The organism is Flammeovirga sp. MY04 (genome assembly GCF_001682195.2).
GTDB classification, from domain to species: domain Bacteria; phylum Bacteroidota; class Bacteroidia; order Cytophagales; family Flammeovirgaceae; genus Flammeovirga; species Flammeovirga yaeyamensis.
In genome coordinates, this window is the sequence record NZ_CP003560.2 from 2,825,901 (window position 1) to 2,883,571 (window position 57,671).

At 35.3% G+C, this 57,671-nt stretch carries 36 protein-coding genes and 2 tRNA genes (1 of these 38 only partly in view); 20 read left to right on the forward strand and 18 right to left on the reverse strand.

All coding sequences use genetic code 11. From position 1 onward, the window contains the following. On the forward strand, positions 1–3,138 hold the 3' portion of the coding sequence (locus MY04_RS11445) for a hypothetical protein (RefSeq protein ID WP_066209801.1). 1,017 nt of this gene lie to the left of the window's left edge; the window shows 3,138 of its 4,155 coding nt (coding positions 1,018–4,155); the start codon falls outside the window, past its left edge; its stop codon occupies positions 3,136–3,138. Positions 3,139–3,187: 49 nt separating this feature from the next. Continuing rightward, positions 3,188–4,336: a leucine-rich repeat domain-containing protein gene (locus MY04_RS11450; protein ID WP_158297666.1), complete on the forward strand. Its 1,149-nt coding sequence runs from the start codon at positions 3,188–3,190 to the stop codon at positions 4,334–4,336. Between the two features lie 265 nt (positions 4,337–4,601). On the opposite strand, the gene lepA is transcribed toward MY04_RS11450, so the two are convergent. Further along, the gene (gene lepA / locus MY04_RS11455; RefSeq protein WP_066213220.1) at positions 4,602–6,395 is read right to left on the reverse strand and encodes a translation elongation factor 4; all 1,794 of its coding nucleotides are present in this window, start codon (positions 6,393–6,395) and stop codon (positions 4,602–4,604) included. A 348-nt stretch (positions 6,396–6,743) separates the two neighbouring features. On the opposite strand from lepA, the gene MY04_RS11460 reads away from it, so the two are divergent. Together MY04_RS11460 and MY04_RS11465 are read left to right on the forward strand one after the other, a co-directional pair. Further along, positions 6,744–7,046, forward strand: coding sequence for a DUF6787 family protein (locus MY04_RS11460; protein ID WP_066209804.1), 303 nt, complete (start codon positions 6,744–6,746; stop codon positions 7,044–7,046). Positions 7,047–7,169: 123 nt separating this feature from the next. After that, positions 7,170–8,648, forward strand: coding sequence for a PP2C family protein-serine/threonine phosphatase (locus MY04_RS11465; protein WP_066209805.1), 1,479 nt, complete (start codon positions 7,170–7,172; stop codon positions 8,646–8,648). On the opposite strand, the gene MY04_RS11470 is transcribed toward MY04_RS11465, so the two are convergent. From MY04_RS11470 to MY04_RS11510, 9 genes are all read right to left on the reverse strand, one after another. Next, positions 8,637–8,870, reverse strand: a complete 234-nt coding sequence (locus MY04_RS11470) for a hypothetical protein (RefSeq protein ID WP_158297667.1) — start codon at positions 8,868–8,870, stop codon at positions 8,637–8,639. The genes MY04_RS11465 and MY04_RS11470 overlap by 12 nt on opposite strands. Further along, on the reverse strand, positions 8,825–9,337 hold the full coding sequence (locus MY04_RS11475; protein ID WP_066209809.1) for a DinB family protein: 513 nt from the start codon (positions 9,335–9,337) through the stop codon (positions 8,825–8,827). The genes MY04_RS11470 and MY04_RS11475 overlap by 46 nt, the downstream gene beginning before the upstream one ends. A gap of 161 nt (positions 9,338–9,498) precedes the next feature. Then, positions 9,499–11,934: a GH36-type glycosyl hydrolase domain-containing protein gene (locus MY04_RS11480; protein WP_066209811.1), complete on the reverse strand. Its 2,436-nt coding sequence runs from the start codon at positions 11,932–11,934 to the stop codon at positions 9,499–9,501. 23 nt (positions 11,935–11,957) lie between these two features. Next, positions 11,958–13,580, reverse strand: a complete 1,623-nt coding sequence (locus MY04_RS11485) for an MFS transporter (RefSeq protein WP_066209813.1) — start codon at positions 13,578–13,580, stop codon at positions 11,958–11,960. Between the two features lie 425 nt (positions 13,581–14,005). Next, positions 14,006–16,993, reverse strand: coding sequence for a two-component regulator propeller domain-containing protein (locus tag MY04_RS11490; RefSeq protein ID WP_158297668.1), 2,988 nt, complete (start codon positions 16,991–16,993; stop codon positions 14,006–14,008). Positions 16,994–17,142: 149 nt separating this feature from the next. Continuing rightward, positions 17,143–19,347 (reverse strand): beta-glucosidase, encoded by a 2,205-nt coding sequence (locus MY04_RS11495; RefSeq protein WP_066209818.1) that lies wholly within the window; start codon positions 19,345–19,347, stop codon positions 17,143–17,145. A 74-nt stretch (positions 19,348–19,421) separates the two neighbouring features. Further along, positions 19,422–21,038 carry a RagB/SusD family nutrient uptake outer membrane protein gene (locus MY04_RS11500; RefSeq protein WP_158297669.1) on the reverse strand — a complete coding sequence of 539 codons (1,617 nt, stop codon included), beginning with the start codon at positions 21,036–21,038 and terminating at the stop codon, positions 19,422–19,424. Between the two features lie 25 nt (positions 21,039–21,063). After that, a complete protein-coding gene (locus tag MY04_RS11505) occupies positions 21,064–24,129 on the reverse strand; it encodes a SusC/RagA family TonB-linked outer membrane protein (protein ID WP_084005854.1) in 3,066 nt (1,021 codons plus the stop codon). Positions 24,130–24,643: 514 nt separating this feature from the next. After that, entirely contained in the window at positions 24,644–25,009 is a 366-nt protein-coding gene (locus MY04_RS11510; RefSeq protein ID WP_066209823.1) for a hypothetical protein, read from the reverse strand. A gap of 598 nt (positions 25,010–25,607) precedes the next feature. Here MY04_RS11510 and MY04_RS11515 point away from each other — a divergent pair. Then, complete coding sequence (locus MY04_RS11515; RefSeq protein ID WP_066209825.1) at positions 25,608–26,909, forward strand: Y-family DNA polymerase; 1,302 nt, start codon at positions 25,608–25,610, stop codon at positions 26,907–26,909. Between the two features lie 454 nt (positions 26,910–27,363). On the opposite strand, the gene MY04_RS11520 is transcribed toward MY04_RS11515, so the two are convergent. After that, complete coding sequence (locus MY04_RS11520) at positions 27,364–27,849, reverse strand: hypothetical protein (RefSeq protein WP_066209827.1); 486 nt, start codon at positions 27,847–27,849, stop codon at positions 27,364–27,366. A 183-nt stretch (positions 27,850–28,032) separates the two neighbouring features. Between MY04_RS11520 and prmC the strand changes: the two genes are divergently transcribed. Further along, positions 28,033–28,866: a peptide chain release factor N(5)-glutamine methyltransferase gene (prmC, locus tag MY04_RS11525; RefSeq protein ID WP_066209828.1), complete on the forward strand. Its 834-nt coding sequence runs from the start codon at positions 28,033–28,035 to the stop codon at positions 28,864–28,866. Positions 28,867–28,951: 85 nt separating this feature from the next. Here prmC and MY04_RS11530 read toward each other — a convergent pair whose 3' ends face one another. Further along, positions 28,952–29,926 carry a vWA domain-containing protein gene (locus MY04_RS11530; RefSeq protein WP_066209830.1) on the reverse strand — a complete coding sequence of 325 codons (975 nt, stop codon included), beginning with the start codon at positions 29,924–29,926 and terminating at the stop codon, positions 28,952–28,954. A 296-nt stretch (positions 29,927–30,222) separates the two neighbouring features. Between MY04_RS11530 and MY04_RS11535 the strand changes: the two genes are divergently transcribed. From MY04_RS11535 to MY04_RS11560, 6 genes are all read left to right on the forward strand, one after another. Beyond that, positions 30,223–30,307, forward strand: a tRNA-Ser gene (locus MY04_RS11535). Between the two features lie 7 nt (positions 30,308–30,314). Beyond that, positions 30,315–30,389 (forward strand) — tRNA-Pro (locus tag MY04_RS11540). Between the two features lie 167 nt (positions 30,390–30,556). Next, positions 30,557–32,251, forward strand: coding sequence for an ArnT family glycosyltransferase (locus tag MY04_RS11545; protein WP_084005855.1), 1,695 nt, complete (start codon positions 30,557–30,559; stop codon positions 32,249–32,251). After that, positions 32,226–32,912 (forward strand): phosphatase PAP2 family protein, encoded by a 687-nt coding sequence (locus MY04_RS11550; RefSeq protein WP_066209832.1) that lies wholly within the window; start codon positions 32,226–32,228, stop codon positions 32,910–32,912. Before MY04_RS11545 ends, MY04_RS11550 begins: the two co-directional genes overlap by 26 nt. A gap of 186 nt (positions 32,913–33,098) precedes the next feature. Continuing rightward, entirely contained in the window at positions 33,099–33,980 is an 882-nt protein-coding gene (locus MY04_RS11555; RefSeq protein ID WP_066209834.1) for a diacylglycerol/lipid kinase family protein, read from the forward strand. 58 nt (positions 33,981–34,038) lie between these two features. After that, positions 34,039–34,695 carry a phosphatase PAP2 family protein gene (locus tag MY04_RS11560; RefSeq protein WP_169055530.1) on the forward strand — a complete coding sequence of 219 codons (657 nt, stop codon included), beginning with the start codon at positions 34,039–34,041 and terminating at the stop codon, positions 34,693–34,695. Between the two features lie 129 nt (positions 34,696–34,824). On the opposite strand, the gene MY04_RS11565 is transcribed toward MY04_RS11560, so the two are convergent. The 3 genes from MY04_RS11565 to MY04_RS11575 all read right to left on the reverse strand — a co-directional run bounded on the left by MY04_RS11565 (position 34,825) and on the right by MY04_RS11575 (position 38,638). Then, positions 34,825–35,835 (reverse strand): transglutaminase domain-containing protein, encoded by a 1,011-nt coding sequence (locus MY04_RS11565; protein WP_066209839.1) that lies wholly within the window; start codon positions 35,833–35,835, stop codon positions 34,825–34,827. Beyond that, the gene (locus MY04_RS11570) at positions 35,835–36,530 is read right to left on the reverse strand and encodes a carboxypeptidase-like regulatory domain-containing protein (protein ID WP_066209841.1); all 696 of its coding nucleotides are present in this window, start codon (positions 36,528–36,530) and stop codon (positions 35,835–35,837) included. Before MY04_RS11570 ends, MY04_RS11565 begins: the two co-directional genes overlap by 1 nt. A 164-nt stretch (positions 36,531–36,694) precedes the next feature. Further along, positions 36,695–38,638, reverse strand: a complete 1,944-nt coding sequence (locus MY04_RS11575; protein ID WP_066209844.1) for an LTA synthase family protein — start codon at positions 38,636–38,638, stop codon at positions 36,695–36,697. A 134-nt stretch (positions 38,639–38,772) separates the two neighbouring features. On the opposite strand from MY04_RS11575, the gene mfd reads away from it, so the two are divergent. The 6 genes from mfd to MY04_RS11605 all read left to right on the forward strand — a co-directional run bounded on the left by mfd (position 38,773) and on the right by MY04_RS11605 (position 49,657). Beyond that, positions 38,773–42,138: a transcription-repair coupling factor gene (mfd, locus tag MY04_RS11580; RefSeq protein ID WP_084005856.1), complete on the forward strand. Its 3,366-nt coding sequence runs from the start codon at positions 38,773–38,775 to the stop codon at positions 42,136–42,138. A 157-nt stretch (positions 42,139–42,295) separates the two neighbouring features. Further along, positions 42,296–43,525, forward strand: coding sequence for a gliding motility lipoprotein GldJ (gene gldJ / locus MY04_RS11585; RefSeq protein WP_066209846.1), 1,230 nt, complete (start codon positions 42,296–42,298; stop codon positions 43,523–43,525). 286 nt (positions 43,526–43,811) lie between these two features. Next, positions 43,812–46,094, forward strand: a complete 2,283-nt coding sequence (locus MY04_RS11590) for a Tex family protein (protein WP_101958145.1) — start codon at positions 43,812–43,814, stop codon at positions 46,092–46,094. An 82-nt stretch (positions 46,095–46,176) separates the two neighbouring features. Continuing rightward, positions 46,177–47,001 (forward strand): purine-nucleoside phosphorylase, encoded by an 825-nt coding sequence (locus MY04_RS11595; RefSeq protein WP_066209847.1) that lies wholly within the window; start codon positions 46,177–46,179, stop codon positions 46,999–47,001. 161 nt (positions 47,002–47,162) lie between these two features. After that, positions 47,163–48,086 carry a universal stress protein gene (locus tag MY04_RS11600; protein WP_066209850.1) on the forward strand — a complete coding sequence of 308 codons (924 nt, stop codon included), beginning with the start codon at positions 47,163–47,165 and terminating at the stop codon, positions 48,084–48,086. Positions 48,087–48,343: 257 nt separating this feature from the next. Further along, positions 48,344–49,657, forward strand: a complete 1,314-nt coding sequence (locus tag MY04_RS11605; RefSeq protein WP_066209852.1) for an LruC domain-containing protein — start codon at positions 48,344–48,346, stop codon at positions 49,655–49,657. A 55-nt stretch (positions 49,658–49,712) separates the two neighbouring features. Here MY04_RS11605 and frr read toward each other — a convergent pair whose 3' ends face one another. Further along, complete coding sequence (gene frr / locus MY04_RS11610) at positions 49,713–50,276, reverse strand: ribosome recycling factor (RefSeq protein WP_066209853.1); 564 nt, start codon at positions 50,274–50,276, stop codon at positions 49,713–49,715. 85 nt (positions 50,277–50,361) lie between these two features. Next, positions 50,362–51,069: a UMP kinase gene (gene pyrH, locus MY04_RS11615; RefSeq protein WP_066209855.1), complete on the reverse strand. Its 708-nt coding sequence runs from the start codon at positions 51,067–51,069 to the stop codon at positions 50,362–50,364. A gap of 132 nt (positions 51,070–51,201) precedes the next feature. On the opposite strand from pyrH, the gene MY04_RS11620 reads away from it, so the two are divergent. After that, complete coding sequence (locus MY04_RS11620) at positions 51,202–52,845, forward strand: T9SS type A sorting domain-containing protein (protein WP_066209857.1); 1,644 nt, start codon at positions 51,202–51,204, stop codon at positions 52,843–52,845. Positions 52,846–52,911: 66 nt separating this feature from the next. On the opposite strand, the gene MY04_RS11625 is transcribed toward MY04_RS11620, so the two are convergent. Continuing rightward, entirely contained in the window at positions 52,912–54,399 is a 1,488-nt protein-coding gene (locus MY04_RS11625; protein WP_066209859.1) for an MFS transporter, read from the reverse strand. 221 nt (positions 54,400–54,620) lie between these two features. Between MY04_RS11625 and MY04_RS11630 the strand changes: the two genes are divergently transcribed. Beyond that, a complete protein-coding gene (locus tag MY04_RS11630; protein ID WP_158297670.1) occupies positions 54,621–57,578 on the forward strand; it encodes a sensor histidine kinase in 2,958 nt (985 codons plus the stop codon). The last annotated feature ends 93 nt before the right edge of the window (positions 57,579–57,671 follow it).

Consider the following 57,671-nt stretch of genomic DNA (forward strand, 5'->3'; position numbering starts at 1 on the left):
AATGCTTCTCATTATAAAATTGATTCCTCCAAAATTAAAACTCGTCTTGATGGATGGGAAGCCTACCACAGAATGCCCAAAATGCCTCAGGTAAGAAAAAGGGTAATGAATGGTATTCAAACCGAATTGGAAAAATTGGAAATGAATGCTGCTTCAGTAGAAGCTCTCCTCAATAATGAAGCATTTTACGATAAAAGCTTAATGGGTCTTTTGAAAGAAATGAAGATAGCTGATCAATTAACATATCTATTACCCACTGTAAATCAAATCAATTGGGTTGACACAGTATATGTTGAAGATGTATCCTATTCCCTCGATGAAATCCTTCATAAGGAAAAGACCTTTAAAAAGGAGGAGAATATAAATATCCCTTATGCAAATGGGAACCTAATACGTTATCAGGACACGGGAGAATATGCCTATATGGTTTCAGAGGGAGATACTATTTCAGGTATTTTAACACGGTTCAATATCAAAAAAGAGGATTTGATGTTATCGAATTGGTGGGACGGGTTTGCTGAAAATGGTCAATACCTGATTGGTAATGATTACCACTGGCTTCAGGAAGGAGATATTGTTAGTCTTCCCCATTACTTTTTTCCTTTGAATGGTCAGACTTTCTATATCTATGACCGTTGGGGTGAAAAAGGAATAAAAGCACAAAAGCAACAAGGAGAATATAAAAGAATACCTGTTCACTGTACCGACTATCAAGAATTAAAACAACTGGTAAAGGATAAAATTGATGAGTTTGATGACAATACAAGGACCTACAATCTCACTCTTGACATATCTCTAAGCATCACTGCCCAATTAACCGCATTCTTTTATATAGGTATTACTACGGGGGGGAATATTGAATTAGGTTCAGGCGATACCCGTAGTTTTGATGTGGCTTCCCAATGTTTTTTAAATGGTGATATTGGTGTAGGTAATAAAGCATTAGCCAATGCGGGAGCAAGTGGAGGTAGAAAACAATCATTCGATCTAGGGCATTTTAATTCCTTAAATGGAAGCTATTCTTCAGCTAATCATTTTTTAGCCTTTTTTGAGCGGTCGCTGTACAGTTTTATGAAAACGTATGCCTTGGATGATGCTTTGAAAAAAAGTGGTTTGGATGACTTTTATTGGGAGAATGAAAGGAACAAAGAATATGGTGTTTGGGATGAACTGTCAAAAGGTTACACAAGAAAAGTCCGAGTTGCGAATCATGGTCAATTAGAAGCAGGGGTTTCAGGGGTAGGCAGTGTAAAAGCAGGGATGGAATATAAATACGCAGAGAGTTATGGAATGAAAGGTGTAACCACAATGGAAGACCTACTCATTGATGATGACTACGATCACATTCTTAAACAAGCCATCGAAGAGGATAAAACAATCACATCATATGTAGAAGCTTCTATTGGGGATTACAAACTAAAATTCAATTTTACTGATGTACTATTCAGCACGAACCAAAGTAACCTCGGTAATTATATGAGTATAAGTCTCACCCTACCTGGAGATGATATGCTTGAACTATTGAAAGTAATCAAAAATGATTTAATGACATTGGGTATGGTTAAAGATGCCATTCCTGAGAAGAAAGAGTATTTTAGTAAAAGCAAGGTAGTTCAAGAGGCAAGAAAACAAAAAGAAATGCAGAGTACTCGCCTTGATAAAATCAATAAACAAAAAGAAGCTGCCAAGGAAAGTGGGGAGATGGTTGAACGTCTAAAAAAACAAGGTAAAAGCAGAAAAGAATGGCGTCCTTTTTTTACAAAACAACAAGCTGCTTTAAGAGAAATTAGAACTACAGAAATAAAATTAAAGAGAGACACATTAAAGAAAAAGATCAGTGATCTTTTCAAAAAACATCTAAAAGATGACTCCATTAAAAAACACCTAAAAAAACCTATTAGATCTGTTACAAAAGAGAGAAACCATGATCTAATCTTTGGAAAAGGAGTTGAAACTTATACTAGATTGGTAGCCAATTTTCAACAGAAAGAAGATGGGTACAAACTTCTTTATTTTAGAGCCATTGTAGGTGGATCTGCTAAAGCAACAATTGGGACAAGAAAAAGTTTTGCAGATCTAACGGGAAAAGTAACGGGAGAAGTAGAAGTAATGGAATTTTTAGGAACGAATACTATTAGCTATGCTTCTACTGTTAATAACGGAATCTTCAAAGAAGGTTTACAACGATTGAATCAGTCAGAAAAAGCTTATTTTAATGCATTTGTTCAGAATGCCCTACAAGAACTAAAAAGTAAAAGTTTGGAAGAAGTGTTCTCCAGAATCTCCCCCGTTAACATAAAACGTTTAAAGGAGTATACTAATGCATTAAGTAGTCGCTATGAACGACAGAAAAATTTATTTCCAAATAAAACACTGGAAGATTTTTATCAGGGTTATTGGAATACAGAAAAGAAGCAATTCAGTAGCCTAATCTCTAGTATTATTAATGAATTGGAAGAAGGAGAAAACTACATGACACCAATAAATTTGAATGACTTTTCTAAAGATCAAGTAGTTCTTCTGAGTTGTATAAAAACTCATCTGATGAAAAATGTCGAAAGTTTGAGGTATCAACCACCAATCACCTCTTCAGAACTTTTTCAAACATACGGTAGTAACGATCCAAGGTTTATAGCAATCAGAGATAAGATATTAGGAGAAGAAAAGGCAAGCAGTCAATGGTCAACATATAAAAACACTAGAGGAGTTGATCGCTTTTCAGGAGAGAAAGATGAAAAAGCTTCTGAAATGAATGCCATTGCAATAAACTTTGGGAATAAAGTGAAAGAAGCAGTTATAGCTTATGCTGCTGTCTTAAAGAAAAATAAAATATTACCGGAACAAGCCAAGTGGTCCGAATGTCCAATAGATGATTTATCACCACAACAAGCTGATTTGTATTTAGGGAAAATTGAACATATTGTTAGGTTTTTGCATAGGACAGAAAAACTAGAAAGTAAAGATATCCAATTAACACCTACAGAAAAATTTAATCTATCAGAGTTTATGAAGAGTCTTTTGATTAAAAACGATGAAGAAGAAATAAAAGTACTTTCATTATTTGAGAAAGATATCTTATATCCATTAATGTTAGAAAATATAGTATATGGAAAACAAGTATATAAACCTTATTATTAAATGCTTAATAATAATATTAATATTTAATAGATGCACAGATTATAAAAGTATGGAAGAAAAAGAAGCCATTCAGTCATTGAAGGATAGAAATTTAGAAGATTTTGGCTATACTTTAGATAAGTCTAAAGAGTACGTAATAAAGATAAGAATCGAAAATGCTCTTGACCTTACAGAATTTCCAGAAGAACTTTTAGCATTTAAAAAGATAGAGCAGATCACAATAAGAGACTGTAATATTGAAGAAATTCCAGAGTTTATTACCGCATTTGATTCATTAAAAATACTTACGGTAGCTGGCAACCCAGTCAAAGAAATTCCGGAGTTTATTGTGAATTGTAAAAATCTAAAACAATTAGATATTGAAAATACTGAAGTAAGTGTTTTACCTGATTTCTTGGCAGAATTAGATTTGATAGGTATATATATAATGGGTTCTAAAATTTCGGGTTTTCCTAAAGTCTTATACAAATTTAAAGATTTGAGAATTTTAACTATATCAAACGATGAACTCCCTTCAGATATAGGATCATTTAATTTAAAAGTTCTTCATGCAGAATTGAAGAGCTTTAAATATATAGATACAATAAGGAGTTTAATCAACCTCAACTTAGCTAATAGTACTGCAAAATATCTTCCTGAAAACTTCGGTAACCTTCAAAAACTAGAGGATCTCTATCTTGAGAACTGTAAAAATCTAGTGAAGCTTCCACACTCGATTGGTAATATTAAAATGTTTTGGGGAATCACTTTAAGTGGATGTAGTCGATTAACCGCTCTTCCTAGTACTATGAATAAAGTACATATTGGAGCATTAGACTTAGACCGTTGTTATAATCTAAGGAGTGTTCCCAAAGGAATGATGGTAGGGGCAATTACTGCAAGGGAAACAAAATGGAAAGCAATGCCTACCGGTATATTTTACAGTACTTGCCATAATTTAGATGTCACCGACCATCAAATCACCGACATTACTGGAATAGGCAATATGTATAACCTTAATATTTTGAATTTATCACGAGGGAACATCAAAAAGATTCCGGACGATATTGGTCGTTTAAAAGAACTTTCTATGCTTATTATGGAGCATAACGATATAAAGGTTATTCCTAGGGCATTAGATAATTGTCCAAAATTGAAGTCGGTGAGGTTGTATGGGAATCCAGTGTATGATATGAAGGAGCTAAATACACTACAATAATATCACTATTTTAATAACAGATAGTAAGGTATTTATATAATTATGAATTCATCAAATTTATTGCGATATTCTAAGTGTAAACCATTATTAATTAGTTCATTAAAGAAATTATTCAAATGATGATAATTGATTAATAGTACATGAGGCTTATCTCAAAACTATTGTGACTTACTTAAAGGCATTAAAGACATATCATCAGTAGAAGAAAAAAGCGATAGGAGTTTTAGAACTCTTATCGCTTTATCTTTTTATCATCAAATGGAGATTAATCCACTTTTAATACTGACATGAAGGCTTCTTGCGTTACCTCAACGTTTCCTAGCTGACGCATACGTTTCTTACCTTTCTTCTGCTTCTCTAATAGCTTACGCTTACGAGAGATATCACCACCATAACATTTGGCAATTACGTTTTTACGAAGTGCCTTGATAGTTTCTCTAGCAATAATCTTCGTACCGATTGCTGCTTGGATAGGAATCTCGAACTGCTGACGTGAAATTACTTCTCTTAATTTCTCACAGACTTTCTTACCTCTATCGTAAGCACCGTCGCGGTGAACAATTGCAGAAAAGGCATCGACAGGATCGGCATTTAATAGGATATCCAATTTCACCAATTTAGATGGACGGAAACCAATTAATTCATAATCCAATGATGCGTAACCTCTAGAGATGGTTTTCAACTTATCGAAGAAGTCGAATACGATTTCAGAAAGTGGCATTTCGAAAATCAACTCTACTCTATCTGTTGTTAGGTAAACTTGGTTTTTCAATTCACCACGCTTCTCCATACATAATCCCATAATTGGACCTACATACTCTGCTTTAGAGATGATGTTGGCTTTGATGTATGGTTCTTCGATTCTATCCAATTTTGATGGATCAGGCATATCCGATGGAGCGTTAACTACCACTTCATCGTTTTCTGCATTATTCAAGTAGGCGTGATATTGTACGGATGGCGCCGTTGTAATCACTGTCATGTTGAATTCTCTTTCCAATCTTTCTTGAACGATTTCCAAGTGTAACATTCCTAAGAAACCACAACGGAAACCGAAACCTAAGGCTACTGAAGTCTCAGGCTCCCAAACTAGAGAAGCATCGTTTAACTGAAGCTTTTCTAGAGAAGCACGAAGATCTTCATATTCCGTAGTATCTACAGGATAAATACCTGCGAATACCATTGGTTTTACGTCTTCGAAACCTTGGATAGCTTCTGTACAAGGACGCTCAGTTAACGTAATCGTATCACCTACTTTTACTTCTTTTGCTTCCTTAATACCTGAAATAATATATCCTACGTTACCTGCAGAAATAGATTTTCTTGACTCTTGATCTAATTTCAATACGCCAATTTCATCTGCCTTGTACTCTTTGCCTGTGTTGACAAATTTTACAAGATCACCTTTCTTAATGGTACCGTTTAATACTCTATAATATACCTCTACCCCTCTGAATGAGTTATACACTGAATCGAAAATCAATGCCTGTAAAGGTTCTTTAGGATCACCTTTTGGTGCTGGAATTCTTTTTACGATGGCATCCAAGATGTCTTCCACCCCTAAACCAGTTTTACCTGAAGCCTCAACGATGTCCTCTCTCTCACAACCCAAAAGGTCCATGATCTGATCAGCCACTACTTCTGGGTTAGCATGTGGAAGGTCGATTTTGTTCATTACAGGAATGATCTCCAAATCGTGTTCCATTGCCAAGTAAAGGTTTGAGATAGTTTGTGCCTCGATACCTTGTGATGCATCTACGATAAGCAATGCACCCTCACAGGCAGCGATTGATCTTGATACCTCATAAGAGAAGTCGACGTGACCCGGAGTGTCAATCAAGTTCAATACATACTCTTCTCCATCTTGCATGTAGTTCATTTGGATCGCGTGAGACTTAATTGTAATACCTCTTTCACGTTCCAAATCCATATTATCTAGCAACTGACTTTGCATATCACGCTGTGCCACCGTTTGAGTTGACTCCAAAAGGCGATCGGCCAAGGTAGATTTACCGTGGTCGATGTGAGCAATAATCGAAAAGTTGCGAATATTTTCCATCTTGTCCATATGACAAAGTTACTTGTTATTCCTTAACTCTCTAAACGTCTGTTTGTTTCTAACATAAGTATTAACGAAAAAATACAGTCGTCCTTAAAAAATCACACAAAAATAGAAGAAAAGATTCAATCTATCTCATTCTTCTTGATATTCTTAACAGATTCGTTCTACTTTTTTATTTCCTTAGAGTAAAAAATTTACTTGATACATTACCACTATTGTTATTGTCGTTTTTTCATTCTATTTGATAAAAAACGATAAGTAACCTCCTTGTATTAGAGAAGGTAAATTATTCTTTGTAATTTTATAAACAATAAAAGGTATTCACTAATAACAAGTATAAACTGTATGAGCTTTATTGATAAATTAAAAACTCGTTGGGGCGTAAAAAGCAATTGGAGTGTTTTTGTCATACTTCTAGTGTTTGCTTTAACGGGAACTACATTTATGTATACAGTAAAGCCTTATGTCTACCCTGTATTTGGAATTGATTCCACCTCATCCATTTGGATTAGAATTGCAGCATTTTTCTTTATTGGTTTGCCTTGTTATCAAGTACTTTTATTAATTTGGGGTACACTTTTAGGTCAGTTTCGTTTTTTTTGGGAATTCGAAAAGCGTATGTTTAGAAGAATGATTGGAAAAAAATAACTGTACAAATCATTTAAACTACATCTATTTACTTTATTTTGATTCTTTGTTTTAATACAACATTCTACTTTTCTTCCTAACTATATTGATATTACGTTTCTACTTTACTTTTAAGAACTAGCTTTGAAAGATTATAATTACAACGATTTTACAAATGAACAAATTCGAAAAATAAGATTTGCTTCACCTTACTTCTTTGGTATCTATTTATTGATCATCTCTTATTTTGTCGTTGCCGACTACAAAATGTTCAGTCAGGTACAGCCTCAATACTTTACTGCAATGAGGTTACCTTCAATTTTATTGTCCATTTTAATCATTGGATTGAGCCTTTATCCTAAGTTTAAAAACTCTACATCAAAAAATTGGCAATACCTTTATACTATTGGAATTACATCCATTATTTATAGTTTATTTGGAGTCACTTATCTAGCCTTTGGACACAAGTCTTTTGACTCAGGTTTATATATTATTTCGGCAGTTACTTTAAGCGTATTAATCTATTCCGTTATCCCTCCAATTGTAATGATTAGTATCGTACTCGGTGGGTTAATCCCTTTCTGCTTCTTGCTTGAATACAATTATGAGTTATTGATAGATTCACCACTGCTCAATAACTTCATCGCCATCAATATTACGATTTTACTCATTGCTATCACAAAGTATAGAGTTTCATACAAAGCTTTTACTCAAAGGCAAATGCTCCTATTTGAAAGAAACAAAAACAATGAGTTGTATCAAATTTCCTTAACTCAGAACAAAGAACTGCTGGCTAAGAATCTTCAAATTGAAAAGCAAAAAGACCTTTTAAGTAGTCAGTATTTTGAAATAAAGGAAAGTATCAATTATGCTTCTAACATACAAAAAACTTTTCTACCACATTTTGAAGTAAACAATATTGCTCGGGTAGAGGATTTATTTATTTTCAACAAGCCCAAGCAACAAGTTAGTGGCGACTTTTATTGGAAAGGATTCGCTATGGGGCAATATCAGATTATTGTTTGCGGCGACAGTACTGGACATGGGGTTCCGGGGGCATTAATGAGTATGCTGGGTGTTTCTCTATTAGATAAAATCGTCAATCAGAAGAACATTCATAATCCAAAACAGATTATTGAGAGACTTCATGATGAATTGAGTAATCTAAATTACAATAAAGATCACCTATACTCCAGAGATGGTATGGCTATATCTATTTTAAGAATACCACTTGATCCAAACGATAATACTATCACTTTTGCAGGTGCTAAATCACCCATTCTAATTGTTGATAAGGAAGACGAATACTTTATTAAAGGTGGACGTTATTATATCGGTAATTTTTTCGGAGTTGAAAATAAATGTGAGAACTATACAATTGAGATCAAAAAAGGGATGATGGTGTATTTGTATTCTGATGGATATGAAGATCAGTTTGGTGGTAAATACAATAAAAAATACAAATCGATTCGCTTCCGTACATTATTATCCAACATCGCCAATAAGGATTGTAAAACGCAGCAACTCATGCTTGAGGAAGAGTTTAAACAATGGAAGGAAGCCTCTTCTAAAGAAACTTCCTTCCAAATTGACGATGTACTCGTGATGGGCTTACGCTTCTAGTACTTCTTGAATTAGATCTAATCTCACATCATCACCATTTTCTAATACGGCATATTCCACTCCATCGACAACTTTTAATGTTACGATTCGAGTAGTTTCTTGTTTATTTCCATAACTGATAGAAAGTAGTGTTCTTCTCATAGCCCAAATTTCGTAATGATCATAAGTGGTGCAACTTATTGGGCGATAGCCATCTGTCTTGTCTGTTCTTCCGCTTGCCATTGTCTTTTTTGATATTCTATAACATGTTTCATGCTCATAGCATAACCGATATGAACGCCTTCATGCACGTTATTAAACACAATTGCTTCGGAAATGTTTGTGATTGTTACTCCTAATGCCGATACGTATTTATTATACTTCTTGAAGATTCCTTCTACCTTATCCGCATCTAATTTTTCGAGTAATTGAAGAGCGAGTACTTTTAGTTCGTCGACTTCTTCTTGTGTAAAGTCACGGTGAGGAGCCGTTCCTTTTTTAAATAGATTGATCCATTTTGCATCGATAGGCGGTGTAACGCCCGATAATGAATAACATAGTTGTTGGTGTGTTACGATACAGTGTCCAAAATTCCAGATAATATTGTTATTAAAACCTTCTGGAACATAGTTTAATTCTTCTAAACTGAGAGAGCTTAAAAGAGCAATGAACTTCTTACGCAACTTACGGGAGGTGTTAAAAGTTGACATATAGCAGGGTTGGTAATTATAAGTGTCTAATCTACATAAAATTAGAATATAAATCCACTATTTGACCACAATAAAAAAGCACTAATAACAAATATTGTATTAGTGCTCCAATTCATAAACCATTGAAATAGAATAAGTAATCCTCTTACAATGTTTGTCCTTTAACTGATAGTTGCAATAACCTTGTACTTTCTGCCCTGTTTGAATGGAATTAAGTTTCCAACTATTTCTTCTCCGTTTACTGATAAAGTCACATGACCTTTTTCAATTTGATTCGGATTTTTTATTGTGATTTCATAATCACTTCCTCTAAATTTTCTATTTACTGTATATTCTTTCCAATCTGATGGAATACATGGATCTACTCTTAAACCATAATAATCTGGCTGGATACCTAAGATATAGTGAACTACTGCATAAAAGTTCCAAGCAGCTGTTCCTGATAACCAAGAGTTTTTCCCTTCCCCAGGTATATATGCATCTTTCCCTGCAATCATCTGACAATACACATAAGGTTCTACTTTGTGTAATTTCTGGATGTCTTCTAAATACGCTGGGCTAATTTTCTTATAATAATCCCAAGCCTGATTACCTCTACCAATTTTAGTTTCGGCAATCATAATCCAAGGATTATTGTGACAGAAAATACCTGCATTTTCCTTATAACCTTTCGGATACGTAGATATCTCGCCGTATTCTATTTTATATTCCGTAAATGCAGGATTGTTCAACACAATACCATAAGGAGTGTCCAATCGTTCTTTCACACTATCCAACGACTTTTTCACCAAACCTTCTTCAAGGCCAATTTCGGCCATAGAACACCATCCCTGAGATTCAATAAAGATTTTCCCTTCCTCGTTTTCATCAGATCCTACTTTATTACCATAGAAATCGTACGCTCTTAAGAACCATTCTCCATCCCAACCTTTTTGCTTCACTGCTTCCTTCATCTTAGCTACATGTCCTTTCGCTCTTTCTACTTCCTCTTCTTTACCAAGTACCTCACACAATTCCACATAATCGTTTCCATAGACCACAAATAAACCTGCTATCATCAAAGATTCTGCTTTGGAGCCTTCAGTATTGTTTTCTGTTGTTTGGAAAGACTCATTAGGATCATTCGAGAAGCAATTCAAATTCAGGCAATCATTCCAATCGGCTCTACCAATTAATGGAAGTCCGTTTGGTCCTAAATTATTGATAACATGATCAAAAGATATTCTTAAATGATCAAAGAGTGTTTGTGCAAGGGATGGGTCATTATCAAATGGCACCATTTCATCTAGAATTGTAAAATCCCCCGACTCTTTGATGTAGCTAATTGTTCCCAATATCAACCACATTGGGTCATCATTAAATCCACCTCCGATGGCGTCATTACCTCTTTTGGTTAACGGTTGGTACTGATGATAACAGCTACCGTCTGGGAATTGAGTGGAAGCAATATCAATAATACGTTGTCTTGCTTTTTCCGGCACTTGATGTACAAACCCTATCAAATCCTGATTAGAATCTCTAAAGCCCATACCTCTACCGATACCCACTTCAAAGAAAGAAGCAGATCTCGACATATTAAAGGTAACCATACATTGATATTGGTTCCAGATATTCACCATTCTGCTTAACTTATCGTCATCATGATCAATAGAAATCACCGATAATAAGTTATCCCAATAAGCTGCAAGTTCTTTAAATGCCTGATCCACTTTTTCCACTGTATTGAACTTCTCAATAAGTTGGTCCGACTTTTCTTTGTTGATAACACCTTTGCTTTCCCATTTCTTATCTTCTTCATTCTCCACATAACCCAATAAGAAAATCAACTCTTTTTGCTCTCCCGGCTGAAGCGTAATTTCTTTATAATGAGAGGCTATTGGAGACCATCCATGTGCTTCTGAATTAGACGCTTCGCCACTAACTACTACTTCAGGCGATGATAACTCGTTGTATAGGCCTACAAATGATTCTCTATCTGTATCGTAACCATCGATGGAATCATTCACATGATAAAAAGCGAAGTGATTTCTTCTCTCTTTATACTCTGTTTTATGATAAATTGTAGAATCCTTGATCTCTATCTCCCCTGTTGATAGATTTCTTTGCAAGTTATTTTGATCGTCTTCTGCATTCCACAAACACCATTCGTTATAGGAAAACAGTTTGAAACTTTTGGCTTGGTCTCCATTATTTTTTAATACCATTTTTTGTATCTCAACCCAACTACCAAGTGGAACAAAAAAGGTCACCTCTGCCGACAAATTGTTCTTTTTGCCTTTTATTTTTGTGTAGCTCAACCCATGTCTACATTCGTATTCTTCTAAAGCTGTTTTTACCGGCTTCCATCCCGGAGACCATATCGATTCTCCATCATTGATATAAAAATATCGTCCTCCATTATCCATAGGTACATTATTGTATCTGTACCTATTTAGCCTTCTAAACTTAGCATCTTTATAAAATGAATATCCTCCTGCTGTATTCGAAATTAGTGAGAAGAAATCGTCGTTTCCTAGATAGTTAATCCATGGAAAAGGCGTCTTAGGATCTTGTATCACATATTCCTTTGCTTCATCATCAAAAAATCCGTATTTCATTTTATTTATCGTTTAATTTTTTCTTAAATAATTGCTTTATCTTCTAACATCTCTGAGCGATCGATTCCATTCCTTTTTTCCTGAAGTTCCAAGGTGATTTCTCTTAATTTTTGATCATTAAGAGGATAGTAAACCATCAAAAGTGCTGCAATAAGGGCAATTACTGCAGGAACCCAACTCATCAGCATAATAATTCCAGGAACCGCTTCCTCAATAGCTACTTGATTTTGACCATCGTAATGATACATCCCCAAAACAATACCTATGATACTCGCGGCGATACCTCCACCAAACTTTGTGGCAAAAGACCCTGCCGAATACACTAATCCTGTCGCTCTTCTACCATTTTTATATTCGGAATAATCTGCTGCATCTCCGAGCATTGTAAAGAACAATGTTGGGAATATTGCTGCTGCCAACTCAGAAATAATTCCTAGAATAAATATTCCAATCACATCTGTTTTCGTACAGAAGTAGATTAATGCGTTGACAATTCCAGATAGAATTAGTGCTGCGATAAAAAGTTTCTTTTTCCCAAATCGGTCACTTAAGAAAGAAGTCATCATTGCACCTACAATAGAGGCCAATGTTAACCCAACCATATAAGAAGAGGCTAACAATTGATCTTTCAGAAAGTGAGTAAAATAAATCACCACTATTCCTTGTTTAATGGAATTATAGATATTGAACAACAACCCGATAGAAAGTAACACTAACCACGGCTTATTGTGAATAAGATCTTTTAAATCCTGTTTAAGGTTGGTCTTTTGCTTTTTATCTGGAACCACTCTTTCTTTGGTCGAAGCAAAAGTGATCAACATAAAAAGTGATAAAAACAGTGACATTACATAAATCGAATAGCTATATCCTTTTTTCTGATTGATAAGTACTACATCTTCCTTACCTAAGTTTTTCACTCCATACACAATCAGATGATATTCTTCTCCTTCCACCATCGAGAAACTCTTGCTCTCTGTTGGTATGTCTTCTTTATTATCAGCTAGTTTAAATTGAGCAATACCATCTTCTGTCTTTAGTAAAGCATTTTCTACAGTTTCTGTAGAAACAATATTCAACTTGTACGTCTCGTCACTTAATCTTACCAATTGCATCTCCGGATTTATACTTCCGAAAGACATTACTAAATACAGTAAAGCCCCTTGTACAATCATCCCTCCCGCAAATGCTCCGACCATTCTAAAAGATCCTATACTTGTTCTTTCTCTATCGTCTCCCGTCATTACTGCCATTAAAGCACCATAAGGAATATTATTAGCTGTGTAGATTAAAGTGAACAATATATAGGTAACATAAGCATAGATAAGCTTACCATTCTCCGATAAATCTGGAGTAGTAAATAAAAGTGCTAGGATGATTCCTAAAGGAAAGGCAGTCCACAAAATCCAAGGCCTGAATTTGCCATACTTAGACTTTGTTCGATCTCCAACTACACCCATAAGAATATCACTAATACCATCACTAAATCTAGCGACAAGCATTAGTACGCCTACTACAGCGGGTGCAAAACCAAAAACATCGGTATAAAATATTAATAGAAAGGTGGCCACACCTCTCCATGCAATGTTTGCTGCCCCATCTCCTAAAGCATACCCAATTTTTTCTTTTATTGTTAACTTACTTTGCATTATCAGTTTATACTTCACTCCATACTTTCATTTCTTAAAAATCCGTTTTTGAGCATCCAATAGTTTGGTTTTAGAATAGCTAATTTATTCGTTGTTTAGATGTCTTGTTCTCTCAAAAACGTATTGCAATGTAGAGATGAAATCTTTGTTTATTCAACAGAATCGACGATTTATTTACGAAAGATGAAAAAATGTAGTATTATTCTGAGTTGATGTCGTAAAAGAAATAACGATATTAAATACTTTGATTTAGATTTAATTTTTTCTACTTCTGTTTATCCTATTGTTTCCTTTTTACATTCCCCTTATTTTCTTGATATTTTTTTTGAATTAATTGCTAAATCTATCACTTAAAAAAAAAGAGAGCACAATTGCTTGTACTCTCTATAATCTTTCCAGGAATTTAATTTATTACTGAGCCATTTTCAATACCTGGAAATTATCTTCGTTAAGGATTTCCTATTCTGAATCCCCATCTTTTTTCTAATTCTATAGCGGGCAGTCTCCAATGTTCGAACACTAACATTCATTAAAGTAGCTATTTCTTGATTCGCTAAGTCCATTCTTAAATAAGCACATATTCTAAGTTCGCGCTTACTTAACTCTGGGAACTCCTCTTGCATTCTCTCCAAAAAGTTATCGTGAGATTTATTAAACTGATGCTCGAATGTATCCCAGTATTCTTGGTTTTCAGAATCCTTATTGAGCTCTTTTACCAAAGTCTTTACTTTTCTTCTATCTGTTGTGCTCATGTCACTGGAGATTTCTACCAAACGAGTCTGCAGCTGCTGAATACTTTGGTTTTTATGCAGATGATTTAAAGTGATGTTCTCCAGTTCTGATTTCGTTTTCTTTAACTCCAATTCCAATTGCTGATTCTGAACCTCTACTTTTTCTCTTTCCGCTTTCATTTTATCCACTATATATTGCTTTCGGATATAAGAAGCTCGGTTTTTTTGCAAGAAATAAAGGAATACCAAAGACAATAAGAATAGCACCATCTTAAACCAGACTGTTTGCCAATAAGGGGCTTTTACAATCAGTTCTACTTCTGCTCCTTCCTTATTCCATACATTATGATTATTGGCTGCTTTTACCTTAAAAGTATATTCCCCCGGAGGAAGATTACTGTAAGTCGCTACCCTAGCGTCAGAAACAGGACTCCAATCTTTATCTAATCCTTCTAACTTATAGGTGTACTTATTTCGCTCTGTCTCTGAATAATTAATACAGCTAAATTTTATATTGATAGTCGATTGATCTTTATCCAATACAATACTTTTCTTTTTCGAAATCGACTCTATATGCAATTTGTTTTTGTTGTTGGAAGATGCTTCATTGTCCAATACTTCTATATCTGTGATATACACTGGCGGTACGTCTTCATTTTCTTTTAGATTATCCGGATTGAAATAAGTGATCCCTTTTGTCCCTCCAATACCAATTTCATCTTTATCAATATGAATAATCGCTCCATAATTAAAAGAGTTATTGTCAACATAATTACTGACCACTTTAAAAGTATCCAAAAACATTTTCGAGATATATTTCTTCGAAATGAAGATCAAGTTTCCTCTACTATCAATAGTCAGATCTAATAATGGGAGTTCAGGAATATTGTCTTTACTATCAAATACTCTAAATGACTTTGTTTCTGGCTTGTACATCAATAATCCTCCTGTTGTGGCAATCCATATTCTTCTAAAATTATCCTCAACAACCGCCCTCACATAACTAAAACCACGGTTTTCTGCGATTAAGTCTTCCATCAAGGTATAGTCCCAAGTATCATTTACTGAATTATATACCACCACACCTCCATCTGTACAAAACCATATGTTTCGTTTAGAATCTTCGAAAATATTATAGATGTGCTTTTGGGCCGATTGATGATACTTTAGTGGAATAGATTCTATTTGATATTTATCAGGGTCATATTTTGCAATACCTCCCCCCAAAGTGGCGATCCAAGTATTTTTTGATTGGTCGGTAAGTATTGACCAAACATGATTGATAGGTAGCTCCGACTTCTCTTCATTATTTTTGATATTCCTCACTTTGTTATTCTGAATATCAAAAACATTTAGCCCTTGACTATACGTACCAATGAGTAAGTTTCCATATTTATCTTCTGCTATCGATTTACATACTTCTTGGGATTCACTGTCGAAAATTTCATTTCCTTTTTCATCATAATGAATAAATACATCCTCATTTTCCGTCATTTGATGCAAACCGCCCCAATCCGTTCCTACCCATTTTCTCCCTTTTGTATCTTTATAAATACTTAAAATAGGTTTGTTCGGCAACGATTGTGGATTACAGGTGTTGGCGCTTACCCTCCTAAAGAAGTTTTTCTGAGAATCGTACTTTTCTACCCCTTCCAAGTAAGTTCCTAACCAAACATTTTTCTGTCTGTCCCTGTACAGCGACCAAAGTACATCGGAATTTAAGGATTCCTCTAGATTTGAATCTTGAGTGTATGCCTTGAAGGTTTTATTTTTTACATCAAAAATATTGAGACCTTTACCATCTGTAGCTACCCATAGCTCGTTATCTACTTGGATTATATCTCTAATATTATTGCTCGACGGTCCTTTATTTCCATTCCCGGCAAGATAAGTGGTGTATTTTCCTGTTAGTAAATTATATTCTGATAACCCTCCGTTATTACTCCCGATATACAGTAAAGTGTCCTGAAATATGCATAGATTCTTCTTATCGTTATCTTCAAAATTAGATAAGGTAAGATCTGTATATTCTATTTGTTGATATTTTTTATTGATTTTATTGAAGACCGTAAGCGTACGATTTCCTGTTGCTATCCATACTCTATTCCATTCATCTTCGACAATATCAAATATATTCCCATCGTGGTGATCAGTGTTATTGTACACCTCTGGAAAGATTTTTTGATAATCACTTCTATCTTCATTTAAGATCGAGAAGCCGTTATCAGTTCCTATCCATATTTGGTTTTGCTTGTCTTCTATTATCTTAAATACAGAAGAACTGTTTGGGATATTTTGCTCTTCGCTTCCTCCAGCTAAATGACTAAAAGTATTGGTTTCGGGATCATAGATACTTAATCCATTATTTAATAGGCCAATCCATATTTTCCCACTATGGTCCTCACACATAGAAGTAATCATATTTTCGCTTGGTCCTAAACTTTTATCGGTTTGCCGTTCGAAAAGCTTTACATCGTAGCCATCAAATCGAAATAAACCGCTGTGCGTACCAAACCAAACGAAACCTTTAGAATCCTGAAGAATTGATGTAACAGATGCCGTAGATAACTTACTTTTTTTACCAATATGCTCAAATTGCAATCGTTGAGTATGCTGTGCAAATGATATAGAATTTATGAGTATTAGTACAGTTAATGAATAGGTTTTTACAAGTTTAATCATTGTGTTAGTTCTAGTTTCCATTTCTTCGTCTCTAATTTCGAAAATAATACCATTTAAGTCTATTAATCCACTGTAAATTTTTCACTTATAAAAAACACTTCCCAATTAAAAACCGGAAAGTGTTTACTATAAACTTGAATTTCGATAATTTATTCTATCTGTTCCACTATTGAAAACTTAATTGATTTTCTAATATTATCAGAAGAATTCCCTACATGAAGCAGGTAATCTCCAGGTTCTAATACCCAATCTTTCATTTCTTCATCATAATATCTCAAGCTGAGTACATCCACCTCTCCTTTCACTTCTTGGGTTTCTCCTTTTTTCAACTCCACTTTACCGAAAGCTTTCAGCTCTTTTTTAGCTCTCATGACTTTCGACTTCACCTTTTCCACATAAAACTGAACGACTTCTTTTCCTTCCAACTCTCCAATATTCTTTACATCGCAAGAAGCGATTATTGTCTCTTGTCGGTTGAACGTTTTCTTGTTTAATGTCACGTTCATTATCAAAAAGTCGGTGTAGGATAAACCGTATCCAAATGCATATTTTGGCTTAATTTTCTTTGTATCATGCCATCTGTATCCCACAAGAATATCGTCTTTATATTCCTGATTAATACTATCACCTGGATAAGACATTTCTCCAAAATGATGAGCGGAATTGTCTTCCAATTTCATAGGGAAAGTAAAAGGTAATTTCCCTGATGGATTTACATCTCCGACAATAACGTCTGCCAATGCGTTTCCTCCTTCACTACCTAAATACCATCCCTGAAGCACTGCTCTCGCATTTTTCTCCCATTGCATCTCCACAGCGTTTCCACTGATAAGAACTACAACTATATTTTTATTTACTTTAGCTAAGTCGTTAATAAGGTCCTCTTGTCCAAAAGGAAGTTTATAGCTCAGTCGGTCGCCTCCTTCACAGTCTTGCTCATGATTCTTATTCAATCCTCCATAAAAAATAACAACATCAGCATCTTTTACTGTTTCCAGTGCCTCCTTCTTCAACTCCTCCTGATCAAAAGCTGGAGGCAATACTTTTCCATATTGAGCTCTACCTGAAGAATACCCCATCGCATAAGTAATTTCATGATCAGGTAATCTATTCTTCAACCCCTCTAAAGGTGATATTTCATATTTTGGTTTTAGTTCTGATGATCCTCCTCCTTTCGTCATCATTCTAGTGGCATTTTCTCCAATAACTGCAATCTTTTGTTTTTTATTGATATCCAATGGCAACAACTTTCCTTCATTCTTCAACAACACAATTCCCTCAGCTGCCACTCTTCGAGCCACCATTTGATGCTCCTTAGAATTTACACTTCCAAAAGGTCTTGTTTTATCCAATGTTGTTCGGTACATCAATCTTAAAATACGTCTTACTTTTTCGTCTACCACTTCCTCAGGTACCTCACCTTTTCTTACCAATTCCTTCATAGGCCCTGCCATGTAGTAGTTCTCGTAATGATTTACCTCAGAATAAGTTAAACCATTCGTACCTGTTCCCATCTCTATATCTAAACCATACAAAGCGGCCTGCTTGCTATCGTGAGCAGCACCCCAATCCGTTATTAATACACCATCAAAATTCCATTTCTTCTTTAATACCTCGTTCACTAAAAATTCGTTATGAGAACAATATTGTCCTCTTAACTGATTGTAAGCACTCATTACTGACCATACATTCCCTTCTTCAACAGCTGCTTTAAATGCGGGGAAATAGATTTCGTTTAATGCCCGATCACTTACTTCTACATTAATATGATCCCTCCATAATTCCTGATTGTTTACCACAAAATGTTTTACACAGGCAGCGACACCATTTTCTTGCACCCCTTTAATGTAAGGAACTACCAATTCTGAGGCTAAGTAGGGATCTTCACCCATGTATTCAAAATTTCTACCGTTCAATGGCGTTCTGTAAATATTTACTCCTGGCCCTAATAACACATCTTTGTTTCTATATCTTGCTTCCTCTCCAATGGCCTTTCCATATTCATAAGATAGACCTTTACTAAAAGTAGAGGCTAAAGCCGTTAAAGCAGGAAATGCTGTTATCGAATCGTTCGTCCACATCGAATACCCCCAATCATCCCAATTGACTTCTGCCCTTACGCCATGCGGACCATCCGACATCCATAGTTCAGGAATTCCTAATCGAGGAACGCCTTTAGAAGAAAACTTCGACTGTGCATGACACATAGCTACTTTCTCCTCTAATGTTAATTGAGCTATTATTTGATTTATTTCATCTTCAATTGCATCACTTTCTTGGGCGGTTAGGGTAATATGCCCAGAAAAACAAAATACGAAGAGCAAACACGCATTAATTAGGTTTATCTTTCTCATTATCAAAAAAACATTTCATATTAAAAAAGAGGGAGAGCAATTACTCTCCCCCGATTGTTCATCTATCTGCCCTGCTACCAGCCTTCATTTTGCTTTAAGTTCGGATTACTTGATAATTCCTCTATTGGAAGTGGCAAGTAAGCGTTTCTCGGTTTGAATGTTCTAGGATCAGAATTTAATTCTCCGTCTTCCACTTTTTGATTTTCAAACTCTGAGAAAGCCGTTAAAACTTGTTCTAGTTTACCCCATCGACGTAAATCAAACCAACGATGTCCTTCGAACGACAATTCTGCAATTCTTTCGTATTCGATATCATCCATTGTAACATTAGAAACTAAAGAAGTATACCCAGCTCTTTGGCGAAGTTCATTGATGTATTTTGCAGCATCTCCACCTTGCCCCAACTTCACTTTAGCTTCGGCTGCCAACAATAGCACTTCAGGATATCTCATAATTCTCTCGTTAGTACCTGCCGAATATTCCCAATCTGGCTCAGCTCTCTCTGTAGTACGTGCATCGTACTTCATTCTTAAATACCCTTCGATTTGCCAGTTCTTTGTTTCTAACCCTTTCCAACGAACAGAATCAGAGGCTACAGGCTCGTATCCAGGACCTTTAGAAGCGATATACTCTTCATAAATTCCTCCTGGCTCGTAATACGTATTTTTAAAGTCTTCCCAAGAAATTACACTTTGATCTCTTCTTGGGTCGCTAGGATCGAATAAATTATAGATCCATTCTGTTGGATTTTGGAAACCCCATCCACCTCTGTTGATCGTATGTCCACCAACAAAGTCTCTTGGTCCACATAATACCATATTGATATTACTTTCTGCGATATCCGGATTCCAAGGGAAACCGTTACCGTAAGGGTTATTTGATCTAAAACCTAACTCAAATAACGACTCATCACTCCATTCTCCATCCACATGTAGTGCATCATCAAAATTCTGCACTAAAGAATAGTGTCCTGAATTAATTACCTCATTCAATAAATCGAAAGCTTCTTGGTAGTTTTCATCTCTGTAGATATATGTTTTTGCTAACAATGTTTGAGCGAATCCTCTTCCAATTCTCCACTTTTCCGGTTGCTCTTCTGGAAGCATTGTGATTGCCTGTTCCAAATCTAATTTGATTTGAGCATAGACTTCTTCCTGCGTACTCTTTTCTACATTATACTCGCTTCTCGCTTGTTCTTTTAATATTAAAGGAACATTCTTAAACATATTAGTAAGTTCAAAATACAAATACGCTCTCATTGCATAAGCTTCCCCCACAATCGCTTCTCTTTCCCCAACAGGCTCAACTAATTCTATAATCAAATTGGCTCTGTAGATTGTAAAGTAATACGCTCTCCAAACATCTCTTACGTTTGGTGTAGACTCACTATTTGTGTACAAGTTGATTTGTTGTAACCAAGCCTGATCACCATTATCACCACCACCTGCATTGATCATATCTGATGGAATTGCCTTCAATAAACGAGGGCTTACATAGTCCGTAGAGGCATATTGTCTTTGTAACTGTGCATATACTGCCACCAATGCCTGTAGACATTGCTCATCTGTCTTGTAGAAATCCTCTACCTTTACTGCTCCAGGTTGTTCAATTTGCACCCAATCTTTAGTACAAGAGGTACCAAGCATGAGGCAGAAAAAGAAAACCCATATATTTCTGAATATCATTTTCATTGTTAATTTCATTTTAGTTCCTACATTAGAATGCTACATTCAAACCGAACATCATTTTACGAGGTGTTGGATACACCCCTTTATCAATACCTAGTGCATTGGCATCATTATTACCTGCAATAGGATCCATACCTATATAATTCGTGAAAGTGAAGTAATCGTCCATTGAAACATACAGTCTAAGATTACTTAAGTAAAGTTTCTCTACGAATGATTTCTTAAAGCTATAACCTAACTGAATCTGCTTGATTCTAAAGAAATTAGCATCATGTACTAAGAAATCAGACTGGTAATAATTAGAATCTGTTGTTGGACTTGGAAGCGATGCACCTTTGTTGTCTGGTGTCCAACGGTTTTCGTAGTAATGCACTAATGTATTTGTTTTTAAACGGTCTGGTCTGTACCAACCAATTACTGCTTGAGCACCTGCCTGACCTTGCATTACGATATTCAAATCAAATCCTTTATAAGAAGCGAAGATCTGACCGCCATAAGTAATGTCTGGATGAGGATCACCTAAGTAAGTTTTATCTGCTTCTGTGATCTCTCCATCACCGTCTAAATCTGCTAAGATTGGTTCTCCCGTTTCAGAATTTACTCCTTCACTTTTATATCCACGGAAATACCACATTGGATACCCTTCTTGGAATACAGTTGCTTGTTTCCAACCTGGACCAATCTCAGCCCCTGCGATAAATGGAGCCGGGTCATTTACCTTGATTACTTTATTTTTCAATGTGGCCATATTCAGGTTGAATCCATACTTGAATTCGTTATCGTGGTTATTGTATCCAATTACAATCTCCACACCTGTATTTTCGATATCACCTAAGTTGGTATTTGGTGCCCAGTTACCTACAGTTGCTGGTACCTGTGCTACTGCCAAAAGATCTTTTGTGATTTTTCTATACCAATCAATACCAAAGGATACTTTACCATCAAATGCATTTAAATCGATACCAATGTTGGTTTGATCTGATGTTTCCCATGTTAAATCTGGGTTGGATAATACCGATGGCTCCGATCCGAACATTAATTCATTACCTGGAACAACTATATTGATATTTTCCGATACAATAGATGGTTTATACAAGAAGCGACCAGGAATAGATTTGATACTACCATTTTGTCCCCACGATCCACGAAGTTTCAAGTAGTCAATCACAAAGTCTTTCGGGAAGAATTCTTCGTTTGAGATATTCCAACCTGCCGAGAATGAAGGGAAGACACCCGATATGTTATTGTATGGTACCATCGCCGTAGAAGTAATATCGTTACGAAGTGTTGCCGTAAACATATATCTATTCTTGTAATCGTAAGAAACACGACCAAAGTAAGATACCATCTTGTTCTCATCTGTAAATGCGTTCAAGTCGTTATTCGACTGACCTGTATAAGCATGCTCATTGTACAATGGATTGTTTACGTTCATCGGACCAGAAGCTGATGTTAGTGTTCTTAAGAAGGATTGCTGAGCCGACATACCCACTGTTGCTTGGATAGTGTGATCGCCAAATGTTTGATCATAAGTGGCAAAGTTCTCCCACATCCATTGATGATAGTACGTATTGTTATCAGTTACTCTTAGCGTATTACTGTTATTATCTGATCCTGACCAGAAAGGCATATCGTAGAAGTGCTCTCTTTCACCACTCCAATCGATGGATGGACGAGTAGTAATCGATAAGTTTTTAAATGGTTTCACTTCTAAAGCCATCACCCCTAATAATTTATCTCTTTGCGTACCGCCATTTCCTAAAATTTGCTGAACAAATGGGTTGGTTGCTTCAGATAAACCTTGGTTTGAAGTAGAATAATATCTGCCCTGCTCATCTTTATACATTGGGAAACCACTCTCGATCCCTAATTGTGTATTTGCATTTTCTTGCCCTGGCTCGAAAGCGATAGGTAACATCGGCTCAAGCGTTAAAGATGAGGCGATAATACCTCTATACTCATCCTGATCTGTTAGTCCTGATCTATTCTCTCTTGAATAGGTAAGATTGGTAGAGATACTTGCCCAAGGTTTTAATTCATGCTTTACGTTAAAACGAGCATTCAACCTGTCGTAACTGGCTTTATCTCCACCAATTATACCGTCTTGTTCGTAGTAGTTTAGAGATGTATAATACGTTGTTTTATCATTTCCTCCTTGCATCGATAAAGTGTGACTTTGAATTGGTGCATTTTCCACTACTTCTTCTAACCAATTCGTATTGTATCCTGTAGAAGTTAAAGGAGTGTACCCTGAATTCCCTTGGAACATCTCGTTTTGGAATTGGATGTATTGATCTGCACTTAATGTTTTCGGCAAGTTTCTTTTGTCTGCCGACTGAATACCATATCTAAAGTTATAAGAGATTTTACTCTCGCCTTTGGCTCCTGATTTAGTAGTCACCAAGATTACACCATTACCACCTTCAGAACCATAAATCGCTGCAGATGCGGCATCTTTTAGTACCTCAATGCTTTCGATATCCTCTGGAGCTAAGTCTGCAATTGAACCCGATTTTACTCCATCAATAATATAAAGAGGTTCTGAGTTACCATTCGATCCTGCTCCTCTAATTCTCACCTTGGCATCCGAACCTGGCATACCAGAGTTTGGCGTTAAAGACACCCCCGGTGTGATACCTGCCATAGCATCAGTTAATGTACCAGAAGATCTGTTTTGTAATAATTCGGTATCAACACTAGCTGTTGATCCTGTAATCAAACTCTTTTTTTGTACACCGTAACCGACTACCACCACTTCTTCTAGCTCTTTTTCGTCTATTTGCATGGTGACATCTACTTGTGTACGAGCCCCCACTTCAATTTCTTGCGTTTTATATCCTATAAACGAAACAGACAATACATTTTGACCACTGTTTAACTCGATACTAAATTTTCCATCAAAATCTGTGATGGTACCTATAGTAGTTCCTTTAATTGATACGTTCACACCAGGTAAAGGCGATACTCCATCCGTATCTACCACCTTACCTTTTACTATTTTTTTATCTTGTGCACTTAATTGCGTGCTAAACAAGATGAACATTAGCAATGGCATAAACCAATGCAGTTTTATTCGTTGTTTTGTTTTTAACATCTCCAATAATTTTAGTTACTCTGAATAATTGAAAGCTGAGACGTTTGGTTTAAAGTGTTTTTTTATCCCTCAGCTGAAAACCATATGTTTCATGCAACGGGTTGCATATAGATTAAAAAGTATGGTTTTTATCAAGATTAGGTTGTTGTAATAGTTTTCTAAATTTTCATAATTCAAATTTTCATTTCCTAGATTGAATAACATGTCGTTAGCTAATCGGCATATGCAAGTATCAAAAATATCTTAAAAAAATGTCGCAAAATGTACGTCACTTTTTTACACTCCCAATACACACTTATTACACATTTCTATTTTATATTACTGATTTTAGGAGACTTAACACTAAAACTGCAATTCACTTTTTATTCGTAAAAAATACATTTTATATCAATTGAATTAAAAAAAGTATCAATTGATAAAATTTTGATGATGAAAAAAATCAAATAAAAAAAGCTTCATCACTCTAATTAATGAGTGATGAAGCTTCTATATATATGAAATATAATTACTTCTCTTAGTTGTTATTAATATTACATGTTTCCAACAGAATAATTCTGTCCATATACATATTAATTTCGTTTTCAACATTGTAGTTTAAATCTTTATCAAATTGAATGGCTACAAGGCGATCCAACTCTTTTTGTAACTCTACAAGTTTACTTTTTAATGTTACTCTTTTTTCTATTGCTTCAATAATTGCTTCGCTGTGCGGCATATTTTGATTCACAATAAAGTCTTTTAAATCTTTTTGATCATCGTATGATAAACCATCATGAGCAACTTGAGCTAATCGTAATCCTTCTACAAGATCCGCATTAACACTAAACTCTTGAAACTTTTCTTTTAAAACTTCTACAAGGAATGATGATGAGATATTCATAGTTCAATAATTTTAAGCAACAACGATTGTGTGAATTTTTCAGACTCTTTACAATATTTTAAACTACATCTCATTCGTTTGTGTTCGCTTTATTTGTTTGTGTTAACAAGACAGTTTTGTTTTTACTTGTTTAAATGAAAGCCTTTATTAAAAAACTTCTATCTAATTAACTTTATAAGACCTTTATCTAGTATATCGTTACATAATTTTTTTTCTATCACCCTAAAAGTGAGGTACAAAAAAAAGAGCTCCGAATATCAAAGCTCTTTTCCAACCCAAAAACTAACTATTTCTCATTGCTATAGTCTTTAGATACTCCCTCCTGAAAGGGGATCAATATTTTTACGTCCTTATTACTAAGGCGATTTATTCTCTCATTACATATCTAATACACCTAACTATTCTCCCCCCCTACTTTTTATATGTTAAAAGAATGTTAAGAATATGTTTTTTTCTTTTTGAGAGGAAAAAAGTCGAATTGAACTCATAAAATAATTATTTTGTTAACTATTTAAACTTTATATGATTGTTATTTGATCATTTTATTAAATTTGAGCATAAAATAAATTGTACTTTCTGATATTTCAATAAATAAAAAATGGGAAAAGAAGATATTTTTGGTAGACAACAAAAAAAATATGCCCTAGTAGACTGTAATAGTTTCTACGCTTCTTGCGAAAAAGTATTTCGACCAGATTTAGCACACCGACCTGTTGTGGTACTCTCTAATAATGATGGCTGTGTAGTTGCGGGTAGCAAAGAAGCAAAAAAGCTAGGGTTAAAAATGGGTACTCCATTTTTTAAAGTAAAAAATATTATCCACAAACACGACGTTGCTGTTTTTTCTTCTAATTATGCTTTATATGCTAGCCTCTCTAAAAGAGTAATGAGTATTTTAAAACAATACGCCCATGCCATAGAAGTCTACTCTATAGACGAAGCCTTTCTCGACCTTAGTCAGACAGAAGGTACAGAAGAAATTGGACAAATAATTAAAGAAAGAGTCATGAGAGAAACAGGTATTCCTGTAGCTATAGGTATTGCCCCTACCAAAACTCTCGCAAAATTAGCCAATCATGTCGCAAAAAAAGACGACCGTTTTGATGGGGTGTGTGAATTTACTTCTTTCGAAAATGACAAAAAATATATGGCCCATTGGCCTGTGGACGAACTTTGGGGAGTTGGTAGGCAACACACCAAATCGTTAAACGAGTTCAACATTCGTACAATTGGTAGTTTTATGGACCTTCCCGAGGGTAAAATCAAAAAGCAATGGCACACTCCTGTTTGGCGTATCTATAAGGAACTTCAAGGCATTCGAATGAATTCCTTCGTGGCACATGTCCCTAAGAAAAAAGGAATAGGTACAGCCAGAACCTTTTCCAAACCTCTAAGTGATTGGAAAAGGTTAAAAGAAATCGTTGCAGGTTTCGCTGCTATGGTCGCCGAAAAACTCAGAAAACAAAATTCTTGTACCAAACGAGTGTCTGTATTTGTAAGTACCGATAAACATAGAGAACAAAATCCCTATTACGGGTCCAAAGGAACAAAACTCGATATACCTACTGATGACACCGCCACGTTAATCAAGGTACTTTTGCCATTATTAAAAGATATTTATAGAAAAGGACATAATTATAGAAAGGCTGGAATTTATGTAATGGACATCTGCCCCAACTATTCAAGGCAACTTTCTTTAGAAACATCGTGTACTTCCCAATACCTTACACGGAGAAGTAACTTATTATCCACTATAGACAAACTCAATAACAAGATGGGTAAAAACACTGTAGTGTTCGGTACACAACGCATTGCACACCGTAATGGGTTCGACATGAAACAAGAGCATAAATCACCTAATTTTACTACACATATCGGTGATTTTCTAAGTGTTAGATAATCTTAAATTGATTAAACAATCGTAAATAAACGAAACCTATTCATTAAGTGTTAAGAATAGTTTACAAACAAAAATGTATAGGTTATAGAGTGCAAATTACTATTTGATAATCTTAAAAAATGAATTAAATATCACATGAATACATTTTTTTCAATGAATCTTATTGTTTTTCATAGGATTTTTCTCACTTTTGTAATGTACTAATCAAAGATAAGGTTAATACCTTTTAATGTTTGGCAAAAAGTGGAACAAAAAAGGCGTTGATCGAGTTAGATAGGTTAGTTATTGAAACAGACATAAAACGTACTTTCACCTTGTGTGGAAGGATATTTATAAAAATCTCATTTTTAATTGGTTTTAGTTTTTAGCTAAGTTGTTAAAGGTCCTGCTCTATGAGCACGACCTTTTTCTTTTTTATAGCTATTTACCCAAATCCAAAAAACAGGATAAACCTTTATTCAATACCCTTTTCTAGAAAACCAATAGTCACATCATGATCTAATGGTACACCTTTAGACATTAGTGCTTGCACTCCTAACATTACGGTACCTGCAAAAATTACTTTATTGATATCTCCATTAAATAAATTTAGATAAGGTTCTCTTAGATGTTCAGTAAAAGGATTGGCTCCTTTCCCTCTTGCTGATAAAAACTCTAAAATGGTCTTGTTCTCTTTATAAAACTCTTGTTCGAAAAAATAAAACGCACGAATAGATTGTTCTAAACTTTTATACTGAAGAGCTTTCTTCTTGCCAATAAAATTAATTATTGCCTCCACTAAGCCTTCTTCTCCTTCAAAACGAGTATAAAATACTTTGGTAGTTGTACCGCAATAGCTGGCTAATTTTCTAAGTGACCATTCTCCCTTATCTTCTATATATTTAATAGACATTTCTATCATAGCCTCTTTCGTAGGAGCGGCATTTTTTCTTATTTTCATTATTTATTAGGTATATCCAAATGTTGAGGTAGTTGTATGTATGGTTCTTAATATCGAAACATAGAACCACACAAAAGAAACATTGTTGCAAAAATCATTCTTTTCGGGCGATATTTCATACTATTAGGAGAAATTTTGAAGATGATTCTTATTATCTTCTAATTTTGCAATAAATTTTAAAAGATGACAGCAAGAGAAATACAACAGTCGATAGCGGAGCGTTTATCATCAATATACGATATAAACGAAGCCAATAGTATTGCCTATTTATGGCTTGAAGAGAGATTAGGTCTAAACCGTACCGATGTGATGCTCGACCGCAATACTATAGATGTATCGGCAACAACTCTTGATGAAGATATTGAACAACTCTCTAAGCATTACCCTATTCAATATTTAGTGGGGAGAGGCGATTTCTATGGCAGGAAATTTCATCTCAATCCAGATACACTCATCCCTAGATCTGAAACTGAAGAATTGGTGCATAAAATCCTTCAGAAACACCAACAAGGTGTTTTAATTGATATTGGCACAGGATCCGGCTGTATTCCGATTACAATAGATTTGGAAAGTGACATAACATGTTACGGAATTGATGTTAACCCCAAAGCACTCGAGAAAGCAACATTAAACGCAAAGGAGCTGGAGAGCAAAACAAAGTTTTTAGAAATCAACATATTAACCGCAGCTCTAGAAGAATTTTCTGATGTGGATGTGATCGTGAGTAACCCTCCTTATGTTACTTATGCTGAAAAAGAAATTATGGATAAAAACGTGGTGGATTTTGAACCTGAATTAGCCCTGTATGTTGATGACGACAATCCATTAATTTTTTATAAGAGAATCACTTTATTGGCTACAGAAAAACTAAAAAAAGGCGGAGCACTGTATTTCGAGATCAACGAACAGTTTGGAAAAGAAACTGCACAGTTGCTAATCGACGCTGGATTTAATAATGTAGTCATCTCTAAAGACTTTCAGGGGAAAGATCGTATGGTCGAAGGAATTTGGTCCTAATCAACATCAAATAGTATATACTAAGAGGGGTGCAATTGGCTTACGACCAAAATACACCCCTCTTTTATTTTACGCTACAGGCGTCTTATATTTTAATCACTCTTACCGCCAGCATAACATCCAGCCCAAGAAGTAATAAACCTGCCATCAAAAAGTAATAAAATTTATTAGCACCTACATCGGCCATTTTACTGCTTTTTAATTCTCCTTGGATATTACCTATAGAAGAAATCAAGCGATTAATATCATTACGTTCATCACTAATTTCGAAGTAACTACCGCCAGTACTATTGGCTAAATCAATCAATGATTCGGAGTTTAGCTTAGTGACTACATCGTTCCCCATCTTATCTCTTTTAAAACGGTACCCTGCCGGAATTTTACTTCCTGATTTTGTACCGATGCCCATGGTAAACAATTTCACATTTTGATCTTTAATCTGACTGATTGCTGATCCTGTGTCTTTACCATAATCTTCTCCATCACTAATTAAAATGATGATTTTAGAGGCTTGTTTGGCTGTTGGCAACCCTTCATCAGCATCCATCAGCTTTTGAATAGCCATTTCTAAAGGAGGACCAAAATCGGTACCTGTATTTGATATCAACGAGGTACTCATGGTTTCGATAAACATATTCAATGCATTCCCGTCGTATGTTAGCGGGCATTGCAAGAAAGCGTCCGAGGTAAAAACAATTAATCCTAAACGATCAGAATTAAATGACTTAACAATCTGCTTTAGTTCAAATTTTAGTTTTGCTAATCGAGATGGTTTCACATCTATGGCATCCATCGACTTCGATAAATCGACACAGATGTAGATATCTTTACTTACTGCTTTTACTTCTTTTTTCATTTCACCAAAAGTGGGACCCAATAAGGAAATGATAAATAAAGAGAAGTAAACCGTTCTCAAAATTAATTTATAAAGAGTAGCACCACCTTTCGCTCTGAAAGATTTTCTGGCATTTATTATTCTTAAAAGATAGAATCCGTAGAAAAGAATAAAAACACCAATTAAAGACAACTCTACTATTCCAAGACTACGTGTTAACGACATGTTTGTTAATTAATGATCTATGTTTTTCATTAAATATGAATCCCTGAGTGATCCATCCGACTAATTTATCAGAAATATTTCACTCAGACAGTAGCAAATTTAAAATAATTATTGATGCAAAGTAAAAGTGTAATTTTTTTTAATGTTTTTATTATTGATTTTGAGGATAATGTATAAATCATAAATTTAATTAACACTTTTTTACCGATTCTGATTTGGATAAGATGAATTCACCGTGCATATTTGCATCGCATTAAACGAAAAGGGGCTTAGAAATAAGCAGCAAAAAGTTTAATGGAGAGTTGCCAGAGTGGTTAATGGAGCGGTTTGCTAAACCGTCATCGGGAAACCGATGCATGGGTTCGAATCCCATACTCTCCGCATCGTTCGGGATGTAGCACAGTCCGGTTAGTGTACCTGGTTTGGGACCAGGGGGTCGCAGGTTCGAATCCTGCCATCCCGACAAGAGCGATCTTCATTAGAAGATCGCTTTTTTTATGTCCAAGAATTTCTATTGCGTTCATATTGCCCTCCTTCTTTTTTTGATTATTTCATTTCTTCTTCATCCATCGTTAAAAGTTGACTCCTACATTTACACCATAGCAGGAAATAAAAACTAAACGATATAAATTGAAGCAAAAACACTTTTTAATACTATTACTCGCAGTCTTAAGCGTTAATTTCTTAGGGCTTATCAACGATATATTCGACGTTGACTCTGCATTGTATGCATGCATAGCGAAACATATCGTTAACACCAACGACTTTATCAACTTAATCGTTTGGGAGGAAGATTGGTTGGACAAGCCGCACTTTCCCTTTTGGATCTGTGCAATCTCCATGAAAATCTTCGGCATCAATAGTTTTGCCTACAAACTCCCTTCCTTTATCTTCTTTTGTGTAGGTCTTTGGTACACCTATCGATTAGCCGAAAAGCTCTATAATAAAACAGTCGCTCAATACAGTGTATTGATCACAGGTACTGCTTTGCATATTATGTTATCCAATAACGATGTACGAGCAGAGGCCATTCTGATGGGATTAATTATGGGAGGCATTTACCATCTCTATCAGTTTTCGAATAAAAATACCATCCTTCATTTATTCGCAGCAGCACTTTTTTCTGCCTTTGCTGTAATGACAAAAGGTGTTTTTATACTGATTATTCTCTACTCTGCCGTTTGGGGTGATTTGATCTTAAAAAAGAAATGGAAAAATATTATACATGTGAGGTGGCTATTAGTCCTATTTTTCACCTTGATATTCACCCTGCCAGAACTATTCGCTCTCTATTATCAATTTGATGCTCACCCAGAGAAAATCGTATTTGGCACCACCAATGTTTCGGGAATTAAATTCTTCCTTTGGGATAGTCAGTTTGGACGATTTTTCAACTCCGGCCCTATCAAAGGAGAGGGAGATATCTTCTTTTTCTTACACACTTTATTATGGGCCTTTGCTCCATGGGCACTCATCGCCTACGCTGGTATTTTTGAAGTGATTTATCAAAGAATCAAAAATGGAAAAATAGCGAAAGAGTATGTTACAATATGCGGATTTGGTATCATCTTCATCATCTTTTCTGTTTCAAAATTTCAGCTTCCTCATTATACCAATATCGTCTTCCCCCTTTTAGCTATTCATACCTCTCAAACTGTTATTCGATATACAGTAAAAAAGAAATGGATAGACATACTATCAAAAGTAAGTATACAGCTCTACTGTGGTCTTTTCTTATTGATATGTATCGGAATTATCACTTTCTATTTTGATGAAATAAACTACTGGGGGGTGATATTAAGTACCCTTCTATGTATCAGTATACTGTTTTTTCAACTTGGAATAACTTCCAATCTGCATCAAAAAGTGGTGATTATGGGAGTTGTATGCAGCTTAGTGATGGGAACTTTCATACATCAGGTATTCTATAAAGATGTGCTCACTTATCAGGGCAGTGTAGCTGCGGCAAAATATATCAATAAAGAATACAAAGGTAGAGAAGTACATCAAGTAGGAAATAGTTGGTTATTTCAATTTTACCTAGAAGCTAAACATCATATCAATATTGATCTTCAACAGCTTAAAAATATACCTATAGATAAGCGACCCTTAGTATATGCTAACAAATATTTTTTAGAAGAGCTTAGGGAAAAGCAACTCCCTTTTCGCATAGTAAAGCAATACGGATCTTTTCATATCACGACGATGAACGCAGAGTTTGTAAACGCCAAAACAAGAAAAGAATCGTTGGATACATTTTTAATTATTGACTTAAATACATCTCAACTTTCTGATACAAATGGAAACAAAAAAGAAAATCTATAACATCCTTGGGGTATCTACTTTACTGCTATTTATTCCATTAATCATTGCATTAGTCACCAAAGAAAGACAAACTGCTTGGATGGTACATCTATTAAACGACAACCATTCTATTGAACTAGATTATTTCTTTAAGTACATCACCAACTTAGGTGATGGGCTCTTCTTAATTCCTCTTTTAGGCTTGGTTTGGCTCGTTAAAAAAGAGTATTGGCCGGTATTGGTTATATCTGCGGCATTACACGGAATATTGGTTGCTTTATTAAAAAAAGTAGTCTTCACGGGAGATGCATTAAACCTTAGACCTGCAGGAAAATTTGGAGCAGAAAGTTTTCATCAAGTACTCGATGTGCATTTCCATATGGCCAATAGTTTTCCTTCTGGACACACTACTACAGGCTTTGTTATAGGCGCTATGATCATTCTATTATTTCCCAATTGGAAAGGTATTACTGCTGGGATGATTTATGGGTTTATCGTAGGAATATCAAGAATGTATTTAGTGCAACACTTCTTTTTAGATGTTGCTGTCGGCAGTATTTTAGGTGTATTTACAGTCTATCTAAGTCTTCATATCTGCTACAACTATAATTTATTAAAAGTGAAGCCTTGGAAGAAAGATCTTCCATCGCTATTTAAGCAACCTACTATTCAGAAAATATAAATTGTAATCGAGTATTTAATTATATAGATGTTTTTTAGGGGTTTTCTTCTCTAAAAATCAATTTTCACTTCTTACCAGTCGAGCACATATCGACATATGAATCTTACAGTCTCTAAACATCACAAGGTTATTTAACTTTGTGATGTTTTTTTATCACATTTGTAAACTGAACCACAAACATGATCCATGAAGAAAGTTGTTTTAATTGCCAATCCTGTATCAGGAAATGGAAAAGCTAAAAAGGCAGCGATGTTAAGTGCATCAATTTTAAAAGAAAATAAATTTGATGCTCAGATTGTGTACACCGAATACGCAGGGCATGCGACCGAACTTTCTAAAGATTTAAGTGATAAAAACGATATTATCGTTGCCGTTGGAGGCGATGGCACGGTCAACGAAGTGGCCACAGGTTTAGTCGGTACTAACTGTATTTTAGGTATTATTCCCAATGGATCTGGAAACGGTTTAGCAAGACATCTTAAGATCCCTATGAATACGAGCAAAGCTGCTCAATGCATTATCAAACAGCATATTTTGGCTTTAGATGCCCCTACGATTAATGGAAAGTATTTCTTCTGTACTGCTGGGGTTGGATTCGATGCTCACATTTCCCATGTCTTCGCCACAATGAGTGGTCGAGGATTGAAAAACTACATCAAAGCGATCTTCAAAGAGTACGGAAGTTATCAAACAGGGACGTATGGTATTCAATTAGATCAAAAAGAAGAGTGGACGCAAAAGGCTTTTGTGATGACCGTTGGGAATGCTGCTCAATATGGGAACGAGGCATTCATTGCTCCAAAAGCCAAAGTTGGCGATCAACAATTGGAAATGACGATCCTTCCTTCCCCAAATCTGCTCAAAGGAGCTGTATGGGGAATTAGACTTTTCCTTAAAAACATTGATAAGAGTAATGATGTACGTACTTTTAGTGGTCGATCGATTCAAATCAATAGTGATGAAAAGTTGGTGAACGGACATCGAGATGGGGAGCCTGATACTTGGGAATACCCGCTTATTTTTAAAGTAGAAGACCAAATAAAAGTCATCGGAGTAAGCGATAATTAATCGATATACGATAAGATTTAGGTGATTTAACAGTAGATCATCAAAAAGATAAATACCTTTGAGGAAAATAGAATTACAGATGCAAGACAAAGAATCAAAATTACTCATTTACTCCACTTTGGCGATGTTTATTCCATTTATCATCTCCATTGTAACAAATGAAACCGCCACAGCATGGTGCGTTCATTGGTTTAACGATATCAATACTCCTTTCTGGAATAACTTTTTTGCCTATGCCACTCACTTAGGTGATGGCCTAGTACTTATCCCTTTATTGTTTATCCTTCTTTGGCTAAAAAGAGAATATTGGACGGTGTTAGTCATGGCCTCAGCAATACATGGCATTATCGTTTATCTTGTTAAAGAACAAATACTAAAAGGATCTGACTTCGCCTTACGCCCTGCCGGCTTACATGGCACAGATGCTTTTAATCAAATATTAGAGCATCATTTACACACCATAGATACTTTCCCATCGGGACATACCACCACGGCATTTGTTGTTGGAGGAATGTTCATCCTAATGCTACCTAATTGGAAAGGTATTCTTATCGGATTAGGTTTTGGTATCACCATCGCTATCTCAAGAATGTACCTAGCACAACACTTCCTAGTAGATGTATCCGCGGGTGCGATCGTCGGTTTAATGACGGTTTGGTTGTCTTGGACTATTGCGAAGAAGAAGAATTGGCTAAGACTTAAACCGTGGGTTTAAATTAAAAGTGAAAAATTAAAAGTTAAAAACGTAGTTAGTAACAATAACGCATTCTCCATCAAAGTAAATCTATTTTGATGATAGAACTCTTGCGTTAGATCAACTAACTACGTTTTTCATTTTTCACTTTTAATTTTTCATTTTCCCCGAGGATTTGTAGTTGAGAGTAGCCACAATTTCTTCTCCATAAAAAACATGAATATCATAATATCCCTTAGAACGGAGTTTTGATTTTATAATGATACTATCTTTTGATGATGTTGTTATTTCTGCTTTTAAAGGATGTAATTCTTTACCATACCTTAAACTCAACTTCTCAGAATTAATATCAATAGTTTTTAGAGTGATCATAAACTCTTCATTTTTCATCACTTGATTACTAAAAGTAGAAGGACTCTCCAGAAAGATCTGATGTGAAAAGGCAAAGTGATAATGCAATGGCTTTTGAGTAAACTCATCAAATGTCAAATGATTATCTAAAAGCTGCCATTTTTCATCCAAAGGAAAATGAGTGAGGATAAATTGTTCAGGACTCGACAAGAAATATCCTTCATTGAAATCGAAAGTAAAGGTGTATTCGTTATTTTTAAAGTAACCACTTGCCCAAGTTGGGTCTGATAAATACCACTTCCCATCTAGTTTAACGGCATTCCAAGAATGATTAGGAAGACTTTTTTTTGAAAGAGAAGCGGATTGAATATTTCTTCCAAAGCCATCCACAATAACACATTCAATGTTGACTATTTTACACATTGATCTTAGTAAATAAGCATAACCGGTACAAACGGTTTTATGATCTTCAACTAAAATTTTGAAAGATTTCCGAGCAAAACTATCATTCCATTCTTTCAGCTTTGCCTCATCTTTAGCAAACTTCTTCCGCATCTGCTGATTTTTGGAATTATTGATACGGTCTCCTTTTATATTAGTACAGATCCAATAAAAAATACTCCTAAATTTATCCTTATCAGAGGGTAAATCTTTGGTAAGGTTTATTGTAAGATGATAAAGTTCTGTCAGTTCACTTCCTTTATAGCTTAATGCAACACTATCTGCTTTATGATATTCGTTTAGTTTATTGCGAGTGGTTTGAGCTTGAATTGAAAGAGAAAGTAAAAAGAAAAAGATGAATTTCTTCATTAAAAAATTGATTTGATTCTTTGCCAAAAGGTTTTCTTGTTGGATGCATAAATGTTATGTACAGAAACTTCTCCCAATAAAACACATGAGTCTTGTTTCATCACAATATTTAAATCAATATCTTGAGCTGCCTCAATAGTTACTAGTTGTTGTTCATATCCGATGTAATTAATAGATAAAACATTTCCCTCTTTTAGTGAAGGTAATTTAAATTCTCCATTATTATTAGCTGCTATTCCAATTGATGTACCTTGTATAAGTACAATCGTACCAGGTAACGGGTTTCCTTGTTCATCCTTTACAATACCACGAACTGTAATACCCTTTTTGTTGTCTTGACTAGCTTCCTCTTCCTTCTGCTCCGTTTTTTCTATAGGTACATCCGTTTGCGCTTTAGTATCATACATAGGTAAAAGAGAAAGTAATGATATCACAGCCACTCCAGGAAACCATTTCTTTTTTGGTGGTATTGGCTGAAGAAGAGAATAACTTTTTAATTGGTCCTCTTTAAAACGACCACAAACTTTCCCTTTAGACTGTTCCAAATACTGAATGATTTGTTTATCAGTCATACCTGTAAAATTCACTACTTCTTTTTGGCAATGACTACAAAAACCGCCTTTCTTGGTCGGTTTAAAATTGGTTGGATCCTCATGACAAGGAGTTTCTATAGTTAGCTTTATTCCTGTTTTCATATTCTAATTTATGAAATTAAAAGTGAAAAATTAAAAGTTAAAAACGTAGTTAGTGACAATAACGCGATCTCCATCAAAGTAAATCTATTTTGATGGAGATCTCTTGCGTTAGATCAACTAACTACGTTTTTCATTTTTCACTTTTAATTTTTCATTCCTTTCCTTCACTCTTCACTCCCCCTCGCTGTCATCCTATTATCAATCGCCCTCTCCGAGAACTCCTGCATAATTCCTTTTGCCAAATCTTCCAATTGTTTTTCCTCTGCCAAACCTGTTCCTTTCAAATCATGTTCCTGCATGCGGTCAGTTTTGAAATTATACATGAAAGTGACCTTCTCTCCGTCAAAGCCTAGAGTGTAATCTCCTTCTGTGACTTGGAAAGTACCCGGATCGAGAAAGTTTACGGCAAAGTGTTTTTCTGTAGAATCAATTGCTGATGATCCGAAAGAAATATAGTCTTGCTTCACTCCTAGGTAATCCATTATGGTTGGGAAAATATCAATTTGTTGGGTGATGGTAGAATCCATACCTACAAAGTTTTCATCACCTGGAGCATAATAAATGATAGGTACCTTAAATAGACCAAGGCTCGTGGTGTATTCAGGGTAATACACTTGGTTGGTATGATCCGCAGTAATCACAAATATCGTATTCTTAAACCAAGGCATTTTTGATGCCGTCTCGAAGAATCGTTTCAAGGCATAATCGGTGTATTGAGTTCCTCGGTTTAGTGGTAGAGGACCACCCTTAAATGTATCTTCGTATTTTTCTGGAATCTTAAATGGGTGATGAGATGATAAAGTAAACAAAGAACTTAAAAACGGTTCCTTGAAAGTATTCATTGTTTCCGCATAGTATTGTAAGAACGGTTCGTCCCAAATACCCCAAGTTCCATCAAAATCGTCGTCGTTGTTGTATTCGGTCATACCGTAATAATCGTCATACCCCGCCACATTCATGAAGGCTTCAAATCCCATCGACCCATTGGGTGCACCATGAAAAAAGGCCGAATAGTATCCTTCTTCCTTTAAAACAGAAGCAATGCTATTAATAGAATTAGTTGAATAATGTGATAATACAAATGGCGAATAGAAATTAGGAATACTCGCAATCACAGAAGGCAAAGCAGAAATTGATTTTCGACCATTGGCAAATGCGTTCACATAAGCTTTGGAATGTTGAATCAAAGAATCTGTAAAAGGTGTGTATCCTACATAGTTTGGATCTAAAGGATCCTGATTCATTGCCGATACATATTCACGACCAAAACTTTCAATCACAATCGTCACCACATTCATTTTCTTTTGTGGCTTCTCTTGGTTAGGGTGATGATATGCCGAATATATTTTTGATAATTCCTCTTGAGAGAAATACGTTCTTTTGTGTGCTATTTTTTTGTTGATCGTACGCAACATGGCAAAAGGAGTGTTCAATACCACCGACATTTCAAGCGGCTTTTTGACAAACTCCCCTGCATTATTTAACGAAATTGGTCTTGTTGTTCCATCAAAGCCACCACGTGCAGCACCACCTAACAAACCTGCTGATACTAAAAAGATGACTGAATGAATCAAAGTATATTTCAGAACAGGTTGTTTCACTCTTGGTTTAGTCAACACCACATTATTATAGGCGACTATAAATAAGAACATTTGTACAACCCATAAAACCGTCATGTACCAATAATCAACAAATAGGAAACGGAAGAATAAAGTCGCTCCATTTTCCTCATGAGCAAATTCTTGAAATATAGATGCTGTTGTTCTTTTAGATGTAAATTTAAAGAAGATGGTATCTGCCAAGTTCATCGCCAAAGTAATGGCATTAACGATAAAGACAGAATATTTAATCACATTCTGATACATCTTGTTATACCTTGCTTGTGAAGGAAACAAACTCATCAATACAAAGATGGCATTGGTATAAATCGCTGCAGGCAAATCAAATTTTATTCCTCCTAGAAAGAGGGTGATGACGTCTGCATCGGGAAAATAGGTGCTATTTAAAAAGAAGAATATGAATCGTGCAGATGAATACAAACTTAATATCAATAAAAATCTGTATATGTTGACAAATAAGATACTTGTCGTTTTTGTTTTTTGCGACATGGTGTTGACTTAATCCAATCAAAATAATGAACTATCAAAGTTAAAAAAAAAGATTTCACAAAATCATACATTTTCTAAAACAACTCCCCTATTTTTGTCTTTACTGATATGTAATGTCGTTTTAAAAAATTTTCATGGGAGATTCACAAGACCTGCGTCAAATAGAATTAAAAGATTTAATCAAAGCTTATCAATCGGATAGTACTACTGGAATTTTACTGAATCAGTTAAAGAAACCGGAAAGTGCCTCATATCTAAAAGGTCTTTGCGGAAGTTTAGATTCCATTATTGCTTCTACTGTTTATAATAAGATAAAAGGTTGTCATGTTTTTGTGATGCATGATGTAGAGGAAGCCATGTATTTCTTGAACGACCTTCAAAATCTACTACCCGATGCAGATGTACTTTATTTCCCTTCTTCTTACAAACGACCTTTTGAATTTACGGAGGTAGAAAATGCCAATGTGCTTCAAAGAGCAGAAACGCTCAGTACCCTCAACGAAAAGAAAAAAAAGGGGGCTTTATTGGTGACTCATCCACCGGCTTTAACCGAGAAGGTGATCAATAAAAAGTCGTTGGTAGAAAATACCTATGTCGCTAGAGTTGGAGAGGATATCGATCAAAATTTTATTCGAGAACTATTAATTGAATATGGTTTTGAGCCTACTGATTTTGTCTACGAAGCAGGTCAGTTTGCCATTCGTGGGGGTATTATTGATATCTACTCTTTTGCCAACGAGTTACCTTTCCGTATCGAATTATTTGGTGATGAAATTGAAAGCATCAGAACTTTCGACCCGGTAACTCAACTTTCTCAAGAAGATAAAGAACACGCTCCTATTGTTCCAAACGTCCACAATAAATTGATGCAGGAAGTGAGAGAATCGTTACTTGATTTCCTTCCTGATGCCATAGTTTGGATCAAGGACTATGAATTGTTGGTAGACACTCTCGATCAGTATTTTGATAAGGCCACTGCAAAGTTTGATGAAATTCTAGAAGTGAGTGGTGGTACTCAAGTCATCAATTCTCCAGAAGAATTATTTGAAACAAGAAAGGGATTTACAAAGAAACTATCATCGTTACACAGAATCCTTTTTGGAAATAGAAAAGGCATCAGAAATGCAGAAACCATAGCATTTGATGCCAAACCTCAGCCTAGTTTTAATAAAAACTTCCACTTGTTGAGCGAAACTTTAGAAAAACAGCAACTAAGTGGAATTAGAAATATCATTGTCTCCGATTTACCCAAACAATTGGAGCGTATTCAGACCATATTCGACGAGATCAAACCCGACCTATTTGTACAAGAATTAAACTTAAGTTTAAGAGGTGGGTTCATCGATCAGCAAATGAATGTGGCTTGTTTTACGGATCATCAGATTTTTGAGCGTTTCCATGCGGCCAAGTCGAAGAAAAAATTCTCCAAGTCAAAATCAATGACGCTTAAAGAATTGAGAGAATTGAAAGCGGGAGATTTCGTGGTGCATATGGATCACGGTGTAGGTCGTTTTGCCGGAATGGAGAAGATCAAAGCTGGAGATAAAGAACAAGAAAGTATCCGATTGGTCTACAGGGACAACGATTTATTGTACCTAAGTTTACATGCCCTCCATAAGATATCAAAGTATTCTGGGCAGGAAGGAAGACAGCCTACGGTTAGTAAATTGGGATCACCCGAATGGGAAAATAAAAAGAAGCGTGCAAAGAAAAGAGTCAAAGACATTGCTGCAGAGTTGATCAGTCTTTATGCAAAACGTAGAGAATCGAAAGGTTATCAGTTTGAACAAGATGGCTACCTGCAAGCAGAATTGGAATCTTCTTTCTTATATGAAGATACTCCCGATCAGGCGAAAGCGACTCAAGATGTGAAAGAGGATATGGAAAAACCGTATCCAATGGATCGTTTGGTTTGTGGTGATGTAGGCTTCGGTAAAACAGAAGTGGCTGTTCGTGCAGCTTTCAAAGCAGTCTGCGATAGTAAGCAGGTCGCTATATTAGTCCCAACGACGATCTTGGCGATGCAACATTATAAGACTTTCGTACAAAGAATGGGCGACTTGCCTTGTACAGTAGATTATATCAATCGCTTTAGAACAACAAAACAGATTAAAGAAACCCTCAAAAATGTAAAAGAGGGAAAAGTAGATATATTAATAGGTACGCATCGAATTACAAGTAAAGACGTTCAGTTTAAAGACTTAGGATTGATGATTATCGACGAAGAGCAGAAATTTGGAGTAAAAACCAAAGAGAAGTTGAAAGAGATGAGAGTAAATGTAGATGCTTTAACACTAACTGCTACTCCTATTCCTAGAACATTGCACTTCTCCTTAATGGGAGCCCGTGATTTATCTGTTATTGAAACTCCTCCCCCCAACCGTCAGCCGGTCACCACAAAAATCTCTACATACAGTGATGAAATCATTCGTGATGCCGTACATAATGAATTGATGCGAGGCGGTCAGGCTTTCTTCGTGCACAACAGAGTGGCTGATATTGAACATTTCGCTAATAATATCATGCGATTGGTTCCAGATGCGAGAGTGACCTATGCTCACGGACAAATGGATGGCCCCACTTTGGAGAAAATCATGCTTCGCTTTATACAAGGTGAATATGATGTATTGATATCCACTAATATTATCGAGTCTGGATTAGATATTCCAAATGCCAATACCATTATTGTAAATCAAGCCCATATGTTTGGTTTATCAGATTTGCATCAAATGAGAGGCCGTGTAGGTAGATCTAACAAAAAAGCCTACTGTTATTTATTAACCCCTCCTACTATCGGATTATCTACGGATGCCAGAAAACGATTATCCACTTTAGAAGAATTCTCCGATTTAGGCGATGGATTTAAAGTCGCTATGCGAGATCTTGATATTCGAGGAGCAGGCGATTTATTAGGTGGTGAGCAATCGGGCTTTATCAATGACTTAGGTTTTGATACATTTAATCAAATTCTTGAAGAAGCCGTTCAGGAAATCAAAGAGACACAGTTTGCCGATTTATTTAAAGAAGAATTAGCCAATAAAACGGTGAAAGTAAATACCGTTATAGAAACTGATTTCGAAATCCTCATTCCTGACACCTATGTCAGCAGCATATCAGAAAGATTAAACTTATATATGCGTGCGGATAAACTTAAAAATGAAAAAGAATTAGAAAGATATATAAAAGATATCCAAGACCGATTTGGAACAATGCCTCAACCAGTAAAAGATTTATTGGAAACAGTAAAAATGCGTTGGGTAGCTTCTAAATTGGGAATGGAGAAATTAATTCTCAAAAATGAAGGGTTAAAAGCTTATTTATTAGAGCATACACAAGCCGCTTATTATCAATCGGAAGAGTTCGGAAAAATTTTAATGTATGTGCAGACCCATCCTAGAAATTGTCAGATAAAAGAGACAAAAAAGCGTGTAATCATCAATATTGATGGGATAAACAGTATAAATGATGCAATGGTTTTATTAGAAAAATTAGATCAATAAATACTTTTTTTCAAAAAAAATTCCATTGATCGGTTTTTTGGGTACAATTATTGAATTATTGTTTTCCGTAGACGTTTCATTCACATTTAGAAACGATTTTTAGGAATTAAAATTACACCTTTTTTGGGTGTGAAATAAAAATAGAGAATTATATATCATGAGCAAAAAGAATCTTCTTTACTTAGCTTCTGTGTTGATATCCGCACTACTAGTATCGGGTTGTGCTAAGAGCTCCAAGCCTGACGCAAACCATCCAGGAGGCTACAGTACTATGACTGGTTTAGAGTATAATGGAAAAGACGACAATTCTTTCGCCGTTAGAGATTACCAAGGAATGCCCGAAGTACCTAACATGCGTTACATCGAGGGTGGTCGTTTCGTGTTAGGTTCATACGAGGAAGATTTAATGAAATCTCGTGATAACGTAGAAAGAACTGTATCAGTTGCTTCTTTCTGGATGGACGAAACGGAAGTTGCCAACGTTCACTGGTTAGAATACTTACATTATGTAAGCACTGACTCTTCGGTATCTGGTGTTTCTTACGAAGAAGCATTACCTGATACTACTGTATGGGCAGAACAACTAGCATTTAACGATCAATATGTAGATCACTACTTACGTTATCCTGGTTTCCGTTTCCACCCTGTAGTTGGTGTAACTTGGGCACAAGCTCAAAACTTCTGTGCATGGCGTACAACAGTTGTAAACAAAAATTTAGCGGTCAATAACGGTACTGACGAGGAAGCTGAAGCTGCAGAAAACGGCGAGCCAATTCCATTAGAGTCAGGTGTTGTTCTTCCAGCATTCCGTCTTCCTACTGAAGCAGAATGGGATTACGCAGCGCAAGCCTTGATCGGTCTTCAAGATATCGACGAAAACTACTCTGAGCGTCGTATCTACCCTTGGTCAGGTCACTCAGTTCGTAACCCTTACGGTGAGCACATGGGTGATATGATGGCGAACTTCAAACGTGGTCGTGGTGACTACGCTGGTATCGGTGGTAAATTGAATGATGGTGCAATGATTACATCATGGATTTATGACAACCCTCCAAACGACTTCGGTCTTTACAACATGGCGGGTAACGTATCAGAATGGGTGGAAGATATCTACCGTCCACTTTCTTACTCAGATATGGATGACTTAAACCCTGTTCGTAAGAATGACTACTTAGATGGTCCTGAGCACGGTTACAACTACCAATCATACGGATATGTACGTCAGTACAACACGTTCATCTCGAACTCGATCCGTGTTTATAAAGGTGGTTCATGGAAAGACGTTGCTTACTGGATGGCAGCAGGTACTCGTCGTTTCTTAGATCAAGATTCAGCAACAGCAACTATCGGTTTCCGTTGTGCAATGATCAACCCTGGTGAGAACTAGAATTTATCTACCATAGATTTAACAAAAAAACCTCATTTCTTTAAAATAAGAAATGAGGTTTTTTTTATTCCTCATTCTTAAACCTTATTTTTGGAGGCTTGCTGAATGACCTAATTACAAGATTTTTAAACCTGCGTTCAACGATAAATATTGCGCATATTAAATGATATCAATATCAGGTTTCTAGATCATTCAGCTCTCTCCAATTTTATCAAATAATTTGATGATCATTGGAATCGATTCAAGCCTACATGGGTGATTTTTTAAATAACACTTACCGTTCGAAATGGTGAATATCACACAAAAAGTAGCTCAGTTATTGAGCTTATCAGAAAAGCAAGTCAGTGCCACATTAGAGTTGTTGGACGATGGAGCTACCGTACCTTTCATTTCTCGATATAGAAAAGAGGTCACAGGAAGTTTAGACGAAGTACAAGTGGCCGACATTAGAGATAAGGCTCAGTCACTAAGAGACCTTGAAAAAAGAAGAGAAGCGATTCTTAAAAGTATCGACGATCAAGGTAAACTTACGGATGATTTGAAAAAGAAGATTCTAGCAGCAGAAACAATGACTGTGCTAGAGGATATCTACCTTCCATATAAACCAAAGAGAAAAACAAGAGCAAGTGTGGCCAAAGAAAGAGGTTTAGAGCCTTTGGCTGACTTAATGGTTTCTCCGGACCTATCTTCGGATATTCTTGCTGAAGCAGAAAAATTCATCGATCCTGAAAAAGACGTGGATTCTGTAGACAAAGCCTTAGCGGGTGCAAGAGATATTATCGCTGAGCGATTGAACGAAGATTCGGAAACGCGTGCAGAAATGCGTGACTTGTTCATGAACAAAGGTGCATTTAAAGCAAGAGTGATTCCTGGTAAAGAAGAGGAAGGTGCAAAATATAAAGATTACTTCGACTGGACAGAATCTGTGGGTAAAGCACCATCACATAGAGTGCTTGCCATGAGAAGAGCAGAAAAAGAGATGATTATTTCTTTGGACTGTTCTCCAGAAGAAGAAGATGCCATTTTCTTATTGGAAGACATCCACGTGGATCGTCGTCTTCCTTCAGCAAATCAAATTCAATTGGCGGTAAAAGATGCTTACAAGCGTTTATTGAAGCCATCAATGGAAAGTGAATCTAGATTAGCCTCTAAGAAAACTGCTGATGAAGAAGCCATTGGGGTATTCGCAGAAAACTTACGTCAGTTACTATTAGCTGCTCCACTTGGTCAGAAAAGAGTGTTGGCTTTAGACCCTGGTTTTAGAACAGGTTGTAAAGTAGTATGCTTGGACAGTCAAGGTAAATTGTTAGACGATGCTGTTATCTACCCTAACGAACCTCAAAAACAAGTAGCTCAATCTGCTTCTATGATCAAGCACTTGGTAGAAAAGCATAATATTGAAGCTATCGCTGTTGGAAACGGTACAGCAAGTAGAGAAACTGAATCGTTTGCGAAAGGATTAGGACTTCAAGGAGTTCAAATCGTAGTAGTAAATGAGAGTGGTGCTTCTATTTATTCTGCTTCTGAAGTAGCTAGAAACGAATTCCCAGACAAAGACGTGACTGTTAGAGGTGCCGTTTCTATTGGTCGTCGTTTGATGGACCCATTGGCGGAATTGGTAAAAATCGATCCTAAATCAATTGGTGTGGGACAATATCAACATGATGTTGACCAAACTGCACTTAAAGGAAGTTTGGACGATGTGGTAATGAGTTGTGTTAACGCCGTTGGTGTGGAAGTAAACACTGCTAGTAAGGAATTACTTTCTTATGTTTCAGGTTTAGGACCAAGCATTGCGAAGAACATCGTTGATTTCAGAAACGAGAATGGAGCCTTCACTTCTAGAGCACAATTGAAGAAAGTACCTCGCTTAGGACCTAAAGCATTCGAGCAATGTGCAGGTTTCTTGAGAATTAGAGATGCAAAAAATCCATTGGATGCTAGTGCAGTTCACCCAGAGAGTTACGACATCGTGAAAAAGATGGCCGAAAACCTTGGTGTAAAAGTGAACGATTTGATGGCCAATGAGAATCTTCACAAGCAAATCAAATTAGACGATTATGTCACTGCTACAGTAGGTATCCCTACTCTAACTGATATCTTGAAAGAATTAGCAAAACCTGGTCGTGACCCTCGTGAGCAATTCGAAGCTTTCGAATTTAAAGAAGGTGTAGAAAAGATTTCAGATCTAACAGTAGGTATGAAACTTCCAGGTATCGTTACAAACATCACAAACTTTGGAGCATTTGTAGACGTAGGAGTTCACCAAGACGGCTTGGTACACTTAAGCCAAATGGCCGATCGCTACATCTCAGATCCAAACGAAGTGGTTAAAGTACATCAAAAAGTACAAGTGGTTGTGACTGATGTTGATATTGCTAGAAAGCGTATTGCACTATCAATGAAAGGTCTTGATGGCGGAGGATCTGCACAGCAGAGACGTCCTCAACAATCATCTGGAAGAAGACCACAAGGAGGAAACAATCGTAGACCTCAACAAAGAGAAGAAAATAACGAGAACTTATCAATGGCAGACAAGCTAGCGATGCTTAAAAATAAGTTCAACTAATAATATACATCTCATTAGACTGTTTAAGCAGTTTAGTGAGATGTTTTCATTTCCAATTAAAAATCACATCATCTATCACCCAATGATTTCATACAAAGAGAAAGTCGAAAGTTGTGTTCAACAAATCCAAACGCTAATTGACGGTTTCCAAGCCGAAGTAGGTATTGTATTAGGTACAGGCCTTGGCGGATTGGTCGAAGAATTTGATATCAAATACGATTTACCCTATGAAAAATTGGATAACTTTCCCTTATCCACTGTAGAATCTCATAAAGGACGTTTGATCTTCGGTTACTTCAAAGGAAGAAAAATCGTGGCTATGCAAGGTCGTTTTCATTACTATGAAGGCTATGATATGAAAACTGTCACTTTCCCAATTAGAGTAATGAAATTACTTGGGATTAAAGCATTATTCATTTCTAACGCTGCAGGAGGAATTAATCCATCTTTCAATAAAAGCGATTTGATGATATTAAATGACCATATCAATTTAATGCCTGAAAATCCTCTTACTGGACATAATGTGGCAGATTGGGGCGATCGTTTTCCTGATATGTTCGAACCTTATGATAAAAGTTTAAGAGAACTCGCTAAAGAAGTCATTCAAGAACATCAACTTCCTGTACACGAAGGAGTTTATGCTTCTGTAACTGGACCTAATTTAGAAACGAAAGCGGAATATAAATACTTGGGAATAATTGGTGCAGATGTTGTGGGGATGTCTACTGTTCCTGAGGTAATTGTAGCGGTACACATGAACTTACCTGTATTTGCAGTATCTGTAGTGACTGATTTATGCTATGAAGGTGCATTGAAACCTGTAGAATTATCAGAAATTTTAGAGAATGCAAAAAATGCTGAACCACATCTTTCAAAATTAATTGGTGGTTTGATACAGAAAGTTTAATTTTTTTGTGAATATTTACAAATAAGCATGTAAATTGCATGAAACCTAATAAAAGTCATCTTTTAGACAATTTACATGGCTTGAACATTACCTGGAATACCTATTTTCTAGAGAAGTTCTAAAGGAGAATAACCTTTACTACTTATACCATTACGATTATCATGGATAATGCACAGACAGCGCTTTTACCGCTAGACCTTACTTATATTGATGATGCAATCATCAAATATTCGCTTAAAGCTTCGCCTCTTTCAACTGTTCGCAAAGTTATTTTAATGCACGTGCTTAAAGATAACTCCGGAAAAGATGAAGTAGAGTACAATGGAAAGCTTGTATCAAGAAAAGAAATGGCAAAAGCCAAAATGCTTGACTTGGTAGAAAAGCATAAAGAATTAAACACTAGAAATGTAGAGTTTGAATTTATTGTTTCTGAATCTAACGATCCAACAAACAAAATTTTAAAATATTCTAAGAAAAATAAGGTAGAACTTATTATTGCAGGCAAAAAGAACATAGCAGAAGGAAGTGGGACAATTGCACGTCTACTCACTCGTTATGCTTTTTGTACAGTTCTTACTGTATCAGAAAACCCTCAGGTTCCTATAAAAAAAGCAATTGTTCCTATCGACTTTTCTGAAATGTCGAAACGTGCAATGATTGAAGGAATCAATGTAGCGAAAAGAAATAACATGGAACTTGTTATTCTTCATGTCTACGCCTTACCAACAGGTTATACTGCCTCTGGCAAGTCTCCTGAAGAGTATGCATCCGTTTTACAGCTTCATGCAGAAAAAAGATGTAAGAATTTCTTAAAGCAATTCGATCTAGAAGATGTAAAATACAAAGAAAGATTACATTTTGATCTTTACGGAAATAACGAAGCCAAAATTATATCTAATATCTCATTGGTAGAAGATGCTGATTTAATTGTAATGGGTTCAAGAGGGCGTTCTGCTTTAGCCGCTACTTTTATTGGTAGTACCACAGAAAGTTTGATGAAACAACATAATACTACAGTATCTACACTAGTAGTAAAAGATAGAGTTCGAAATTTAGGACTTTTCGGAGCTTTATTAGAAATGTAATATAAAAGAACGCTGTAGCTAACCATAAGCTACAGCGTTCTTTGTTTTATACAATTCGCACTGCTTATATTTTTATTTACAAAATCTTTTTTTTCTTTAAACTAACTTTTCCTTACATACTTCCAAAAAAGAGGATTATTAACAAACGTTTTTTAATTTAGTCATGTTGGGTAGATAGCAAATATTTGATGTCATTTCTTTTTTAGATCACGATTAAACCTAATTTCTACTGACATCCCAATTATAAATAATTACCCATGAAGAAATTAAAATTCTCTACTTTATTCTTATCATCTCTACTAATAATTGGTGCAGTAAGTTGCACTGAAACAATTGATGGTGATATGCCAAATCAAAACGATCCTACTACTACTGCTTCATCATTTGAAGAAACCGCTATTCCAGAAGGCTTTACTTTTAAAACATCCCAAGAATTAACTCTTCACGCTGATTTTGAGGGAATAGATGAACAAGTTTTATACGAATATAGATATGTTTTACCATCAGGAGATGTAAGACAAGTAGGTAAGATGATTTCCAATGCTCAATCCAACATGAATCATCCCGTTAGATTACCAATACATGTAAAAAACATACAAGTAATCGCTAGAACAACTACGGGGTCATACTTGGAAACGACAGGGATTACTGGTAATAATGTTTATGTTACATTCAACTCCTCCTCTCCTACATTTACAGATGTAACCTCTAACCAAAGATCTTCCGGGATATCATCAACTGATACGGACAGTGATGGTGTCATCGACTCAAATGACGATTATCCGAACGATCCAAATAAAGCTTTTGACAGCTATTATCCTGCATATGATGTAAAAGCTTCTTATGCTTTTGAGGATCTATACCCACGAAAAGGTGATTATGATTTTAATGACGTAGTAATAGATTACAACTATCATTTTATAAAAAATGCTGCTGGTCATGTGGTTGAATTAATTATTGATTGTAATGGTGTTCAAGTAGAAGCTGGATTGGTACATGGTGCCGCCATAGAAACGCCCTATCCTGCATCATATATAACAAGTGTAACAGGTTATTACACTACGAATACAGTTGTAGAACTTGATTCCAAAGGCATAGAAACTGGAAATGATGCCAATAATGCTGTGGTTTTATTATTTGATAATATGAACGACAGATTAGAAACTACTTCAGGTGATATAACAATGACAGATGATATCGTAGTAACAGTGGTATTAAATACTCCTGCCGACCCTGGCGTACATTGGAATTTCAATCCATTTATTTTTAGAACAAATGATAGATCAAGAGAAGTACATCTTTCTGGTCAAGATTACACCGCACATTTTGATACGGATCTCTTAAATCGTAATGACGCCGATAACGGATTCGAAACAGAAGACAACCATCCATGGGCATTAGATATACCGGAAGTATTCGAACCACCTTTAGAGGGTAGAGATATTACTAATGTGTATCATAACTTCCAAGCTTTTGCAGAAAGCGGAGGAGCTACAAATACAGATTGGTATTTAGATATTGAAGGTTATAGAAACCAAAATAAAATAGCTGAAAGTGTAGACTTAGAATAAAAAAAATCACCCATTCTTTTGTAGAATGGGTGATTCTTTTTTTGAAAAATACAACTTATACAGTCATAATATCTTTTTCTTTCTTCACGAAAACTTCTTCAATTTTCTTAGTGAAAGCATTCGTTAAGTCTTGAACAGAAGCTTCAGCATCTTTGATAGCATCTTCTGAAGCGCCGTCTTTTAATAATTTCTTAAGACCGTCGTTAGTGTCTTTACGAGCATTACGGATAGAAATCTTACCTTTTTCGATTTCACCTTTTACTCTTTTTACTAATTCACGTCTTCTTTCTTCTGTTAATGGAGGCATGTTAATTCTTACTTGCTCACCATCATTTACAGGGTTAACACCTAGGTCAGAATCACGAATTGACTTTTCAATTTCAGAAAGCATGTTCTTTTCCCAAGGCTTGATTACTACAGAGTAAGCATCTGGAGTAGTTGCTGAAGCAACTTGATTAATAGGAGTTGGAGCACCATAATAATCAACAGTTAAACCGTCTAACATTGATGCAGAAGCTTTACCCGCACGAATTTTAGATAGTTCGTGTTCTGTGTGAGAAATGGCTTTTTCCATCATTTCTTTTGCATCATCAAGATACATTCCTATTTCCTCTTCCATTGTTTTATTTTTTTTGATTAAGTATAATCTATAATTCAAATATAATCAGCATAGTGAATAAATCACTATGTTTATGATCTTTTAATTATTGAGATACAATTGTACCAACAGCCTCACCCGACATTAAATGATATAAATTATTTGGCTTGTTCATATCAAATACAACGATCGGCAAATCATTTTCCTTACACAAAGTAAATGCAGTAAGGTCCATAATTTTCAAGTTCTTGTTTAGTGCTTCGTCGAAAGTAAGCTCATCAATTTTAGTAGCATCAGGATGTTTTTCTGGATCGGCAGTATAGATACCGTCAACACGAGTACCTTTTAATACTACATCCGCATCAATTTCAATTGCTCTTAATGAAGCAGCAGAGTCTGTTGTAAAGTACGGGTTACCAGTACCAGCACCAAAAATAACCACACGACCTTTTTCCAAGTGACGTACGGCTCTTCTTCTAATAAATGGCTCACAAACTTGATCCATTTGAATTCCGGACATTAATCTAGTATATACCCCTTCGCCTTCTAAAGCACTTTGTAGGGCCATACCATTGATTACAGTAGCTAACATTCCCATATGATCGCCTTGTACTCTATCGATACCCATTTTACCCGCTTGCATACCACGGAAAATGTTTCCAGCACCAATGACAATAGCAACTTCTACTTTCTCATCAACTACTTTTTTAATCTCTTTTGCGTATTGTTCCAGACGTGCAGGATCAATACCATATTGTTGCTCACCCATTAAGGCTTCGCCACTTAATTTTAGGAGTACTCTATTATATTTCATATATGGCTAATTGAAGTTTTGCAAATATATAAAAGTCAAAGAAATGATGGAATAAAATATTGACCTTATCTAAAAACTTATCATATTGCAATACAATAATATAGCATTTTTTAATTGAATTTGCATTCAGATATGTTATCAAAAAACAAATACTTACTGACAATCACTGTCTTTTTATTTTCTGTGACCTTGGTTTTTTCACAAGAAACCCAAACGTTTAGACGTTGTGGGAATCACTTGGTGAACCATAGTTATGACCCATCTTTACCTAGAACAACTTCTGCACTTCGTCTTTCTCAAACTATAAATAGAAGTCAAAAATCTAATTTACCTACCATTGTACATATTATTTACACCAATCCGGGTTTTAGCATTGGGACAGGTAATAATTTAAGCTACGATCAAATTGCTTCTCAATTTCAAGCGACTAATAATGATTTAAATAAAAAGAATAAAAATAGAGCTCAGACTTTAGAAGAGTTTCAATTTGATGCTACAGCTTTAAATGTTGAAATAAAAAGAGCATTGTATGATCCACAGGGTAATGTGCTTCAAGAAGAAGGAATAAACCGAATGTATAAAGACCCTGGTTCTAAAGGATATTTTAGTACAGGTGAAATCGAAGACATTATCGAACAAAATATTTGGGATCCCAATAGGTATGTAAATATTTGGGTGACCGCCCTACCTTCCAATTATCTAGGCTATGCATTTTTTCCTAATATTCTAACACTTTCTGGTTTGGACGAAGTCAATTCCTCTGAAATAGCAACAACATCAAAAGATGGCGTTGTAATCGATTATAGATACTTTGGATCTGAATTAGTAGATGACTTTGGGTTAAAACGTCCTTATCATATGGGAAGAACATTGACTCACGAATTGGGACACTATTTAGGGATACTTCACCCTTGGGGTGTGGGAAGTGCTTCTTCTGATTGTTCCAAATCTGATTATTGTGAAGATACTCCAGCAATTAAAGGAACTCACTCTGATACAAATACTACTTCATATTGTGATCAAAGCACGGAGTTCCATACAAAATATTTATGCGATACCGTTAATTATTCCTCGTCGATGTATCAGAACTTTATGGATTATACCAATGATTCATGCATGACATTATTTACGAATGATCAAAAGTCTAGAGTAGACACTGTATTGGTTGCTTCTACTGCTAGAAAAACCATCAATCAAAATGCACCAAATGCAAAAGTTACAATGGACGTGGATGATATTATTTCCAATACAGAAGACGGAATAAACAAAATCGTTTGGAAAGTTCCAGATGAGGGCACACGAGAAATTACAGGTTATGTTATCGAAAGATCTCTAGAAGACAAAGGTTTTACGTATTGTAGCCCAATTCTAGATCCCAGTACAAGAAGCTATACCGACTATCTACCATCTTCTGAAGATGCTGAAAAAAAAGTATCCTATAGAGTTTTTGCAGTAAATAAAGATGGTTTTTCATTAGAATCCAATGTAATTAATATTGATAATGGTGTTGTTGGTTTAAAGCCTAATTCTCCAAGAACATTTAGTATTTATCCCAACCCTTCCAATGGTATTTTCCATTTAGCAATAGGTGATTTTATTTCTCATGTTGGTCTAATTGAAGTTATCTCTTCGACAGGTCAAGTTGTGAAAACATTCGATCTTAGCCAACATCAAGAAGTGGTTGATATTGATTTGGGTAACCTTCCTAGAGGTACTTATTTCGTTCGCTTAAATAGTGATTTTGGGGTTTTCAATCAAAGAGTGATCAAACAATAAAGATTATCAGATACATCAAAAAAGGGAAGTAACCGAAATTACTTCCCTTTTTTGATGTCATTTATATTAATGATGGCCTCCACCTGTGCTTGCTGAAGGGGTATTATCAATCCCTTTCTTTTCTCTAACAGTCAACCATAAAACAGTTGAAACAAGTAATGTAATTGTACAAATAAGGAATAGTATAGCTTTATCATCATAAGAATTAACTAGTTGTCCAATTTTAAAACTGGAAACTAACTGCGGTGCTACAACAGACAAATTAAAAATGCCCATGTATAATCCCATTTTTGATTTATCCACTCTTTCGGACATGATTGCAAATGAAATTGAAATAATTGAAGCCCAACCAACTCCAATCACAACCATAAAGAAATACAGCAAGTATTCACTATCTTTTCCTACTAAACTATAAACTCCGAAGTACCCTAAAGTCATTATTGCTAAAGAAATAGTATGAGTTTTTACCTGACCAATTTTTTTAACTAGTGGATTGATAATCAAAGAAGGGAAAATTGCACCTACTAGGTTTAATACAAGAAAGGATATAGCTACAATTTTACCAATATTATTTTTTAATTCTTCTGCTACTTCCTGATCCATTTCAAAGCCCATTACATTAACTTTTGCAAAAGCCAACATATAAACAAACATTGATTGAACTCCTATCCAAGTAAACGAATGTGCAAATAATATTTTTTGAAATTCAAGTTTGTCTTTTTCAACATTTCTAGAAACTAATATTACTTGAATTCCTGCTATTAGAGTAATTACCAAGCACCCTATCTCAATATAAATATTGGATGTTGGTAAGTCTAACACTTTAGCTACAATAACATAAAAAGCATAGATCAAAAATCCATAAAGAGGCTTAATCACATCCATAATTTCTGAGAACGATACTTTAGATTGTTCTTCACCATCACTCGTAGAAGTTAATTGTTTTGGTTCTTCAATAAAGAATAATGGAAAAACAGAAAATGCAAACACTATAAAAATACCAGAATAAATTAACACATAGTTATCAAAAAATGCACCTATAGCATATGCTAAAACACCAAATGTACCAGAGATTGTTTGCATCCAAGTATATCCACTTGTTCTTTTTTCTCCTTCTGGAGTAACGTCTGCAATGATTGATCTTGTAGGGTTAAAACTTACATTTATTGCTAAATCAAAGGTTAAAGCAATGGCAATAGCGATACCAACAGTTGCACCTTCTTGCCCCAATGCCTTACCTATTATATCCATATTAGGAATTGCAAGTAACATGATTGAAGTCAAAACACCTCCTATTAAAATGAATGGTCTTCTTCGCCCACCCCAAAGCCATACATTATCAGATAATAGTCCTGCTATTGGTTGTGCTATTATTCCCGCTAATGGACCTGCTGCCCAAACAATACCAATTTCTTCAAGGTGGAATCCATATTTCTCACTTAGAATCCAACTCAAAGCAGAAATTTGGATGGAAAGTGCAAACCCCATAGCTGTAGCGGGTAAACTTAAGATAGTATAAAATGAGGACTTTAGTTTCTTTTGAATTTCCAGCATACTTATAGTGATTTAATCATTTATTTCATTTTCATTATTAACTTTATTCGTTATCAAAATATACAGAAAAATATTTGTAATATGCTTTTGATAACCATCAAATATAAACGGGAAAATGAATGAATTAGGTGATTTTTAGCACTTAATAAAGTATAAATACATAAATTTATTTTTTCAACGGGTTGCAGAATCAAAAAAAATTAGAAAAAAATATGGGTCATATGCCATATAACTATAAATACAACTTCTTACTTCTTTTATTTCTAATTACTTATCAAGTTTTTGGGCAGAAACCAAACGTGCATCATTGGACGACCAAGGATGGTTTACCTCATAATTTTATTTATAATTTATTAGAGGAAGATGATAAAATATGGATAGGCACAGATGATGGCATGTGTACTTTTAATGGCAAAAATTTTAAGACCTACAGTACTAAAGATGGTTTACAATCGCCATTCATTATTGGGTTCAATAAAAACGATGCTGATTCTGTCTACATCTTCAGTTGGAAAGGAGGTATTCATGTTTACAATCAAGAAAGTGATAGCATACATACTTATCCACATTTACAAACTCCTGGAGCAAATAAACTTCATAAAGGAATTGTACATAAGGGTAGAGTTTATGGGTGGCAATGGACCAAAGGTTATGTTACAGATGAAAAAAATAAAAGAGGTGATACCATCATCCCATATACCAAACAGAAAAATGGCAAAACAGAACTGTTCATTTCAGTAAACAAAGGTTTGCCATCTTATATGTTGGATATTGATAAGTTCATTCCCTTTAGTCTTACACTTTATCAAGACAAAGTACTAGCAATGGGTAGAGACTCCCAAGGGTTCAGAGTGATAGAAGGAACTAAACTGACAGATAACTTTTTCGAAAAGACTTTAGGTAAAGAATACATTTCCTGTGCTTACCCATCTAAAGATGGAGGGTTATTAGTGGGTTGTAAAGGTAAAATATTGAAAGTATCTGATAATGGAACAATTTTACAAACCTACCCTATTGGTGAGGAATGTTTTGTTTCTAATATATACGATTTACAAAATGGAGATATTGTATACTCTATTAATGAATCACTTCATCATCAAGTAAGTTATTACGTAAAAAAAGATAACAGTAGAAGAATTAACCTTGATAAATATATCCAGTCTAAATCTTCTAATTCCTCGATTATGGTAGATTCCAACGATCGATTATGGATTTCTACTCAAGGAGATGGATTATTTATGGTCAATAACCTTGATTTCAACTACATTGGTATCGAAGAATTATCTATTCCTCATATTCTATCCATCAATCAGGAAAACGATAGTAGTCTACTTTTTTCTACCACCAACCAAGTAATAGAATACAATTTAGATAACCGTAATACTTATGAACGTTACAAAAATATTAGAGTATATATCAACAAGATCAATAACAGAGTTTTATATACTTCTGATGATGGGACATTTTTCGAAAACAAAGATTCATTAGATATTTCCTACAGTACTTTTGTAGGTAGAAATTACAGTGGAATTTGGTTTAGTGAAGAAGATACTCTGAAGATTTTTGAAGATAATATGAAGCTTAAAAGAGCTTTCCATAAGTTTCCTGAAGGTAAAATTACGCAACCTAAAATTGTCAATGCGATTATCTCAGATACTACAGTTTGGGTGGCCACTAAAGGTGCTTTAAGTTTATATGACCATGATAAAAACACGAAACTAACCAAAAGAAAAGTTTGGGTAGATGAGTTTACATCGGGAGAAAGAATTCAGGATATTCTCTTTGATAATGAAAACAACTGTATTTGGATCGCCACCAATTATAATCTGCATCAATTAGTTTTGGGTGACTTAGATGCATCTATAAAAGTTGTTGATCAAATGAATAATATACGTTGTACTAAGCTATTTATTGATCATTTAGGGCAGTTATGGGTGGGAACATCAGAAGGTTTAATAGTTCTCAGAAACAATAAAGTGATTCGAAGATTTAATATTTCCTCGGGACTAATTAGTAACTACATCACTACTATTTTTGAAAGTTCGAATCATCAATTATGGATTGGTACTTATCAAGGAATTATGTCCATGCCGAATTCAATTCCATGTAAGAGTATTGTTCCTCCAACAGTAAAATGGTCAGCACCTATTTTTTATTCACATAGTAAGTTTAGTAGTGTAAAAATCCCTTTGGAATCAGATGTTTTAAGTGAAATGGAATCTTTAATTCTTCAATATAAAATATCTGAAGATGCTGAATGGATAGAATTTCAATATACCGATCTACTGAACATTAATAAAAGTACTCCGGGTGAATATCAATTGTTATTAAGAGGAAAAACTATTGGTTCGGATTGGAGTGAACCCAGTGTAGCCACTCTAATTATTAAAGGATATTTTTGGGAACATATACTTTTTAAAATAGGATCCTTGGTTATTCTAATTATTGGTATCTCGTATTACTCTTATTCTCGAATTAAAACCGAGAAAGGGAAATCAGATGAATTACAAGAAATTCTTGATTCTAAAAATAAAGCAGAGAAAAAGTTACAGATTGTAAGAAAAGAAATTGCTCAAGATTTTCACGATGAAATGGGTAACAAGCTAGCTTCAATTACTGTATTAGCTGACCTTGCTTCTATGAAACTTAAAGGAAAAGATGCAGATACAGAAAAGATTTTAAACCGAATAGAGAGTCAATCGAAATCGTTATACAACGGGACAAGGGATTTTATTTGGTCTATTGATGCTAAAAATGATGTTTTAGGAATTGTATTCGATCACATCAAAGACTTTGGTGATGAATTCTTTGAAGAACTACAAATCCGTTTTCATGCTCAAAAAGAAGTTTCTGATAAAATCGAAAGGCTTATTCTTCCACATTCATGGAGTTTACAATTGATTTTTATATTTAAAGAGGCTATGACCAATATTGCTAAATATGCCCAACCAAAACACGTACACTTCTCTTTAACTCAGCAAGCAGATACCATTACCATAAGTATTAAAGATGATGGAAATGGCTTCGATAAAGCAACTACGAATTATGGTAACGGCATTCAAAACATGCATTCTCGTACAAAAAAAATGAAAAAAAGTCATATATCGGTTGAATCACAACCTGGCATAGGAACTACAGTATCAGTTACTTTCAATAAGAATCTAGAACAACTACCCTAAAAACTACCCTTTAGGGTAGTACGTCATATTGCTTTATCACGTACTTTTGAATTAATGAATCGTTAAGCAGTACAAATCCGGACTATAACCCTC

Coding starts and splice junctions, on each gene's coding strand:
- MY04_RS11450 (WP_158297666.1), top strand. CDS start 3,188: ATGGAAGAAAAAGAAGCCATTCAGTCATTGAAGGATAGAAATTTAGAA.
- lepA (WP_066213220.1), bottom strand. CDS start 6,395: ATGGAAAATATTCGCAACTTTTCGATTATTGCTCACATCGACCACGGT.
- MY04_RS11460 (WP_066209804.1), top strand. CDS start 6,744: ATGAGCTTTATTGATAAATTAAAAACTCGTTGGGGCGTAAAAAGCAAT.
- MY04_RS11470 (WP_158297667.1), bottom strand. CDS start 8,870: ATGGCAAGCGGAAGAACAGACAAGACAGATGGCTATCGCCCAATAAGT.
- MY04_RS11475 (WP_066209809.1), bottom strand. CDS start 9,337: ATGTCAACTTTTAACACCTCCCGTAAGTTGCGTAAGAAGTTCATTGCT.
- MY04_RS11480 (WP_066209811.1), bottom strand. CDS start 11,934: ATGAAATACGGATTTTTTGATGATGAAGCAAAGGAATATGTGATACAA.
- MY04_RS11485 (WP_066209813.1), bottom strand. CDS start 13,580: ATGCAAAGTAAGTTAACAATAAAAGAAAAAATTGGGTATGCTTTAGGA.
- MY04_RS11490 (WP_158297668.1), bottom strand. CDS start 16,993: ATGATTAAACTTGTAAAAACCTATTCATTAACTGTACTAATACTCATA.
- MY04_RS11495 (WP_066209818.1), bottom strand. CDS start 19,347: ATGAGAAAGATAAACCTAATTAATGCGTGTTTGCTCTTCGTATTTTGT.
- MY04_RS11500 (WP_158297669.1), bottom strand. CDS start 21,038: ATGAAAATGATATTCAGAAATATATGGGTTTTCTTTTTCTGCCTCATG.
- MY04_RS11505 (WP_084005854.1), bottom strand. CDS start 24,129: ATGTTAAAAACAAAACAACGAATAAAACTGCATTGGTTTATGCCATTG.
- MY04_RS11510 (WP_066209823.1), bottom strand. CDS start 25,009: ATGAATATCTCATCATCATTCCTTGTAGAAGTTTTAAAAGAAAAGTTT.
- MY04_RS11515 (WP_066209825.1), top strand. CDS start 25,608: ATGGGAAAAGAAGATATTTTTGGTAGACAACAAAAAAAATATGCCCTA.
- MY04_RS11520 (WP_066209827.1), bottom strand. CDS start 27,849: ATGAAAATAAGAAAAAATGCCGCTCCTACGAAAGAGGCTATGATAGAA.
- prmC (WP_066209828.1), top strand. CDS start 28,033: ATGACAGCAAGAGAAATACAACAGTCGATAGCGGAGCGTTTATCATCA.
- MY04_RS11530 (WP_066209830.1), bottom strand. CDS start 29,926: ATGTCGTTAACACGTAGTCTTGGAATAGTAGAGTTGTCTTTAATTGGT.
- MY04_RS11550 (WP_066209832.1), top strand. CDS start 32,226: ATGGAAACAAAAAAGAAAATCTATAACATCCTTGGGGTATCTACTTTA.
- MY04_RS11555 (WP_066209834.1), top strand. CDS start 33,099: ATGAAGAAAGTTGTTTTAATTGCCAATCCTGTATCAGGAAATGGAAAA.
- MY04_RS11565 (WP_066209839.1), bottom strand. CDS start 35,835: ATGAAGAAATTCATCTTTTTCTTTTTACTTTCTCTTTCAATTCAAGCT.
- MY04_RS11570 (WP_066209841.1), bottom strand. CDS start 36,530: ATGAAAACAGGAATAAAGCTAACTATAGAAACTCCTTGTCATGAGGAT.
- MY04_RS11575 (WP_066209844.1), bottom strand. CDS start 38,638: ATGTCGCAAAAAACAAAAACGACAAGTATCTTATTTGTCAACATATAC.
- mfd (WP_084005856.1), top strand. CDS start 38,773: ATGGGAGATTCACAAGACCTGCGTCAAATAGAATTAAAAGATTTAATC.
- gldJ (WP_066209846.1), top strand. CDS start 42,296: ATGAGCAAAAAGAATCTTCTTTACTTAGCTTCTGTGTTGATATCCGCA.
- MY04_RS11590 (WP_101958145.1), top strand. CDS start 43,812: ATGGTGAATATCACACAAAAAGTAGCTCAGTTATTGAGCTTATCAGAA.
- MY04_RS11595 (WP_066209847.1), top strand. CDS start 46,177: ATGATTTCATACAAAGAGAAAGTCGAAAGTTGTGTTCAACAAATCCAA.
- MY04_RS11600 (WP_066209850.1), top strand. CDS start 47,163: ATGGATAATGCACAGACAGCGCTTTTACCGCTAGACCTTACTTATATT.
- MY04_RS11605 (WP_066209852.1), top strand. CDS start 48,344: ATGAAGAAATTAAAATTCTCTACTTTATTCTTATCATCTCTACTAATA.
- frr (WP_066209853.1), bottom strand. CDS start 50,276: ATGGAAGAGGAAATAGGAATGTATCTTGATGATGCAAAAGAAATGATG.
- pyrH (WP_066209855.1), bottom strand. CDS start 51,069: ATGAAATATAATAGAGTACTCCTAAAATTAAGTGGCGAAGCCTTAATG.
- MY04_RS11620 (WP_066209857.1), top strand. CDS start 51,202: ATGTTATCAAAAAACAAATACTTACTGACAATCACTGTCTTTTTATTT.
- MY04_RS11625 (WP_066209859.1), bottom strand. CDS start 54,399: ATGCTGGAAATTCAAAAGAAACTAAAGTCCTCATTTTATACTATCTTA.
- MY04_RS11630 (WP_158297670.1), top strand. CDS start 54,621: ATGCCATATAACTATAAATACAACTTCTTACTTCTTTTATTTCTAATT.